The sequence below is a fragment of the Conexibacter stalactiti genome (assembly GCF_033542075.1).
GTDB lineage: Bacteria > Actinomycetota > Thermoleophilia > Solirubrobacterales > Solirubrobacteraceae > Conexibacter > Conexibacter stalactiti.
In genome coordinates this window covers 1-40,490 of sequence record NZ_JAWSTH010000054.1, presented here as the reverse complement: position 1 = coordinate 40,490, position 40,490 = coordinate 1, and the positions used below count along the sequence as shown (strand labels likewise).

The 40,490-nt window shown below is 71.6% G+C and carries 34 protein-coding genes; 12 read left to right on the top strand and 22 right to left on the bottom strand.

Going from position 1 to position 40,490, the window contains the following annotated elements:
• Together R7226_RS18780 and R7226_RS18775 are read left to right on the top strand one after the other, a co-directional pair.
• The coding region (locus R7226_RS18780; protein WP_318598778.1) for an invasin domain 3-containing protein at nucleotides 1-2,638 on the top strand (2,638 nt) is incomplete at its 5' end.
• A gap of 84 nt (nucleotides 2,639-2,722) precedes the next feature.
• Nucleotides 2,723-3,229: a hypothetical protein gene (locus R7226_RS18775; protein ID WP_318598777.1), complete on the top strand. Its 507-nt coding sequence runs from the start codon at nucleotides 2,723-2,725 to the stop codon at nucleotides 3,227-3,229.
• Between the two features lie 16 nt (nucleotides 3,230-3,245).
• Here R7226_RS18775 and R7226_RS18770 read toward each other — a convergent pair whose 3' ends face one another.
• The 5 genes from R7226_RS18770 to R7226_RS18750 are packed head-to-tail and all read right to left on the bottom strand — an operon-like array spanning nucleotide 3,246 to nucleotide 7,844.
• On the bottom strand, nucleotides 3,246-3,929 hold the full coding sequence (locus R7226_RS18770) for a M15 family metallopeptidase (RefSeq protein ID WP_318598776.1): 684 nt from the start codon (nucleotides 3,927-3,929) through the stop codon (nucleotides 3,246-3,248).
• 8 nt (nucleotides 3,930-3,937) lie between these two features.
• On the bottom strand, nucleotides 3,938-5,281 hold the full coding sequence (locus R7226_RS18765; RefSeq protein ID WP_318598775.1) for a UDP-N-acetylmuramoyl-tripeptide--D-alanyl-D-alanine ligase: 1,344 nt from the start codon (nucleotides 5,279-5,281) through the stop codon (nucleotides 3,938-3,940).
• Nucleotides 5,262-5,909: a D-Ala-D-Ala dipeptidase VanX gene (gene vanX / locus R7226_RS18760; RefSeq protein WP_318598774.1), complete on the bottom strand. Its 648-nt coding sequence runs from the start codon at nucleotides 5,907-5,909 to the stop codon at nucleotides 5,262-5,264. Before vanX ends, R7226_RS18765 begins: the two co-directional genes overlap by 20 nt.
• Nucleotides 5,906-6,946 (bottom strand): D-alanine--(R)-lactate ligase, encoded by a 1,041-nt coding sequence (vanA, locus tag R7226_RS18755; RefSeq protein ID WP_318598773.1) that lies wholly within the window; start codon nucleotides 6,944-6,946, stop codon nucleotides 5,906-5,908. The genes vanX and vanA overlap by 4 nt, the downstream gene beginning before the upstream one ends.
• Nucleotides 6,939-7,844, bottom strand: coding sequence for an NAD(P)-dependent oxidoreductase (locus R7226_RS18750; protein ID WP_404827874.1), 906 nt, complete (start codon nucleotides 7,842-7,844; stop codon nucleotides 6,939-6,941). Before R7226_RS18750 ends, vanA begins: the two co-directional genes overlap by 8 nt.
• 223 nt (nucleotides 7,845-8,067) lie before the next feature.
• On the opposite strand from R7226_RS18750, the gene R7226_RS18745 reads away from it, so the two are divergent.
• From R7226_RS18745 to R7226_RS18735, 3 genes are read left to right on the top strand one after another with little or no spacing between them, the layout of a single operon-like run.
• Nucleotides 8,068-8,763: a response regulator transcription factor gene (locus R7226_RS18745; protein WP_318598779.1), complete on the top strand. Its 696-nt coding sequence runs from the start codon at nucleotides 8,068-8,070 to the stop codon at nucleotides 8,761-8,763.
• On the top strand, nucleotides 8,756-9,901 hold the full coding sequence (locus R7226_RS18740; RefSeq protein ID WP_404827873.1) for a sensor histidine kinase: 1,146 nt from the start codon (nucleotides 8,756-8,758) through the stop codon (nucleotides 9,899-9,901). The genes R7226_RS18745 and R7226_RS18740 overlap by 8 nt, the downstream gene beginning before the upstream one ends.
• Complete coding sequence (locus tag R7226_RS18735) at nucleotides 9,898-10,611, top strand: FadR/GntR family transcriptional regulator (RefSeq protein ID WP_318598770.1); 714 nt, start codon at nucleotides 9,898-9,900, stop codon at nucleotides 10,609-10,611. The genes R7226_RS18740 and R7226_RS18735 overlap by 4 nt, the downstream gene beginning before the upstream one ends.
• A gap of 112 nt (nucleotides 10,612-10,723) precedes the next feature.
• Here the strand turns inward: R7226_RS18735 and R7226_RS18730 are convergent, their stop codons facing one another.
• The gene (locus R7226_RS18730; protein ID WP_318598769.1) at nucleotides 10,724-12,799 is read right to left on the bottom strand and encodes a HAMP domain-containing methyl-accepting chemotaxis protein; all 2,076 of its coding nucleotides are present in this window, start codon (nucleotides 12,797-12,799) and stop codon (nucleotides 10,724-10,726) included.
• A gap of 154 nt (nucleotides 12,800-12,953) precedes the next feature.
• Between R7226_RS18730 and R7226_RS18725 the strand changes: the two genes are divergently transcribed.
• Together R7226_RS18725 and mgrA are read left to right on the top strand one after the other, a co-directional pair.
• Nucleotides 12,954-14,036, top strand: a complete 1,083-nt coding sequence (locus R7226_RS18725; RefSeq protein WP_318598768.1) for an AbrB family transcriptional regulator — start codon at nucleotides 12,954-12,956, stop codon at nucleotides 14,034-14,036.
• A gap of 28 nt (nucleotides 14,037-14,064) precedes the next feature.
• Nucleotides 14,065-15,120, top strand: coding sequence for an L-glyceraldehyde 3-phosphate reductase (mgrA, locus tag R7226_RS18720; protein ID WP_318598767.1), 1,056 nt, complete (start codon nucleotides 14,065-14,067; stop codon nucleotides 15,118-15,120).
• Between the two features lie 218 nt (nucleotides 15,121-15,338).
• On the opposite strand, the gene R7226_RS18715 is transcribed toward mgrA, so the two are convergent.
• Complete coding sequence (locus tag R7226_RS18715) at nucleotides 15,339-16,079, bottom strand: alpha/beta fold hydrolase (protein WP_318598766.1); 741 nt, start codon at nucleotides 16,077-16,079, stop codon at nucleotides 15,339-15,341.
• Nucleotides 16,080-16,178: 99 nt separating this feature from the next.
• On the opposite strand from R7226_RS18715, the gene R7226_RS18710 reads away from it, so the two are divergent.
• Nucleotides 16,179-17,153 (top strand): helix-turn-helix transcriptional regulator, encoded by a 975-nt coding sequence (locus R7226_RS18710; RefSeq protein WP_318598765.1) that lies wholly within the window; start codon nucleotides 16,179-16,181, stop codon nucleotides 17,151-17,153.
• Between the two features lie 7 nt (nucleotides 17,154-17,160).
• On the opposite strand, the gene R7226_RS18705 is transcribed toward R7226_RS18710, so the two are convergent.
• The 3 genes from R7226_RS18705 to R7226_RS18695 all read right to left on the bottom strand — a co-directional run bounded on the left by R7226_RS18705 (nucleotide 17,161) and on the right by R7226_RS18695 (nucleotide 19,776).
• On the bottom strand, nucleotides 17,161-17,733 hold the full coding sequence (locus R7226_RS18705) for an RNA polymerase sigma factor (protein ID WP_318598764.1): 573 nt from the start codon (nucleotides 17,731-17,733) through the stop codon (nucleotides 17,161-17,163).
• 63 nt (nucleotides 17,734-17,796) lie between these two features.
• A complete protein-coding gene (locus R7226_RS18700; protein ID WP_318598763.1) occupies nucleotides 17,797-17,973 on the bottom strand; it encodes a hypothetical protein in 177 nt (58 codons plus the stop codon).
• 45 nt (nucleotides 17,974-18,018) lie between these two features.
• Entirely contained in the window at nucleotides 18,019-19,776 is a 1,758-nt protein-coding gene (locus R7226_RS18695) for a methyl-accepting chemotaxis protein (protein WP_318598762.1), read from the bottom strand.
• A gap of 226 nt (nucleotides 19,777-20,002) precedes the next feature.
• Here R7226_RS18695 and ppc point away from each other — a divergent pair, with 226 nt between their 5' ends.
• Nucleotides 20,003-22,639 carry a phosphoenolpyruvate carboxylase gene (gene ppc / locus R7226_RS18690; protein WP_318598761.1) on the top strand — a complete coding sequence of 879 codons (2,637 nt, stop codon included), beginning with the start codon at nucleotides 20,003-20,005 and terminating at the stop codon, nucleotides 22,637-22,639.
• 104 nt (nucleotides 22,640-22,743) lie between these two features.
• On the opposite strand, the gene R7226_RS18685 is transcribed toward ppc, so the two are convergent.
• The 4 genes from R7226_RS18685 to R7226_RS18670 form a co-directional block, all read right to left on the bottom strand.
• Nucleotides 22,744-23,136 (bottom strand): sulfite exporter TauE/SafE family protein, encoded by a 393-nt coding sequence (locus tag R7226_RS18685; RefSeq protein WP_318598760.1) that lies wholly within the window; start codon nucleotides 23,134-23,136, stop codon nucleotides 22,744-22,746.
• A complete protein-coding gene (locus R7226_RS18680; RefSeq protein ID WP_318598759.1) occupies nucleotides 23,136-23,489 on the bottom strand; it encodes a sulfite exporter TauE/SafE family protein in 354 nt (117 codons plus the stop codon). The genes R7226_RS18685 and R7226_RS18680 overlap by 1 nt, the downstream gene beginning before the upstream one ends.
• A 15-nt stretch (nucleotides 23,490-23,504) precedes the next feature.
• Nucleotides 23,505-24,944: a hypothetical protein gene (locus tag R7226_RS18675; protein ID WP_318598758.1), complete on the bottom strand. Its 1,440-nt coding sequence runs from the start codon at nucleotides 24,942-24,944 to the stop codon at nucleotides 23,505-23,507.
• 197 nt (nucleotides 24,945-25,141) lie between these two features.
• Nucleotides 25,142-26,527, bottom strand: coding sequence for a cellulase family glycosylhydrolase (locus R7226_RS18670; RefSeq protein WP_318598757.1), 1,386 nt, complete (start codon nucleotides 26,525-26,527; stop codon nucleotides 25,142-25,144).
• Between the two features lie 184 nt (nucleotides 26,528-26,711).
• Between R7226_RS18670 and R7226_RS18665 the strand changes: the two genes are divergently transcribed.
• Nucleotides 26,712-27,164 (top strand): hypothetical protein, encoded by a 453-nt coding sequence (locus R7226_RS18665; protein WP_318598756.1) that lies wholly within the window; start codon nucleotides 26,712-26,714, stop codon nucleotides 27,162-27,164.
• On the opposite strand, the gene R7226_RS18660 is transcribed toward R7226_RS18665, so the two are convergent.
• The 6 genes from R7226_RS18660 to R7226_RS18635 all read right to left on the bottom strand — a co-directional run bounded on the left by R7226_RS18660 (nucleotide 27,161) and on the right by R7226_RS18635 (nucleotide 34,636).
• A complete protein-coding gene (locus tag R7226_RS18660) occupies nucleotides 27,161-28,267 on the bottom strand; it encodes an ABC transporter ATP-binding protein (RefSeq protein WP_318598755.1) in 1,107 nt (368 codons plus the stop codon). The genes R7226_RS18665 and R7226_RS18660 overlap by 4 nt on opposite strands.
• Complete coding sequence (locus R7226_RS18655; protein ID WP_318598754.1) at nucleotides 28,267-29,316, bottom strand: ABC transporter ATP-binding protein; 1,050 nt, start codon at nucleotides 29,314-29,316, stop codon at nucleotides 28,267-28,269. Before R7226_RS18655 ends, R7226_RS18660 begins: the two co-directional genes overlap by 1 nt.
• Before the next feature lie 8 nt (nucleotides 29,317-29,324).
• Nucleotides 29,325-30,275, bottom strand: a complete 951-nt coding sequence (locus tag R7226_RS18650; protein WP_318598753.1) for an ABC transporter permease — start codon at nucleotides 30,273-30,275, stop codon at nucleotides 29,325-29,327.
• Between the two features lie 2 nt (nucleotides 30,276-30,277).
• On the bottom strand, nucleotides 30,278-31,396 hold the full coding sequence (locus R7226_RS18645) for an ABC transporter permease (protein ID WP_318598752.1): 1,119 nt from the start codon (nucleotides 31,394-31,396) through the stop codon (nucleotides 30,278-30,280).
• A 13-nt stretch (nucleotides 31,397-31,409) separates the two neighbouring features.
• Nucleotides 31,410-32,840, bottom strand: coding sequence for an ABC transporter substrate-binding protein (locus R7226_RS18640; protein ID WP_318598751.1), 1,431 nt, complete (start codon nucleotides 32,838-32,840; stop codon nucleotides 31,410-31,412).
• A gap of 422 nt (nucleotides 32,841-33,262) precedes the next feature.
• Complete coding sequence (locus R7226_RS18635; RefSeq protein ID WP_318598750.1) at nucleotides 33,263-34,636, bottom strand: MATE family efflux transporter; 1,374 nt, start codon at nucleotides 34,634-34,636, stop codon at nucleotides 33,263-33,265.
• A gap of 64 nt (nucleotides 34,637-34,700) precedes the next feature.
• On the opposite strand from R7226_RS18635, the gene R7226_RS18630 reads away from it, so the two are divergent.
• On the top strand, nucleotides 34,701-35,684 hold the full coding sequence (locus R7226_RS18630) for an NAD-dependent epimerase/dehydratase family protein (RefSeq protein WP_318598749.1): 984 nt from the start codon (nucleotides 34,701-34,703) through the stop codon (nucleotides 35,682-35,684).
• A 102-nt stretch (nucleotides 35,685-35,786) separates the two neighbouring features.
• On the opposite strand, the gene R7226_RS18625 is transcribed toward R7226_RS18630, so the two are convergent.
• Nucleotides 35,787-36,890: a YihY/virulence factor BrkB family protein gene (locus tag R7226_RS18625; RefSeq protein WP_318598748.1), complete on the bottom strand. Its 1,104-nt coding sequence runs from the start codon at nucleotides 36,888-36,890 to the stop codon at nucleotides 35,787-35,789.
• 64 nt (nucleotides 36,891-36,954) lie between these two features.
• Between R7226_RS18625 and R7226_RS18620 the strand changes: the two genes are divergently transcribed.
• Entirely contained in the window at nucleotides 36,955-38,016 is a 1,062-nt protein-coding gene (locus R7226_RS18620) for a DNA topoisomerase IB (RefSeq protein ID WP_318598747.1), read from the top strand.
• 453 nt (nucleotides 38,017-38,469) lie between these two features.
• On the opposite strand, the gene R7226_RS18615 is transcribed toward R7226_RS18620, so the two are convergent.
• The coding region (locus R7226_RS18615; RefSeq protein ID WP_318598746.1) for a helix-turn-helix transcriptional regulator at nucleotides 38,470-40,490 on the bottom strand (2,021 nt) is incomplete at its 5' end.

Sequence of the window (40,490 nt, the reverse complement as noted above, 5' to 3'; positions counted from 1 at the left end):
CCTCGGCGGCGGCGGTGGCGGCGGCCTCTACGGCGGCGGCGGTGGCGGCGGCTCGACCTGCGGCGGCTCCGGCGCCGGCGGCGGCGGCTCGAGCCTCGCGCCGGGCGGCTTCGTCACGGCGGCCACGACCACGACCCCGACGGTCGTGATCTCGGCGCAGGGCGCGCCGACGCAGCTCAGCCTCGTGCTCGCCGACGGCGAACTGGTCGCGAACGGGACCGCGAGCACGACCGCGACGGTCACGGTGAGAGATGGCGCCGGCGCGCCGGCGATCGGCGAGCAGATCGCCTTCAGCGGCAGCGGCGGCCAGAGCTTCGGCGCGGTCACCGACCACGGTGACGGCACCTACACGGCGACGGTCACCGCCTCGACGACCGCCGGCAGCTTCGCAATCAGAGCGTCGGCCGGCGCGCTCAGCGACAGCAGAACGCTGAGACAGCTCGCCGGCCCGGCCGCCGCGGTCGCGCTCGTGCTCGATCCCGGCGAGATCGTCGCGAACGGCACCGCGACGACGACCGCGAGAGCGGCCGTCACCGACGCGCACGGCAACGCGGTCGCGGGCGAGCTGGTCACGGTCCTCAGCAACGGCGAGCAGACGGTCGGCGCGGTCACCGACAACGGCGACGGCAGCTACAGCGCGACGGTCACCGCGACGACGAGAGCGGGCAGTGCGACGCTGACGGCGAGCACCAACGGCAGAAGCGGCAGCGCGACGCTGAGACAGGTCGCCGGCCCGGTCGACGAGGTCAGACTGACGCTCGTGCCCGATGCGATCGTCGCCGACGGCACGGCGTCGACCGTCGCGACGGCGACGGCGACCGACGCCTTCGGCAACCCGGTCACGAACGCCGCGGTGAACTTCGGCAGCGACGGCGGCCAGGAGATCGGCGTGGTCTTCGACCACGCCGACGGCCGCTACTCGGTCGGGCTGCTGTCGACCAGAAGAGCGGGCAGATCGACGATCACCGCGACCGCGGGCGGCAGAAGCGACAGCGCGACGCTGACGCAGACGCCCGGCCCGATCAGCGAGTTCACGCTGAGACTCGACCCCGACACGATCCGCGTCACCGACGGCGTCACCCAGACGACGGCGACCGTCGTCGTGAGAGACGCGAACGAGAACCCGATCGCCGGCGTCTCGCCGTCGATCGCGAGCGACGGCGACCAGGCGATCGGCGCGATCGCGGACGGCGGCGACGGCGCCTACACGGCGACGATCGACGCGTCGAGAAGAGCGGGCAGATCGACGATCACGGCGGCGCTCGACGGTCACAGAGCGAGCCAGACGCTGACGCAGAGAGCGGGCAACGCCTGGGAGATCGAGACGACGCTCGCGCCTGACACGATCGTCGCGAACGACACGGCGACGACCACCGCGGTCGTGAGAGTCGTGGACAGATACGGCAACCTCGTGCCGGTCAGCGGCACCGTCTCGGTCAGCAGCGACGGCGGCCAGCAGGTCGGTCCCGTCACCGATCACGGCGACGGCAGCTTCAGCGCGACGGTGACGGCGACGACGAGCGTCGGCAGAACGTGGATCCAGACGAGATGGGGCGGGTCGCTCGGAGGTGCCTGGCTGACACAGGTCGCCGGACCCGCGGCGAAGGTGACCGTCGCGCTTGAGCACGACGAGCTGACCGCCGACGGCGCTGCCGCGACGACCGCGACGGCGACCGTCACGGACGCCCACGACAACCTGATCAGCGGCGACGACATCGTCTTCGCGAGCGACGGCGGTCAGGCGATCGGACCGGTCAGCGACCTCGGCGACGGCCGCTACCGCGCGACCGTCACCGCGACGACGACAGCGGGCGAAGCGGAGATCGCGGCCGTCGACCGCTCCGCAGACCCGGCGCCGCGTGGCACGGCGAAGCTGATCCAACGGCCCGGGCCGGCCGCGCGGATCGCGCTGTCGCTCGATCCGGCGACGATCGCGGCCGACGGCGTCGCGACGACGCGCGCGACCGCGATCGTCAGCGACGCGCACGGCAACCGCCTCGGCCACGGCGGCGAGCAGGTCGCCTTCAGCGCCGGCGGCGGCCAGCCGATCGGGCCGCTCGCCGACCACGGCGACGGCCGCTACAGCGCGACCGTGACGGCGACGCGAGCGCCGGGTCGCTTCGCGATCGTCGCCGCCGGCGCGTTCGCGACGCCGGCGCGCGCCGAGGCCGAGCTGACGCAGACCGAGCTGCCGCCCGCCCCGCCGACGCCCCCGGGCGGTGGCGGCAATGGCGACGGCGGCGGCGACGGCCGGCGCGGTGGCGATCCCTCCGCCACCGGCGGCCGCTTCGCCGCGCGCTTCGCGGGCATCGACCGCCGCGGCCGCCTCACTGTCAGGCTGACCGCGCCGGCAGCCGGCCGTATCGCGCTCGTCGCGACCGTGCCGGGCAGACGCCGAGCGAACGCGAGAGTCCGCGGAGTCCGCGCCGTCGTCGTCGCCCGCGGCGCGCTGCGGGTCACCAGAAGCGGCGCCTTCCGCCTCGTCGCGAAGCCGACGAGAGCGGGCAGAGCGCTCGTCCGCCTCGGCCGCAGGGCGCCGCGCGTCACGGTGAAGCTCACCTGGCGCCCCGCCGCCGGTGGCAGGGCCCAGACGGTCACGCTGCGCAGCGTCCGCCTCGGGGCTGCCACGCGGCGCTGACTGCCGTTCAAGGCCGGCCCCGCGATGGTCGACACAGAGGACGGCGGTCCGAATCGCCGCCGTCAACCCAACGTCAGGAGATCCATGCGCCGCTCACGTCTCCGCGCTCGATCCACCATCACCGCGCTTGCCGCCTGCGGGCTGCTGACGGCCGCCGGCGCGGCGACCGCCTCCGCCCAGAGCAACGGCGTCGAGACGCTGCGCTTCACTGCCGCCGGCGTCACGGTGACCGCCCTCGACCACGGCCCGAGCGGCAAGAGCCCCGGCGACCTCTACGTCTACGAGGGCGCGCTGCGCCAGAAGGGCAAGCGGATCGGCTCGATCTACGGCACCAATGTCACGGTCAAGGTGAGCGGCAAGCGCGAGATCGTCCAGGGCCAGCTGTCCTACGACTTCGGCGGCGGCGACTCGATCGTCGTGACCGGCATCAGCGCGTATCCGGTCGACGGCAAGAACGGCTTCATCGTCGGCGAGGAGGTCGGCCGCGTCGTCGTCGGCGGCACCGGCATCTACTCCGGCGCGCGCGGCAACGTCACCACGACCCACCAGAAGAACGGCACCTACAAGCACGTCGTGCGCCTCTACCCGTAGGCGCGTCGCACACGGGTCACGGCTGCATCCGCGGGTCCTGCGTCGGGTCGGGGTAGACGGGAGGGCAGCCGCGCGTGACGGCCTCCGGGCGCAGTTCGTAGTGCCACGGCTCGTTGCCGTAGATCTGGCACAGCCCGTGCTCGGCGCCGTGCTCGGACAGCCACGCCGCGGCCCCGGAGGGCCCGATGTCGACCGCGTCCCCCGACACGTGAGCAGACGTGTCGGGGGTGGCCACCCAACGGGCGGCCTCCTCCTCTGAGCCGTACGTCACGACCGCCTCGCGGAGGAGCTTCTCCTGGTACGCCGGGGACCGCCAGCCACTTTCGACGCCGAGCGCGACCCCCTCGCCCGCGGCATCCGACGCCGCCTGGCGCAGGGCGCCGAGGAGAGCCGCATCGAGCTTGGCCACACCCGGAACCCCGTTGTCGAAGACCGTCGTGCCATCGGGGACGGCACCGTCGGCCTCGCCGAGCGGACCGTGGTGCACGCCGTGCGGATCAGGGTGCTCGCCGCGCGGCACGTCGCCGGGCGCAGCGGCCTTCGAGGGCGACGACGAGAACTCCGGCGCCGGCGAGGATCCCGGCGGCTGCTGGCCGAGGACCGCGACGATCGCCGCGAGGACGACGAGCAGGACGGCGACGCGCGTCCTTCGAACGCGGATCCGCCGGGGCGCTGTCGGTGCTCGCATGGTGGAGGTCATGCCGCCATTCAAGGCAGCGGGGCGTTGCCAGCACGTATGCGGTTTTCGATACGCCGGCGATAGGCGTGCACCACGTCTTCGAGGCGCGTCACGCGGCTGCCCTTGACGAGCGCCGCGTCACCGGGACCCAGCGTGCGCAATACCGCGGCGGCCTCGTCGACTCCCGTCACGTACGCCTCGCCGTAGAGCCGGGTCTCGTATCCCACCAGCTCGATCCCGAGCTCCTCCGCCATGCGGGCGATGCGGCGATGCTCGGCTTCGCTCTGGTCCCCCAGCTCGGCCATCAGCCCCAGCAGCGCCAGCTTGCGTTCGCCCGGCAACGCGGCCAGTGAGCGCACAGCCGCCTCGGCCGACGCGGGCATCGCGTTGAAGCAGTCGACGACCAGGACGGGGCCGCCGGGCACGCGATGGACCTCCATGCGCCAGGGCGAGCCTTGGGTCACGGCCAGTGCCGCGGCGACGGTCTCGATCGGGACCCCGCACCACAGCGCGACCGTCGCCGCGGCCAGCGCGTTGGGGACCTGCTGCATGCCGTGCAACGCCAGCCGGACCTCTGTCTGCCCCCACGGCGACGACAGGCGGAAGCGAGCGCGCAGGTCCCGGTCGAGCGTGACGGATTCAGCCCGCACGTCGGCGTCGGTCCCCACGGCGTACCCGAGCACGGGACAGGCGCTGAGCGACGCCATCTCGCGGACCCGTGGGTCGTCGAAGTTCAGGACCGCGAGACCCGCCGCCGGCAGCGCAGCCACCAGCTCGCCCTTGGCGCGCGCAACGCCGTCGAGGTCACCGAAGTACTCCACGTGCGCCATGTCGACGCGGGTCACCACCCCGACGTCGGGACGTGCGACCTCGGCCAGCCGCTCGATGTCTCCCACACGCCGGGCGCCCATCTCCAGGACCGCCCACCGCGCGGCCTCCGGCGCGCTCAGCAGCGTCAGCGGGAGGCCCAGCTCGTTGTTGAAGGAGCGCTCGCTCGCGGCGATCGGAGACGTCGACGCCAAGCAGCCGGCCAGCAGGTCCTTCGTGGTGGTCTTGCCGACCGACCCGGTGATGCCGATCGCGCCCCCGACACGAGCGCGAGCCAACGCCCCCAGGCGCAACAGCGCGGCGGCGGTGTCGCGAACGCGGACGGCCGTCCCGCCAACCGGCTCATGGGCGGTGAGGTAGGCCGGCGCGCCCGCCTCGAGCGCTGCCAGGATGAAGTCGTGGCCGTCGCGCGCGGCCACGATGGGGACGTAGAGCTGCCCAGGCCGGATCGTCCGCGAGTCGATGCTCGCCCCTTCGATGCTGACGTCCGGCCCGACCAGCTCACCGCCCAGATGGGCCGCCAGCTCAGCCGTCGAGAAGCGCACGCGCGTCACCCCTCGCACACGATGTGACGGGAAAGTCGAAGTACGTGTCCGGATACGGCTCGTCGGCGAGTGTGTAGTGCCACCACTCGCACTCGTAGGCGCGGAAGCCGCAGGTCTCCATGAGCGAGCAGAGGGCTCGCCGGTTGCTCGTCTCGACGTGCGTGATTCCTGCCGCTCCGTGGTGTGAGACCGCGTCCATCAGGTCGAAGTCACCGCCCATCGGAGCAAGCTCACCGGTCGCCAGGTGATACAGCGTCACGTCAACGGTGCTGCCCCGGCTGTGGCCCGACTTCGCGGCCACGTATCCCTGCTCGAACATCTCGGCTTTGGTGATGTTGGGGTGGTGCCGCAGCTTCGTCCGGCGATCCTCCGGCTGCTGCGCCCAGCGCAGAAAGCAGTCGACGGCGCGTTGCGGGCGATAGCCATCCCAGAGGAGCAGGCCGAAGCCACGCGCTGCCGCCTCCTCTCGCGCTCGTTCCAGAGCTGCGCACAAGGCGCTCGTGCCGACGATGCGATTGACCAGGTAACCGTCCACCGGCTTGCCGGTGAAGTTGTCCCATGTCGCGTACTTCGCGTCCCAACGTATTCCGGCGACGAGTTCGTCGACACAGACGAAGTCACCGTTCATCGCCCGTCACCCGTCAGGGCGAGCGCCACCATCCGGTCGATCACGTCGGACAGCGGCAGTCCCGCGGCCGCCATCATCCGCGGATAGCGGCTGTACGACGTCATGCCGGGCAGCGTGTTGACCTCGTTGAGGACCACCTGCCCGTCCTCCTTCAGGAACATGTCGACCCGCGACAGCCCCCTGCATCCAAGCGCGCGATAGACGGCCTTTGCCGTCTCCTGCACGAGCGAGCGCGCCGCTGCCGAGATGTCCGCGGGAACGGTGACCGACGAGTTGTCGGAGCCGCGTTCCGGCGCGTCCTCCTGATGGATCCTGAAGAAGCCGTGGGACAGCGCGATCTGATCGACCTCGCCGGCGAGCAGATCCCGTTCGTCGCCCAAGATCGCGCAGCCGATCTCGCTGCCGACGACGGCCTCTTCGATCAGCACCTTCGCGTCATACCGGCGCGCGGCTTCCACCGCGCTCGCCAGCTCGTCTCTGTGAGAGGCCTTGCTGACGCCGAACGACGAGCCCGAGCGGGCCGGCTTCACGAAGACGGGATAGGTCAGCTGGTCGAGATCGGGCTGCTCGCCCGCCGTGACGGTCCAGAACTTCGGCGTCGCGATGCCCGCGGCGCTGGCGACCATGTACGTCAAGGACTTGTCCATGCACAGCGCGGAGCTCTGGATGTCGCAGCCTGCATAGGGAATCCCCGCGAGCTCCAGCAAGCCCTGCATCGCGCCGTCCTCCCCGAGCTTGCCGTGCAGGACGGGCAACACCAGGTCGAGGCTGATCGTCTCGTAACGGCCCTGCTCCAAGACGAGCAGTCCGCGGACGCTCCGGTCCGGTGACAGGACGACCGGACGGGAGCTTCCGTTCTCCCAATCTGCGTCAGGGCCGTCACAGAGCTTCCAGGCACCGCTCGTCGTGATCCCGATGAAGAACGGCTCGTACTTCGTGACGTCGAGGTGCCGTGCGACTTCGCGGGCCGACTTGACGGAGATCGGATGTTCTTCGGAACAGCCGCCGAAGATGATCCCGAGCTTCAACTTATCCATGCTGATCGCTGCCTTCGAAGCGCAGGCAATTGACGAGACTGTTCTCGACGGTGTCGCTCAGCGCGTGGTCGGTGTAATAGGCGGTGTGCGGCGTGATCAGCACGTTCGGCAGCTTGTGCAACCGCAGCAGCAGTTGACTCTCGATCGGCCGCGCGCGGCAGTCGGCGTAGAAGATCCCTTCCTCTCCTTCGAGGACGTCCAGCGCGGCACCGCCCAATCTGCCGCTCTCCAAGGCGCCGGCAAGCGCCTCCGTGTCGAGCAGCGCGCCGCGCCCGGTGTTGACGATCACCGCGCCGTGCTTCATCCGCTCGATGCGGGCGCGATCGAGGAGATGATGCGTCGCGGCGGTGAGCGGCGTGTGGAGCGTCACGACGTCGCTCTGCTCGAGCAGAGCGCCGAGCGCGACGTAGTCGGCCGAGGTCGTGGGCCGAGTGTCGTGGGCGAGCGTTCGGCAGCCGAACCCGCGCAACCGGTCGATGACCGCGCCGCCGATGCGTCCCGTCCCGATCACCCCGACGGTCAGGTCGCGAAGCTCTCTCCCCCGTACGGCGTTCAAGCTGTAGTCGTGCAGGTCCGCACGCCGGATGACGGATTTCGCGTGTCGCGCCGTCATCAGCATCAGCATCAGCGTGTAGTCGGCCACGCTGTCGGGCGAGTAGGCGACCGTCTCGACGCGGATGCCGACGGCCGCCGCGTAATTCACGTCGATGTGGTTGCAGCCGACGCTTCGTGTCGAGACATACCTCACGCCGGCTTCGCTGAGCGCGAGCAGCGTGGTGTTCGTGACGTGCGTCTTGTGACCGATGCTGATGCAGCGGTTTCCGCGCGCCAGGTCGACGTTGCCTTCGGATGCCGCTGCCGCGGTGATCGCCGGCGCGACGCCGAGGCGAGGCGCCATCGCCCGGAACAAGGCGGCCTCGTCCTCCTCGCAGCCGTACACCGTGATTCCCGTCGCCGGGACGGCCGAGGATGGCGAGGCGGCGGACGATCGGATGCGGCGGGCCGCTGGTCGTGCTGCTTGGCTGCGGATCATGCCCGCAGTCAAGGCGGCGGGGTGTTACCAGCGCGTATGCGGTTTTCGATACGCCGACGATATGCGCCAGCTCCATAATCGTTGGTGCATGCGCGTGTTGATCGTCGAGGACGAGCTCTATCTGGCCGAAGCCATCCGCGACGGCCTCCGCCTGGAAGCGATCGCCGCCGACATCGCAGGCGACGGCGACACCGCGCTGGAGCTGCTGAGCGTCAACGCCTACGACATCGCCGTCCTCGACCGCGACATCCCCGGCCCCTCCGGCGACGAGATCGCCAAGCGCATCGTCGCCTCCGGCAGCGGCATGCCGATCCTCATGCTCACCGCCGCCGACCACCTCGACGACAAGACCACCGGGTTCGAGCTCGGCGCCGACGACTACCTCACCAAGCCCTTCGAACTCCAGGAGCTGGTGCTCCGCCTCCGCGCGCTCGACCGCCGGCGCGCCCACCACCGGCCGCCCGTGCGGGAGCTCGCGGGCCTGACGCTGGATCCGTTCCGCCGCGAGGTCTACCGCGACGGCCGCTACGTCGCGCTCACGCGCAAGCAGTTCGCCGTGCTCGAAGTCCTCGTCGCCGCCGAAGGCGGTGTCGTCAGCGCCGAAGAGCTGCTGGAACGGGCATGGGATCAAAACGCCGACCCGTTCACCAACGCCGTGCGCATCACAGTCTCGGCATTGCGCAGACGCCTCGGCGACCCCTCGATCATCGCCACGGTGGCCGGCGCGGGGTACCGCATCGACGCAGCGCCCGGCACGGGAGCCGCGGGAGGAGATCGTGGATAGGACCCCCGGCTTGAGCGTTCGTCTCAAGCTCACGCTCAGCTACGCCGGGTTCCTGATGCTCGCGGGCAGCCTGCTGCTCGCCATCGTCTGGGTGTTCCTGCTGCGGAACTATCCCGCCAGCAGCCTCGTTCCCAGGCTCTCCGACTTCCCGCGCGTCCTCGACCCCACCAACTTCGGCCCAAGCGTCTTTGGCGCGGCGGTCGTCGTGGTGCTGGCCTTCCTCCTCGTGTTCGGTCTCGTCGCGGGTTGGCTTCTCGCCGGCCGCATGCTCGCCCCGCTGACCCGCATCACCGACGCCACGCGCATGGCCGCGACTGGATCGCTCTCCCACCGAATCCGGCTGGAGGGCCCCAGCGACGAGTTCCGCGAGCTGGCCGACAGCTTCGACGCCATGCTCGAGCGGCTCGAAGCACAGGTCGCCGAACAACAGCGCTTCGCAGCGAACGCCTCCCACGAGCTGCGCACCCCGTTGGCGATCACGCAGACGCTGCTCGACGTCGCCCGCAACGACCCCGGCCCCGACCGCGGCAGCGGCGAGCTGGTCGACCGCCTCCACGCCGTCAACAGCCGCGCGATCGACCTCACCGAAGCGCTGCTCCTGCTCAGCCGCGCCGACAAGCGGTCCTTCGTCCCAGAGCACGTCGACCTGTCCCTCATCGCCGAGGAAGCCACTGAGACGCTGCTCCTCCTCGCAGAAGGGCGTGGCGTGACGATCGAGACCTCCGGCGACGCCGCTCCGACCGTCGGCTCGCCGGCGCTCCTGCTGCAGATGGCGACGAACCTCGTGCACAACGCGGTCGTCCACAACCTGCCCGACCAGGGCACCGTGTGGGTCACGACGAGCGCGCACCGCGGAACCGTGGTGATCACGATCGAGAACAGCGGCGAGCAGCTCACCCCGCAGCTGGTCGCCACGCTCGCCGAGCCGTTTCAGCGCGGCTCGAAACGCATCCGCACCGACCACGGGGGCGTCGGCCTCGGCCTGGCGATCGTCAAGAGCATCGCCCAGGCCCACAACGGAACCCTCACGCTCTCCGCCCGGGCCGCCGGGGGGCTCCGCGCCACGGTGCAGCTCCCCGCCGCGCCGCCGCAGCTGGCGGACGACCGTCCGGTCAACGGCCGCGCGCTTCCACCGTGACCTTCGCCCCGCGGCCCCTGGAGCGGCGCCCCGTCTACGAGCAGGTCGCCGACGTGCTCCGCGAGGCGATCCTCAGCGGGGAGATGGCCCCGGGCAGCGCGCTGCCGCCCGAGCGCGAGCTGTGCGGGCGCTTCGGCGTCGGGCGCACGACGATCCGCGAGGCGCTGCGCGCCCTGCAGACCAAGGGCCTCGCCGTCGCCAGCGGCCCGACGTTGCCGCTGCGGGTCGTCGCGCCCGACGCGTTGACGACCGAACCGCTGCGCGACACGCTCGTGCACCTGCTGCGGCTCGGACGCGTGCCGCTCGACGACCTCGTCGGTCTCGGCGCCCTGCTCGAGGGCGCGGGCGCTGAGCAGGTCGCGCAGAGCGACCCGCGGCCCGACCTCACGGCCGCGCGCGAACAGATCGCGTCGATGCGCGCCGCGGGCGCGGACGTCGCGGCGTTCGAGCTGGCCGACACCCGCTTCCACCTCGAGCTGGTGCGGGCGTCCGGCAGCGAGGCGCTGACGATCGTGACGCTCGCCGTGCGAGACACGGTGTCCAAGGCGCTGTCGTCGCACTTGAACTCGCTCGCCGATCCGCGCCCGACGCTCGCCCAGCTGATCGCCGAGCACGAGGGCATCCTGCAGGCCGTCATCGACGGCGACGGCGACACCGCGCGGCGCCTGTCCGCCGAGCACCTGCGGCGCTTCTACGACGGCTCCGCGTAGGCGGCCGGCCGGCCGGCGAGCGACCGCCGCTGAGACGCGGAAAGCCCCGCATACGCGGGGCTTTCCAGCAATCAGTGATTACGCCGGGATTTCGAACCCCGGCGCCAGCCGACTACAGCCGGAACTGCCCGACGAGGCGCTCCAGCTCCTCGGCGGTCTTCGCCAGCTCCTGGGCGGAGGCGGCGATCTCCTGCGAGGAGGCGCTCGTCTGCTGCGTCGAGGCCGAGACCTGCTCGGTCGAGGCGGACGACTGCTCGGCGACCGAGACGACCTCGGCCATGTTCTCCTCCATGCGGCCGGCGCGCTCGCTGATCTCGCCGACGGCGGCGGCGATCTCGCCGACGCGCGCGTTCATGTCCTCGACGCTGGTGCCGATCGCCAGGAACGCCTCACGCGCCTCCTGGACGGTCGCGACGCCCTCCTCGATCTGCGAGCCCGACGCCTCGACGCCCTCGACCGCGGTGCCGGTGTCGCGCTGGATCTCGTCGACCAGCTCGCTGATCGAACGGGCCGCCTGCTGCGACTCCTCGGCCAGCTTGCGGACCTCTTCGGCGACGACCGCGAAGCCGCGGCCCTGCTCGCCGGCGCGGGCGGCCTCGATCGCGGCGTTGAGCGCCAGCAGGTTGGTCTGCTCGGCGATGCCGGTGATCGTCGAGACGATCCCGCCGATCTGGTTCGACTTCGCGCCGAGGCCGCGCATCGCCTCGGTCACCGAGCCGGAGACCTCGACCAGCGCCTGCATCCCCTCGGTCGCACGCGCGATCGTCTCGGCGCCCGACTCCGCGACCTCACGCGCCTGCTCGGCCGCCTGCGCGGTGCGGTCGGCGTTGTCGCTCGACGTGCGCGCGGCGTTGACGACCGCCTCGCCCGTCTCGCGCGCCTCGCCGACGGTGCGGACCTGGCGCTCGGCGCCGGCCGCGACCTCGCCGACGGCGGAGGCGATCTCGCCGATCGCGCGACCGGTCTCCTCCGAGGTCGTCGCCATCTGCTGCGAGGCGGCGGCGACGGCCTGCGTCTCCTCCGCGATCTGGCGCAGCATCCCGGCGACTCTCTCGCGCATCTCGTCGTAGCCGTGGACCGACGCCTGCAGCTGCGTCAGCATCTGGTTGAAGATCTCACCGAGGCGGCCGAGCTCGTAGCCGTCCTCCGCCGTCAGCGCCTCCGTCTCGGCCAGCGCCTCGACGGTCAGGTCGCCGCTCGCGACCGCCTCCAGCGCCGCCTGCAGCGCCGCCAGGTCACGCGCGGAGAGCGTCTCCATCCGCTGCACCAGCGCCTCCAGCGACGATCTGTCGCCGAGCGCCTCGCGCAGCTGCGCGCTCATCTCGACGAAAGCGATCCCCAGCGCGTCTCTGTCGGACTTCGGCGTGATCGTCACGGTCAGGTCACCGGCCGCGATCGACTTCGCCGCGTTGGCGGTCTCGTCGAGGTAGGCGATCATCTCGCGGAACGCCTCGCCGGCGTCGCCGATCTCGTCACGCGACTTGATCTCGACTCTCTGCTGCACGTCGCCCTTCGCGATCCCGCGCGCCGCGCGCACCAGCTGCTGCACGCCACCGGCGATCGAGCGGCCCGCTATCAGCGCGATCGCGATCGCGATCAGCGCGGCGACCGCCAGCAGCACGAGGATCATCGTGCGGCCGGAGTCGACGGTGCTCTCCGCGTCCTTCGTCTGCGCTCTCGACATCGCTCCGAGCGTGTCGTTGAGCGCGACGAGCTGCGCGACGGCGAGGTCGTACGCCGTTCTGCCGTCGCCTCTCTTCACCGTCGCGATCGCGTTCGTGTAGTCCATTCTGTCGGCGAGCGCTCTGAAGCCGTCGGTCGCGCTGACGTAGCCGGCCCACGCGTCTCTGAATCTCGCGACGATCGCCGCCTGTCTGCCGTCGGTCTGTCTCGCCAGTCTCGCGATGTTTCTGTCGATCATCGAGAGATCGGTCGCCATCGATCTGGCGGAAGCGAGACGGTCTCTCGGCGAACCGAGGATGTAGTCGAGTTGATCGAACCGGTAGATGAACAGATAGGCGTTGAGCGAGCCGATGTCCGTGAGGCTTGGAGCGACTCTGGAGCCGAACTGCTCGACGTTGTTGTTGATCGCGCCCATGCGCGAGATGGCGACGACGCCCAGGACGACCATCAGGGCGATCACGACGAGGAAGCCGCTGAGCAGCTTCGTGCGGACGGTGAACTTCATCGGGGATTCCTTCTGGAGACGGGAGGGGCGACCTACGCCCGGTGATCGGCCGCGAAGTGGTCGGCTGTAGCCACTTGTCAGCAGATGACCGATTGACGCGCTGTGCGTCCGCGCACAGGACGCACCCGCGCCAGGTCGTTAGCCTCGTCGGCAGATGACGTCGCGACCGCTCCGCTGGCTCGCGCTCGGTGCGGTCACGGTGGCCGCCGCGTGGGCGCTCGACGCGCTGGGACTGCCCTCAGCGACGCTGTTCGCCGCGCTCCTGGTCGGTCTCGCGGTCGCGCTGCGGCTGCCGGGGCGGTTCGAGCCGGCGCCGCTCGTCGTCCACGGCGCGCAGGGCGTCACCGGCGTCGTGCTCGGCGCCTACCTGCAGTCGTCCTCGCTGGAGGCGCTCGCGCACGACTGGCTGCCCGTCGCGCTCGTCAGCGCCGCGACGCTGCTGCTGAGCCTGCTCGCCGGCCACGTGATGGCGCGCGTGACCGACGTCGACGAGCCGACCGCCGCGCTCGGGATGGTCGCGGGCGGCGCCTCCGGGATCGTCGCGATGGCGAACGAGCTCGGTGCCGACGACCGCGTCGTCGCGTTCATGCAGTACGTGCGCGTGCTGCTGATCGTGCTCACGACGCCGCTGATCGTCGCGCTCTTCTTCGGCGACCACCACGCGGCGGTCGACGCCATCCCGGGCGGCGCCGATGGCGAGCCGTTCCTCGGCGACGCGGGCGGCTGGCTGCTGACGCCGGCGGTCGCGCTCGCCGGCGTCGCGCTCGGGCGGCTCGTGCGGTTGCCGGTCGCGACGCTGATGGGGCCGCTGCTGCTCGCCTCGGTGCTGGCGCTGACGCTGCCGGAGGGGACGCTCGCGGTGCCGCCGCTGCTGCGCGAGACGGCCTTCGCGCTGATCGGCCTGCAGGTCGGCCTGCGCTTCACCGCCGACATGGTCAAGTGGCTCGGCCGCCTGCTGGTGCCGGTGCTGGCGACGGTCGTGGTGCTGGCGGCCGCCTGCTTCGGGCTCGCCGCCGCGCTCGCCGCGACCACGCACGTGACGCTGCTCGACGCCTATCTCGCGACGACGCCGGGCGGCCTCTACGCCGTCCTCGTCGCCGCCGTCGGCAGCGGCGCCGACACGACCTTCGTCGTCGCCGTCCAGACGCTGCGGCTGCTCGTGATGATCGTGCTGGCGCCGTTCGCGGTCAGGCTCCTCCTGCACCGTCGGGTACCTCGGCGCGCCGGCATGGATTAGGCGGGCGCGGGCGTGGCAGGATGAGGGCATGGCCGACTCCTACCTCGAGACCAGCGACCGCTACGTCGCCGCTCCGGACCGCTACGAGACGATGCAGTACCGCCGCTGCGGCCGCAGCGGCCTGCTGCTGCCGGCGATCTCGCTGGGGCTGTGGCACAACTTCGGCGACGACCGCCCGATCGACAGGCAGCGCGCGATCCTGCGCCGCGCCTTCGACCGCGGCGTCACCCACTTCGACCTCGCCAACAACTACGGACCGCCGTACGGATCGGCCGAGGTCAACTTCGGCCGCATCTTCGCGGAGGACTTCCGCCCGTATCGGGACGAGCTGGTGATCTCGACCAAAGCGGGCTGGGACATGTGGCCCGGCCCCTACGGCGAGTTCGGCTCGCGCAAGTACCTGCTCGCTTCGCTGGACCAGTCGCTGAGACGGATGGGGCTCGACTACGTCGACGTCTTCTACTCCCACCGCTTCGACCCCGACACGCCGCTGGAGGAGACGCTCGGCGCGCTCCATACCGCCGTCCAGCAGGGCAAGGCGCTGTACGTCGGGATCTCCTCCTACAGCGGCGAGCGGACAGCGGCGGCCGTGCGGATCCTGCGCGAGCTGGGAACGCCGCTGCTGATCCACCAGCCGTCGTACTCGCTGCTCAACCGCTGGATCGAGAACGACCTGCTCGACGTGCTCGGCGAGGAGGGCGTCGGCTCGATCGTCTTCACGCCGCTGGCGCAGGGGATGCTGACCAACCGTTACCTCGACGGCATCCCGGACGACTCGCGCGCCGCCAGAAACACCTCGCTGGACCCGAACTGGCTGAGAGAAGAGACGCTCGTACACATCCGTGCGCTGAACGAGATCGCCAGACGTCGCGGCCAGTCGCTGGCACAGATGGCGCTGGCGTGGACGCTGCGCGACCCGCGCGTCACCTCGACGCTCGTCGGCGCCTCCAGCGTCGCGCAACTCGACGACAACCTCGGCGCGCTGGAGCAGCCCGACTTCGCCGACGAGGAGCTGGCCGAGATCGACCAGCACGCGAGAGAGGCCGGCGTCAACCTGTGGGCCGACTCGGCGGAGGTCGACTGATCTCGCTACAGTGATCCGACCGGCGGATTGCCCACTCGGCTTGAGCCCTTTCGGGCTCGTCCGGGCCACGCGCCGGCCCTTGCGGCCGGCGGCCAGTCCCGGAGGTCGGGAGTGTCCAGTTGCCCAGGCATCAGACACAAGTCCTGGGACGTTTGCAGTTAGTGGCGATCCATGACCGGCGGGTTACCGGCCGGGCTCTCGAGCCCGGCCGGTCCCATTTAACGGGCCGTCGCGCCGCTCGCGGCCGCGCTCGACGCGATCTCGCTCAGCAGCGCCGCCGTCTCGCTCGGCCGCGTGATCATCGGCCAGTGGCCGGCGTCGAGCGTCGCGTGCGCCCAGCCGGGCGTCGCGTCCCCGATCGGTGACGGGCCCATCCGTCTGGTGCAGGTGACGTAGGTGCGCGGGAGCGTCGTCTCCGCGATCTCCAGCGGCTCGCGGAAGACCGCGAGCGGATGGCCCGCCGACTCGCGCCGGATCCAGGCGCGGTCCTCCGGGCTCAGCTCGTTGCCCGGGTAGTAGAGGTCGAGCGTCGCGTCGTCGAACCACGGCACCCGCCGCGCGTCGCCGCCGGCCTCGGCGGCCGCGACGATCGCCTGCTCGAACTCCGGGCCGGCGGCTTCGAAGGCCGAGACGCCGCTGACCGGCAGGACGGCGTCGAGGAAGACCAGCCGCGCGATCCGCTGCGACATGCGCCCGGCGGCGCCGGCGATCGCGAGCCCGGACAGCGAGTGGCCGACGAGCACGACGTCGCGCAGGTCGTCGCGCTCCAGCAGCGTGACGAGGTCGGCGACGTGGGTCGAGAGGTCGATGGCGGCGGCGTCGGCGCCGCGGTCGTGGGCGCCGAGGCCGCTGAGCGTGACCGGATGGACGGCGTGGCCCTGCCGCTCCAGCAGCGGCGTGACGCGGGACCACGCCCAGCCGCCGAGGCCGGCGCCGGGGACGAGCACGATCGTGGCCATGGGATTCGCTCCTTCGTGGTGGTCGATTGGGGGCATGCCTCGCAGGCTAGGAGCGAATGCGGGCATTTTTCGCCCTGATTTCGTGCTTTGCTTGTCGTCATGTCGCGACCGGCCACCCGTCTGCTGGAACTGCTGGAGCTGCTGCAGGACCGCCAGTCGGCGAGCGGGCCGGAGATCGCCGCGCGGCTCGACGTCGACCTCCGCACCGTCCGGCGCTACGTCACGAAGCTCGAGGAGCTGGGGATCCCCGTCGAGGCGACGCGCGGGCGCGGCGGCGGCTACCGCCTGCGACCCGGCTTCAAGCTGCCGCCGCTGATGCTGACCGACGACGAGGCGAGCGCGATCGTGCTGGGCTTGCTGGCGGCGCGGCGTGACGGGCTGGGGACGGCGGAGCCCGCGATCGACAGCGCGCTCGCGAAGCTGCGGCGCGTGCTGCCGCGTGAGCTGCGCGAGCGCGTTCGCGCGCTGGAGGCGGCGCTCGGCTTCACGCGCCCGGCGCCGGCTGCCCCCGCGCCGCCGCCGACCGCGACCGTGCTCGCGCTCGCCGACGCGATCGGCCGCGCGCGGCGCGTCGAGATCGCCTACGAGACCGGCGCCGGCGAGCGCTCGACGCGGCAGCTCGACCCGTACGGGCTCGTCTTCCACAACGGCCGCTGGTACCTCTCCGCGCTCGACCACGGCCGCGGCGAGCTGCGGGCGCTGCGGCTGGACCGCGTCGGCTCGGTGCGGCTGCTGCGCAGAGCGGCTCGGCCGCCGGCCGGCTTCGACGCGGTCGCCCACGTCGCCCGCACGCTCGCGCGGGTGCCGTGGAGATGGCGGGTCGAGGTGATCGTGGAGGCGCCGCCGCGGGAGCTGGCGCGGTGGCTGCCGCCGGGCACCGCCGAGCTGGAGCCACTGGAGCTGCCGGACGGTGCCGGCGCCGGCACGCGGCTGCGCGCCCGCGCCGAGCGGCTCGACGGGATGGCGCGCCTGCTCGCCGGCCTCGGCGGGCGGCTGACCGTGATCGAGCCGCCCGAGCTGCGCGACGAGCTGCGCACGCTCGCGGCGGAGCTGGCGGCCGCGGCGGAGCGGTGAGGGCCGCTCAGGCCGTCCCGCCGGCCAGCCGCCGGCGCAGCTGCGCCAGCCCGCTGCTGACGTGCGTGCGCGCCGCCGCCTCGCTGCAGGCCAGCTCGGCGGCGACGTCGGCCCACTCGCGCTCCTCGACGACGCGGGCGATCACCGCCGCCCGCTGCGTCTCCTCCAGCTCGTCGACCGCGTGCAGGATCGCGGCGTCGGGGTCGAGCAGCGCGAGCTGCTCGACCCGCCGCAGGTCTTGCTCGGTCAGCGCGATCCGCTGCATCGCGAGCTGGCGGCGGGCGGCGGTCGGCACGCGGCCGCTGCGGCGGTGCTCGCCGAGCGCGCGCAGCGCGATCCGCAGCAGCCAGTCGCGCGCGGGCGCGGCGCCCGGGCGGTAGCGCGGACAGGCGATCAGCGCCGCCGCGAAGGTCTCCCCCGCCAGCTCCGCGGCCGTCTCCGCGTCGCCGCAGCGCCGCAGCAGGAAGCCGATGACCGCCGCCACGTGGTTGCGGTAGAAGACGCGGAAGGCGTCGGCGTCGCCGGCGCCCGCGGCCAGCAGCAGCGCGTCGTCGTCGCGGTCGTTTCGTCGTGGTCCCAACACCATTGATACGTCGGCACCAACGAAGCTGTGACCGTTTTGTTTCGCGCGGCGCGCCGCTAACTACTGTGACGGAGCGTCGGAATGCTGGTCGGTGTCGCCGAGCGGGGTGTCGCTGCTGCCGGGCGCGCCGGGCAGCGTGTCCTTGTCGTCCTCGCCTCTGGCGTGGCCCTCGCCGCCTCTCAGGCCGGAGGCCGGCTTGCCGGGGTAGTCGTCGGGCTTCTCGTCGTCTTGGGTCATGTCAGACAGCTACCCGGCCACGCCCTCCGGCTCACGCCCACCGCCTCACGTCTTCGCGAGCGTGAAGCGGCTGACGAGCGCGTCCAGCTCCTCCGCCGTGCGCGCGAGCGCCTGCGCCGAGGCGGCGATCTCCTGCGTCGAGGCCGACGTCTGCTCGGTCGAGGCGGAGACCTCCTCGCTGGAGGCCGACGACTCCTCGGCGACCACCGCGACCTGCGACATGCTTTCGCGCATTCGCAGCGCGCTCGCCGCGATCTGCTCGATCGCTGTGGCAATCTGCCCGACACGGCCGTGCATGTCCTCGACCGAGCCGCCGATCCGCTCGAACGACGCGCGCGCCTGCTCGACCGTCGCCGCGCCCTCCTCCGTCTGACGGCCGCCGCTCTCGACGACCTCGACCGCGCGGCCCGTCTCCTGCTGGATCTGCGAGATCAGGCCGCCGATCGTCGAGGCCGCGCCGCGCGACTCCTCCGCCAGCTTGCGCACCTCCTCGGCGACGACGGCGAAGCCACGCCCCGCCTCGCCGGCCCGCGCCGCCTCGATCGCGGCGTTCAACGCGAGCAGGTTGGTCTGCTCGGCGATGCCGGTGATCGTCGCGACGATCCCGCCGATCTCGTCGGACTTCTCGCCGAGCGCGCGGATCGCGGTGGTCGCCTCGCCGGAGGAGAGCCGCACCGCCTCCATCGCGCTCGTCGCCTGCGCGACCGCGGCCGCGCCCTCGACCGCGACGTCGCGCGCCTGCTCGGCGGCGCGCGCCGACTCCTGCGCGTTGTCGGCGCTGAGCTTGGACGCCGAGGCGACCTCCTCGGTCATCTGGCGCGCCTCGGCGACCGTTCTGACCTGACGGTCGGCGCCCTGGGCGACCTCGCCGATCGTCGTCGCGATCTCCGCGATCGCGCGGCCGGTCTCCTCCGAGGTCATCGCCATCTGCTGCGAGGCGGCGGAGACGTTCGCGCTGCTGTCGGCGATCTCGCGCAGCATCTGCGCGAGCGTCGTGCGCATCCGCGCGTAGGAGCCGATCGACTTCTGCGCGCTGTTCAGCATGCCGCTGAAGATCTCGGCCAGGCGGCCCTCCGTCTCGCCGGGCGCGGGCGGCGGCAGCGGCTGCGTGACCGCCTCTATCGCGAGCGTCAGGTCGCCCTCGGCCATCCGCGAGAGGCCGTGCTCGAGGTCGGTCAGGCAGTTCGCGCCGAGCGACTCCATCCGCTCGGTCAGCAGCTCCAGGCACGACCTGTCGCCGAGCGCGGCGCGCAGCTGCTCGCGCATCGCGTTGTACTCGGCGATCGAGGTGACGGTCTTGTCGAGGATCTCGTTGACGCCGATCTGGATCTCGCCGATCTCGTCGCTGGAGACTCTGGAGATCGGTCTCGTCGTCGACTGCACCTCGACCGTCATGTCGCCGCGCGCGACGGCGGCGAGACCGATGTTGAGGTTGCTGACACAGTCGTCGCGCAGGTGGTCGAGCCGCGCCAGCACGCGCCGCACGCGCATTCTCAGCGCCAGCGTGATCCACAGCGCGAGCGCGATCCCGAGCAGGGTCGCACCGACGAGCGCGATCACCAGCAGCACGCGCGAGCTGTCGATCGTCGCCTTGAAGTCGCTGTTGAGCACCTCCACGCGGGCGCGCGTCTGCGCGTCGAGCGCGGGCGTCGCGGCGTCGACGACGCGGCTGTGGTCGTCCTCGAACGAGGCGAGGTTGACGAACGAGATCGCTCCCATCACGAGCACGATCGCCACCAGCGCGCCGAAGGCCAGCGCGAGCTTGCGTCCGACGGTCCAGCGAATGCCAAGGAAGCCCTTCACCCGTGCTCCTCGTCTCCTCGATTGCGGCGGCGTTCAGACGAACGCCCACGTTCAGGTCGCCTGATGTTTCGGCAGACAGCGCCGTTCCTTGAGCGCTGCATGGCGCACTCCGCGCATGTCGACGCGCTGACCGCGCGGATTTCGACGCGTGGAGCATGCGGCGGGCGCGCGATTTTCACGCGCGGAACATCTGTTCCACGGCGCCGCACGCCACAATGGGTACGAGATGAACGCCACCGCCCCAGCCCTCGACGCGCTCGATCGCGACACCGCCCTGCTCGAACGCCTGCTCGGCGATGTGCTCGAAGAGCAGAACGGCCGCGCCTTCCGCGAGCGGCTGTTCTGGCTGCGCGACAGCGCCGCGGCGCTGCGCGACGGCGACACGAGCCAGGGCGACCAGCTGCTGACGTTCCTGCGCGGCCAGCCGGCCGCGCGCCTGGCGCCGTACGTGCGCGCCTGCTCGATGCAGCTGCAGCTGGCCAACATCGCTGAGGAGCTGGAGCGGCTGCGCCGCCGGCGCGAATACGACTCCGACGCGAGCGTGCCGCAGCGCGAGTCTTTGGCGGCGACCGTCGGCGCCGTCAGCCAGGTGCCGCGCTCGCGCGTCGCCGAGGGCCTGCAGGCGCTCGACGTGCGGCTGGTGATGACCGCCCATCCGACCGAGGCGACGCGCCGCTCGGTCTTCGACCACCAGCAGTCGGTCTGGCGGATCATGGAGAAGCTCGACGATCCGCGCGTCGGCGCCACCCGGCGCCGCCAGCTGGAGGACGAGCTGCGCGAGGTCCTGACGACCTGGTGGCAGACCGACGAGGTCCGCCGCGTGCGCCCGCTCGTCGAGGACGAAGTGCGCCGCACGCTGTTCTTCTTCGAGGCGGTCCTGTTCGACGCGATCCCGGTGCTGGCAGCCGAGCTGTCGCGCTGCTTCGGCGTCGCCTGGCCCCCGCCGCAGCCGCCGCTGCGCTTCGGCTCCTGGGCCGGCGGCGACATGGACGGCAACCCGGAGGTCGGCCCCGAGTCGGTCGAGCGGACGCTGTCGATGCACCGCGCGACCGCGCTGCGCCTGCTGCGCCAGCGCGTCGACGACCTCGCGAGGGAGTTCTCGCAGGCCGACGACCACGTCTTCCTCTCCCCCTCGCTGCGCTCCTCGATCGAGCGCGACGAGATCGAGCTGCCCGACGTCGAGAGCGGCCGCCGCAACCCGCACGAGCCGTTCCGTCGCAAGCTCGGCCTGATCGCCGGCCGCCTCGACCGCACCCGCGGGCGCGAGCCGGGCGGCTACGAGACGCCGGCCGAGCTGGCCGCCGACCTCGAGCTGGTCCGCGACAGCCTCTCCTCCGCGCGCGTCGCGGCCGGCAAGATAGCCCGCCTGCTGGTGCAGGTGCGGACCTTCGGATTCCACCTCGCCGCGCTCGACGTGCGCCAGAACGCCGGCCCGCTGCAGGCGGCCGTCGGACGGCTCGTCGAGGGCTACGCCGACGCCGACGAGGCCGGCCGCCAGGCGCTGCTGGCGGCGGCGATCCCGGCGCTGGAGGGCAGCGACCAGCGCGAGCACGACGCCGCCACCGACGACGGCGTGCTGCTGTCCTTCGCGGCGATCGCCGAGGGCGTTCGCCGCCACGGCGCCCGCGCTCTCGGCAGCGTGATCATCTCGATGGCCGAGCAGCCCTCCGACGTGCTCTGCACGCTCTACCTGCTGCGCCGCGCCGGCGTCGGCCGCGACGAGCTGGAGGCGCTGCCGATCGTGCCGCTGTTCGAGACCGTCGACGACCTCACGCGCGCCGAGGCGACGATGGACGCGCTCTACGCCGACCCCGCCTACGCGACGCACCTCAACGGCTGCGAGCGGCGCCAGGAGATCATGCTCGGCTACTCCGACTCGGCCAAGGACGGCGGCTTCGTCTCGGCCCAGTGGGAGCTGTACGCGGCGCAGGAGCGGCTGATGGCGGCCGCCGACGAGCACAAGGTCAAGCTGCGCTTCTTCCACGGCCGCGGCGGCTCGACCTCGCGCGGCGGCGGCCCCAGCCACCGCGCGATCGTCGCGCAGCCGCCCGGATCGATCCGCGGCCGCATCCGCATCACCGAGCAGGGCGAGGTGATCTCGCAGCGCTACTCGCACCCGGAGCTGGCACAGCGGGCGCTGGAGCAGACGCTCTCCGGCGTCGTGCTGGCGACGCTGGCGCCGCCGGCCGAGCCGCCGGCCCGCTTCCGCAGCGAGGCGCAGCGGCTCGCCGACAGCTCGCGCACCGCCTACCGCGCGCTGATCTACGACGACGAGCGCTTCGACGCGCTGCTGCACCAGGCCTCGCCGCTCGACGAGCTGGCCGACCTCAACATCGGCTCGCGCCCGGCCTCGCGCGGCGGCCGCAAGCTGCGCGAGCTGCGCGCGATCCCGTGGGTCTTCGCGTGGATGCAGAACCGCCTGCTGCTGCCGGCGTGGTACGGCGCCGGAACGGCGCTGCACGGCGGCGACCTCGGGCTGCAGCGTGAGATGCGCGACAGCTGGCCGTTCTTCCGGATGGTCATCTCGACGCTGGAGGTGTCGCTCTTCAAGAGCGACCTCGGCGTCGCCGAGCGCTACTTCGAGCTGGTGACCGACAGAGGCGCGCGCGAGCTGTGGACGCCGATCCGCGACGAGCACGAGCGGCTCGTCGAGCGGGTGCTGCAGATCACCGGCAACGACTCGCTGCTCGGCGACACGCCGGCGCTGCTGAAGCGGCTGACCCACCGCAACCCGTGGATCGACCCGCTCTCGCACGTGCAGGTCGACCTGCTGCGCCGCTCCCGCGCCGACGACCCCGACGCCCAGACGCCGCTGCTGCACACGGTCGCCGGAATCGCCGCCGGCATGCGCAACACAGGCTGAACGCCGGTCGGCGATTCCGCAGAATCTGCCGCCGGCATGCGCAATACAGGCTGAACGCCGGTCGGCGATTCCGCAGAATCTGCCGCCGGCATACGCAACACGGGTTAGGAGGCCAGGCGCGCGCGGCGGTCTCTGATCCCGCGCGCGACGAGCTGGCGGGCGAGGTTGAGCATCAGCAGCGCGAAGCCGATTCTGAGCGCGACCTCCGGCAGCACGTTGGCGAGCGCGACGCCGGCGACCGCGCCGCCGATCGACAGCAGCCCGATCACGCCCGCGTCGCGGACTCTGATGTTGCCGTAGCGACGCTGGTTCCAGCTGCCGACGAGCGCGACCGGCACGATCGCCAGCAGCGAGGTCGCCTCCGCCTCGACGGTGCCGAGCCCGAGCACCAGCGTCAGCGCCGGCACGAACAGGATCCCGCCGCCGATCCCCAGCAGCCCCGAGGCGATCCCGGCGAAGACGCCGATGATCGCGGCCAGCAGCAGGTCGCCGTCCATCACCGCACCACCAGCTGGATCGCGGCGACGACGAGCAGCGCCGCGAAGGCGAACGCGATCGTGTCGCTGTGGACCCGTTGCTGCAGCCAGGTGCCGAGCAGCACGCCTCCGATCGCGGGGATCCCGACGAGCACGCCGGCGAGCACGTCGACGTTGCCGTAGAGCCCCTGGGTGGCGGCCGCGAAGGCGGCCGTCAGCACGATCGCGCCGAGCGAGGTCGCCGCCGCGGCGCGCGCCTCATAGCCCATCCACAGCAGCAGCAGCGGCACCATCACGGTGCCGCCGCCGACGCCGAAGAGCCCGCTGAAGAGCCCTCCGGCCGTTCCGATCGCCGCGAGGCGGCCGACGCGCACGGACGCGCTGCCGCGTTACGGCTTCGTGTGCGCTCTCGTCGCGGGGCCGGCGTACGTCTCGCCGTCAGGCGCCGTCCAGGAGACGCGCCACGAGCGCTTCGCCGTCGTCGAGACGGTCCGCGTCCAGTAGCCCTTGCCGTCGAAGCGCTGTCTGCCGAGCGTCTTCCAGGCGCCGCTGTCTCTGTACTGCACCGTCACCGAGCCGGCCCCCTTCGCCGGTCGCACGAGGCCCCACAGCGTCGCCGAGGTCGCGCTTCTCGGGACGACGACGAGCGGCAGGCGGAAGCCGTAGAGCGCCGGCTTCGGCTTGTTGCCCTTGTAGAGGTAGAGGCCCGACTCGAAGCTGCCGTACGCGCGGCCGGTCGGATTGTCGTCGTCGCGCATCAGGTACTGCGAGAACGACTTCACGCGCGGGTTCAGGAACGCGATCCGCTCGGCGATCGAGCGGAAGTCCGACTGCTTGTCGAGCGGGACGCCGATCAGCCCGTCGGGCTTGCTCTGGACGCCGAACTCGGTCAGGTAGAGCGGCAGGCGCGAGGCGATCGCGCCGGCGGCCGCGGCTCTGTCGAGCGCTCTGGTGAGGCGGTCGAGCACGCCGATCACGACGTTGCCCTGGTCGGCCGGTCTCAGGAACGGGCCGGCCTGCGTCGAGTACGGATGCATCGCGAAGCCCTGCGTCGGCAGCTTCGAGCAGCGCTGGCCGTTGACCTTGACCGGCTTGTAGTTCTTGTCGAGGCAGAGCATGCCGCGCAGGAAGTCGATCGGCGCGACGGTGCCGAACGTGCGCGAGCTGTTTCTCTGCGGCGCCAGCTCGCCGACGAGGATCGGCTTGCGCACGTTCGCCGCTCTGAGGCCCGAATAGGCTCTGACGTAGAGGTTGCGGTACGTGATCGGGCTCAGCAGTCTGTTGCTGGAGCCGTCGTAGATCGGCTTCAGCAGCTTGCCGAGGTTCGGCTCGTTCCAGACCGACCAGTAGGCGACTCTGGCGCCGTAGCGGCGGCCGACGGCCGTCGCGAACTTGCCGAACTCGGCCGGGTCGGGACGGTTGAGGCCCTCGGGGTCCTTGCCGGCCGTGCCCCACGTCGGGGCGGCGCCGGTGATCGTCAGGTGGACGAGCAGGCCGCGCTCGCGGGCGCCGTCGATCGCGCGGTCGTACTTCTCCCAGCCGCTGTAGGCGGCCGGGTCGGTCGCGTTGAACGACGGCTTCGTGCGCGACTCGGGCGAGGGCGCCAGGAAGCGCCAGCCGAGCTGAATGCGAATGCCATCGGCGCCGAGCGACTGGATCTCGTCGAGCGTGGGGTCCGGCGACACGTCGGTCGTCGTCAGCTCGCGGGGCGCCTCGACGGTCGTGAACTGCGAGCTGTTCGCACTCGCTGCGACCGCCGGCACGAGCAGTGCGAGGGCAGAGACGAGAAGCAGCAGGATCCGTTGGCGCACGAAGGCGTCCTCCTTCATCGGGGTCGAACCACCCGGCCCGAGGCCCGGTGAGGTGGGCCCGCTGACCTGTCGCAAGACGAGCGGGCTCATGCCGGCTTCAACGCGCCGGCGCCCCGAAGGTAGCGCACCACCCCGACGAACCCGCGCATGGCAAGGGTTCGCCCGCAATGGCGCGAGGGCGCCACGCGGCGCCCTCGCTCACTGCCGGGTCGAGGCTAGGCGGTCGGCGCCGCGCTGCGCGCGACCGTCGCCGGCCCGGTGTATCTGGTGCCGTCGGGCGCCGTCCACTTGACGCGGAACTTGCGCCCGGATCTCGTCGTCACGGCCCGCTTCCAGTAGCCGCTGGAGGAGTAGCGCTGGCTGCCCAGTCTCTTCCAGCCGCCGCGGTCGGCGTACTCGATCGTGATGCTGCCGCCGCGACGGGCCTGCTTGCCCGGCCGCACGAGGCCCCACAGCGTCGCGCGCGCTCTCGACGATCTGTTGGCGACGACGACGAGCGGCAAGCGGAAGCTGTGCAGCGACGGCTTCGGCTTGCGCCCTCTGAAGAGGAACAGGCCCGACTCGAACGCGCCGTAGCGGTTGCCGCCGGTGTCGTCGTCGTCATCGCGCAGCAGGTACTGCGAGAACGACTTCACGCGCGAGTTGGTGTACGAGATGTACTCGGCGATCGAGCGGTAGTCGGACTGCACCGCGAGCGGCACGCCGACGCGCTTGTCCGGGTAGCTCTGGACGCCGAACTCGGTGATGTACAGCGGCAGGCCGCGGGCGATCGCGCCGGCGCGGGCCGCTCTGTCGAGCGCCTGCGTCGCGCGCGAGAGGACGCCGATCGTGAGGTTGTCGGTCGGCGGCGTCAGGAACGGGCCGGCTCTCGTCGAGTACGGGTGGATCGCGAGGCCCTGCGTCGGCAGCTTCGCGCAGCGCGTGCCGCGCGCTCTTCTGTAGTTGCCGTCGAGGCAGAGCATCGAGCGCAGGAACTGGATCGGGCGGATCGTGCCGATGTCACGGATCGCGTTGCCGATCGGGGCCAGCTCGCCGATCAGGATCGGCGCGCGCACGCCCGCGCTTCTGAGGCCGGAATAGGCTCTCAGGTAGAGGTTGCGATAGACCGTCGCGCTCTCGTTCTTGGCGATCGGCTTGAGGAACTTGCCGAGGTTCGGCTCGTTCCAGATCGACCACCACGAGACCTTGCTGCCGAAGTGGCGGCCGACGGCGGTCGCGAAGCGGCCGAAGGCGGCGCTGTCGGGACGGGTCAGGCCGTCGCCGCGCGAGGTCGCCCAGTCGGGGGCGGCGCCGCCGATCGTCAGGTGGACCTTCAGGCCGCGCTCGCGCGCGCCGTCGACGGCGGCGTCATAGCGCTCCCAGCCGCTGTAGGAGCCGGGATCGGTGGCGTTGAACGACGGCGTGCGGTTGGCCTCCGGTGAGGGGGCGAGGCCGCGCCAGCTGAGCTGGATGCGGATCCCGTCCGCTCCCAGGCTCTCGATCTCGTCGAGCGCTGCTCCCGGCGAGCCGTTGAGCAGTTCGTTCGGCGCTTCGACGGTCGTGAACTGCTTGCTGTTCGCGCTCGCCGCGGTGGCGGGCAAGAACAGCGCGAGACCCGTCATGGCGACGAGCAAGATCCGTTGGCGCACTGAGGCGGCCTCCTTCGTCTCGTTCCGGCAGATGCGAGGGACTTCCCGCACCCTTTCCAAGCCCGCCGGCGACTGAACATGGCAGGCTCTCCTTCGGGGTTGAACCCGGGGTTCGTTCGAAGGTAGCGCTTTGAGGAGACATCTCTCACATTTCGGCGTGGCGGCTGTCGCGGCGGCGCTCCTCGCGAGCGCCGGCTGCGGCGGCGGCGAGCAGCCGCGGAAGATCGCGAGATCCCCCTGCCCACGGGCGATCGCGGCGGTCCTCGGCGACGGTGCGCGCAGCCATCTCGAGGACCGCGCGCCGAGCGTGCTGACCTGCACCTATCGCGCCGCCGGCACGCCCGCGACGGCCGTGCGCGTGACCGTCGACAGCGCCCCGCAGGCGCTCACGCGCTTCAGCCGCGGCGTCGTCGAGCGGGCGCAGGCGCACCTCGGCGACCGGCGCGCGGAGCTGCCGGTCGAGATCGGCGGGGTCGGCGTCGGTGCCGCGTGGGTGGCGGCGCCGCGCGAGCTGAGCGCGACCGACGGCAGACGGCTCGTGACCGTCACCGTCGTGACGGGCTCGCAGCCGCGCGCGACGGCCACAGCGGTCGCGCGCGCGGTGCTCTAGCGCAGGTTGTGGTCGCCGACGGCCGCGGCGGCCTCGTCGGTGCCGATGACGAGGTCCGGGCGCTCCTCGCCTGAGCCGAGCGGGCTCAGCGGCGAGCGTCTCGAGGCCGCGATCTCCTCCGCGGTCACGTTGAGCGGATGGTGGCACGCCGCCACGTGGCCGCTGCCGTACTCGGTCAGCTGCGGCTCGACCTGGGCGCAGACGTCGGTCGCGCGCGGGCAGCGGGTGCGGAAGCGGCAGCCGCTCGGCGGATCGATCGGGTTCGGCGGCTCGCCGCTGACGACCAGCCGCCGGCGCGCGCGGTTCTGCCTCGGGTCGGGGATCGGGATCGCCCCCAAGAGGCCGACCGTATAGGGATGGATCGGCTTCGTGTACAGCTCCTCCGACGGCGAGGACTCGACGATCTTGCCGAGGTACATGACGGCGATCCGGTCCGAGACGTGGCGCACGACCGACAGGTCGTGGGCGACGAAGATGTACGAGAGGCCGAAGTCGTCCTGGAGGTCGTCGAGCAGGTTGATCACCTGCGCCTGGATCGAGACGTCGAGCGCCGAGACCGGCTCGTCGAGCATGATCAGCTTCGGCTCGGTCGCGAGCGCCCGCGCGATCCCGATCCGCTGCCGCTGGCCGCCCGAGAACTCGTGCGGGAAGCGGTTGACATGCTCGGGGTTGAGCCCGACGCGGCCGAGCAGCTCGCGCACGCGTCTGTCGACCTGCTTCGCGGAGACGCCGTGGAGGTTCAGCGGCGCGCCGACGATCTGCCCGACGCGCTTGCGGGGGTTCAGCGACGCCTGCGGGTCCTGGAAGACCATCTGCAGCTCTCTGCGGACCGGCTGCAGCTCCTTGCGGCCTGCTCTCGTGATGTCTCTGCCGCGGAATCTGATCGCGCCGCCGGTCGGCTCGACGAGCCGCACGATCGAGCGCGACAGCGTCGTCTTGCCGCAGCCGGACTCGCCGACGATGCCGAGCGTCTCGCCCTCTTCGAGCGCCAGCGAGACGTCGTCGACGGCGTGCACGTTGCCGATCGTGCGATCGACGATCACGCCGCGCTTGATCGGGAAGTAGAGCTGCAGATGCTCGACTGACAGGAGTGGATCCGCCATCAGGCCACCGCCTGCTTCTTCGCCGCCAGCCCGAAGTCGCCGTCGACGGTGCGCAGCCTGCGCTTCTCCTCGATCGACAGCCAGCAGCGATCGCAGTGGCCGGGCTTGGAGGGATCGCGCACCTCCAGCTTCGGCACCTCGACGCACTGCTCGAACTCGTGCGGGCAGCGCGGCCGGAAGTGGCAGCCGCGCGGCGGATCGAGCAGCGACGGCGGCAGGCCGGCGATCGCCGGCAGGCGGCCGGGCTTGTCGCGGTCGATCCGCGTGATCGAGCCGAGCAGGCCCCACGTGTACGGGTGCTGCGGGTCGTAGAACAGCTCGTCGAGCGTGCCCTGCTCGACGATCCGCCCGCCGTACATGACGGCGACGCGGTCGGCGATGTCGGCGACGACGCCGAGGTCGTGCGTCACGAGGATCACGCCGGCGTTCGTCTCGCGCCGCAGCTGGTCGAGCTCGATCAGGATCTGCGCCTGGATCGTGACGTCGAGCGCGGTCGTCGGCTCGTCGGCGATCAGCAGCTCCGGCGAGCAGGAGAGCGCCATCGCGATCATCACGCGCTGACGCATGCCGCCGGAGAACTCGTGCGGATAGGAGCGCAGCCGCTCCTTCGCGCGCGGCACGCCGACGCGCTCCATCAGCTCTACGGCGCGATCGAGCGCCTGCGCCTTCGTGAGGTCCTCGTGCGCGCGGATCTGCTCGACGATCTGGTGGCCGATCCGCTGGACCGGGTTGAGCGCCGTCATCGGGTCCTGGAAGATCATCGCGATCTCGCTGCCGCGGATCTTGCGCAGGTCGGCGTCACTGGCGGCCAGCAGGTCGCGGCCTCTCAGTGTCGCTCTGCCCTCGTATCTCGAGTTGGCGGAGCGGTTGAGGCCCATCAGCGACATGCCGGTGACGGTCTTGCCGGATCCGGACTCGCCGACGATCGCGAGCACCTCGCCGCGGTCGACGTGGAAGGAGACGTCGTCGACGGCCTGCACGAGGCCCTCCTCCGTGCGGAAGGAGACGCGCAGGTTCTCGACGTCCAACAGGCGTTCGGGTTCGGTCATTCGAGGTATCAGCCCGTCAGTCGGATGCGGGGGTCGAGGAAGGCGAACAGCACGTCGGTCAGCGCGCTCAGCACGACGACGGCCGAGGCGCCGAGCATCACCACGACGAGCACGGGAGGCACGTCGAGCTGCTGGATCGCGTCGGCGGCGTACTGGCCCACGCCGTGAAGGTTGAAGACCGACTCGGTCAGGATCGCGCCGCCGCCGAGCACGGCGGCGAAATCGAGGCTCCACAGCGAGATGATCGGGATCATCGAGTTGCGCAGCACGTGCCGCACCATCACGCGTTTCTCGCTCAGTCCCTTCGCGCGCGCTGTGCGCACGTAGTCCTCGCTCATCGTGTCGAGCACGTTGGAGCGCAGGATCCGCGAGTAGACGCCGATGAACAGCACCGACAGCACCGCCCACGGCAGGATCATGTGGTAGAGCCAGTCGATCGGATCCTCCGTCAGCGGCACGTAGCCGCCGTTGGGGAAGATCGTCAGCTTGAACGCGAGGAAGTAGAGCGCGACGGCGCCGAGCAGGAAGACCGGCGTCGAGACGCCCACCAGCGCCAGCACGGTCAGCGCGCGGTCGGTGAAGCGCCCGGCCTTGATCGCGCTGAAGAGGCCGAAGACGACGCCGAAGAAGAGCCAGATGATGCCGGCGCCGATTGCCAACGACAGCGTCGCCGGCAGCGCCTGCTTGATCTGGTCCATCACGTTGAGCTGCTGCGTGTACGAGATCACGTCGCCCGAGAGGATCTTCTCCATCGTCGTCAGGTACTGCTGCCAGAGCGGGTCGTTGAAACCCCACGACTCGCGAATCAGCTCGACCTGCTCGGGCGTGGCGAGGCGGCCGGCCATCCGCACGGCGGGGTCGCCGTTGGGGATCGCCTGGAAGATCAGGAAGGTCAGGACGGAGATCGCGAACAGCACGAGCACCATCGAGATCAGTCGGCGTACGACGAACCGGACCATGACTAGTGCTCCACCGCGATCTCCATCGGGTCCTCTCTGAACTTCTCCTGGCCCTTCGCGTCGATCTTCACTCTGGCGCGCGGGTCGAGCGCGTCGCGCACGCCGTCGCCGAAGACGTTGATGCCGAGGACCGCGAGCACGAGCATCGCGCCCGGCACGAAGGTGAGGTGGATCGCGCTCGGGATCAGCCGGATGCCGTCGGAGATCATCGTCCCCCACGACGGGTTCGGCGGCTGGATGCCGGCGCCGAGATATGACAGGGCGGCTTCCAGCAGGATCGCGTTGGCGACGATCAGCGGCAGGAAGACGACCAGCGTCGAGGCGATGTTCGGCAGGATCTCGCGCGTCATGATCCGCAGCGAGCTGGCGCCCTGGACGCGCGCGGCGTCGACGAACTCCTTCTCGCGCAGGCCGAGCACCTGGCCACGGATCGGCTTGGCGACGTACGGGATGTAGACCACCCCGATGATCACCGCCGGCACCAGCAGCGAGTTGCCTGAAAGCTCGATTGGCCCGATCGAGATCCCTCCCAGCGCCAGCGACGTGCCGAGCGCGATGCCGAGCAGCACCACCGGATAGGCCCAGATCAGATCGAGGATCCGTGCCAGCACGCCGTCGACGACGCCGCGGTAGAAGCCCGCGGCGAGCCCGACGATCGTGGCGAGGATCATCGTGATGAAGGTCGCGACGAAGCCGACCTCCAGCGAGTTGCGGCCGCCGTACAGCAGGCGGACCGCGAGGTCGCGGCCGTTCTGGTCGGCTCCGAGCAGGAATCTGCCCTGCCAGGTCGGCCCGATCGGCAGGCCGCTGACGGAGACGACGTCCTTCTCCTCCCCGCCGACCGTCACCGTGTCCGTCACGTGGTTGTCGTTGGGCCCCGTGTGGGCGACGTGGTCCGCGTACAACGGTGCGCAGAAGCAGAGGACCACGATGAGCACGAACAGCGCCCCGAAGGCGAGCGCGACCTTGTTGCGGCGCAGACGGCGCAGCGCGAGTCTGTACGGCCCGATGCCGGCGGACGGCGCGCCCCCGCCCGGCTCAGCGGCGACTGGAGAGTCGCCGCTGGCCGTGCGGATCGCGCCGGAGCCGGTCGTGTCGGGCGTGGCGGGATCGATGGCCACGAGGGTCAGCTTCCTACTTGAGTGAGAGCGTCGACCAGTCGTTGAAGTACAACGGGTGGAAGACCGAGTCGAAGTTCATCCGCTCACTGAAGAACTTCGGCACGCTCAGCCCGCCGAACGCGGCCACATACGCTCTTTCTGCCGTGTACTCGTCGAGCGCCTGCCACTCCGCCGCGACCGTGTCCAGCTCCGTCGCCGGAACCGGGTTCAGTCTCTCCAGCTGTCTCTGGATGAACGGATCGTCGACCTTGCTGAAGTTCTGGTTGTTCGTCGGCTGGATCGAACGCGCATCCATCAGCAGGTAGAAGTCCGACGGGTTCGGGAAGTCCTGCAGCCAGTTGGCGTAGCCGGTCTGCGGGTCGGTTCTCTCGTTGCCGATCGTCGGGAAGTAGACGGTGTCGGCGATGATTCTCTCCTCTGCTCTGAAGCCGATTCTGTTGAGCAGGTCGGTGTAGTAGTCGATGTACTCCTTGCGCGGGCTGCGCTCCTGACCCCAGACGGTCACGGGCGCGCCTTCCAGGCCGGCCTCTCTGAGCATTCTCTGCGCGCCCTCGAGGTCCGGCTCGTCGCCGTACGGGCACTCGCTGTCGGGGTGGCCGACGATCCCTCTCGGGATGAAGAAGCAGCCGGTCTCGAGGAAGCCGGACGCGATGCGCGCGAGCGCCTCGCGGTCGATCGCCATGTTGACGGCGATGCGGGCCTTCTCGTTGTCGAACGGCGGCCGCGTCGTGTTGAGGAAGAAGTAGTAGACCGACGGCACCGGCTTGCGCGCGAAGCGGTCTCTCGCCTGGCTCTCGATCTGCGGCAGCAGCGCCGGCGGGAGCGTGTCACCCGCGTCGAAGACGTCAGCCTGGTTGTTGAGCACCTGCTGCGCCTCGGAGTTGGTGTTCGAGACGATCGACACTCTTATCGCGTCGAGGTTGCCGAGCGGGATGTCCGGGATTCTGAAGTCGGCGAAGATCGGGTTTCTTCTCACCGTGAAGCTGCGGTTCGGGACGACCTCGTCGAGCATGTAGGGGCCGACGCCGGGCGGCGGGCTGGCCGAGAGGTTTCTCATCGGCGTGCCTCTCGGCACGAACGCGAGCGCCGGGAAGGCGAGCACGTTGGAGAAGGCGCCGTAGGGCTCTCTCAGTCTGATCGTGATTCTGCCGCTGTTGTCGTCGGCGGTGATGCCTCTGATGCTGTCGGCTCTGCCCTCGTCGTACTCCTGGGCGCCCTCGACGTAGTTGGTGACGAACGATCTGCCGCCCCACGGCACTCTGATCATGCGCATGATCGAGTACGGGTAGTCAGTCGCTCTGACGGGGGCTCCGTTGGAGTATCTGAGCCCTCTGCGGAGCGTGAAGTCGTACGTCAGGCCGTCATCGGAGATTCTCGGCAGCGCGTCGGCGAGGCCGGGGATCAGCTCGGTGCCGGCTTCACCCTCCTCGTGACGGTACGTCAACAAGCCTGTGTAACTGATCCAGTGCGCTTCGACCGCCTGGGTCGTGTACGCCAGCTGTGGATCGAGATAGTCGGGCGCGGTGCCCATCAGCACCGTGGCAGTGCCACCCTGTCTCGCACCTTCGGCGGATGCACCGCCCCCTGATGTCGTCGATGCCGACGTCGACGCCGACGTGGAACCGCCGTCGTCGTCGTCTCCGCCGCACGCGGCGACGGTCACTGCGAGCGCGAGTGCGACCAGCATCGCACTCAGGGCCCGAGCCCAGTACCTCATGGAAGAGCCTCCTCGTCGTATAGCTCCAGCTTTTCCTGCGGCGGCCCAATCTAGTCGCCGGGTGAGGTCGATCAAGGCACACCCAGTTGCCGTTCAGTTGATGAATTGTTTGTGCTTTGTTAGGGCGCGTGTGAACGGTTTGCGCACCCTCATCCGGGGTACTCCCCACCGGTTTCGGGGGTGAGAGTTTTCACCCAGCTGCCGCGCGCGAACCGCGCCACCGTCAACACCAGGCGCGCGGCGATCAGCGCGACGATCCCGCACCAGACGCCAACGATTCCCCAACCGAACGCCAACGACAGCAGCGCGATCGGGACGAAGACACCGACCGCCGCCGCCAGCATCGACCACATCAGGAAGCGCGAGTCGCCGGCCCCGATCAGGATCCCGTCGAGCGCGAAGACGGCGCCAGCCGCCGGCTGCATCAACGCGAACAGCCACCAGACGGCGCGTGTCCGCTCGATCACGGCGGGATCGTCGGTGAACGCCTGCGGCAGCACGCCGCCGAGCGCGAACATGATGGCGCCCAGGAGCGCGCCGAAAGCGACCGACCACCAGATCATCCGCGTCGCCGCGACCTGCGCCTCGCGGCCTTCCCCGGCGCCGAGCGCGCGCCCGACGATCACCTGCGCGGCGATCGCGATCGCGTCGAGCACGAGCGCCAGGAACGACCACAGCTGGAAGGCGATCTGATGCGCGCCCAGCGACGCCGTTCCGACCCGCGCGAGCACGGCGCTGGCGACCGCGAAGGCGCCCGTCAGCGCCGCCGTGCGCACGAACAGGTGGCCGCCTATCCGCGCCAGGCCGGCGATCGCGCGGCGCCGCGGCCGCAGCGGGTGGCTCGAGCGCGCGCCCGCGCGCAGCAGCAGCCAGGCGAAGGCGCCGCCCATGCACGCCTGCGCGATCGCCGTGCCGGCCGCCGAGCCGCGCAGCCCCCAGTCGAAGCCGTAGACGAACAGCAGGTCGAGCACGACGTTCAGCAGGTTGGTCACGATCACGATCCGCAGCGGCGTGCGCAGGTCGGCCGTCCCGCGCAGATAGCCCTGCCCGGCCAGCGCGATCAACGCGAACGGCAGGCCGATCGCTGCGATCCGCAGGTACTGGACGGCGTAGTCGGCGGTCGCCCCCTCCCCGCCCATCAGCGCGACCGCCGGCACCGCCAGCGCCTCCGCCGCGATCAGCAGCAGCAGGCCGATCGCGCTCGCCAGCCACAGCGACTGCGGGGCGATCGCGGCCGCCGCGCGCTCGTCGCCGGCGCCGTGCAGCCGCGCGACCTGCGCCGTCGTCCCGTAGGCGAGGAAGTTGAAGAGCGTGAAGCTCGTCGTCAGCAGGACGCCGGCGATCCCCAGCGCCGCCAGCTGCGGCGTGCCGAGGTGGCCGACGATCGCGGTGTCGGCGAGCAGGTAGAGCGGCTCGGCCGCCAACGCGCCAAGCGCGGGCAGCGCCAGCCGCACCAGCTCGCGGTCATGCGGGTTGCGACGGCGGAGGCCGGGTCGCGTGATGGGTCGGGCGGAGCGAGGCACGGCCGCGCATGGTGGCAGCGACGCGGCCGGCGCGGCCATCCCGGCGATCGAATACGTTGCGCCGATGGAGAGCTGGACGCTGCCGCGGCGGGTCTTCGTGACCGGCGCCCGCGGCTTCATCGGAGCTGCGCTGGCGCAGCGATACCGCGCCGCCGGCGCCGAGGTGCGGGGCGTCGACCACGTCGCCGACCGCGCCGCCGGGATCGTCGCGGGGGACATCGCGGCGCCCGGGGCGTGGCAGGAGCACGCCGCCGGCTGCGACCTCGTCGTGCACACCGCGGCGGTCGTCTCCAACGCCCAGGGCCACGACGCCTCGTGGCGCGTCAACGTGCTCGGCACGCGCAACGTGCTCGACGCGGCGGCGCGCGGCAGCGCCGAGCGCTTCCTCCACCTCTCCTCCGTGCGCGCCTTCTCCGACCTCGGCTTCCCCGCCGACGTCGAGGAGCGCCATCCGGTGCGGCCCGACGGCGCGCCGTACGTCGACACCAAGATCGCCAGCGAGCACGTCGTGCTGCAGGCCCACGCCGGCGGCGAGCTGGCCTGCACGATCGTGCGGCCGGGCGACGTCTACGGGCCCGGCTCGCGGCCGTGGATCGTGATGCCGCTGGAGCTGATCCGCGCCCGTCGCTTCGCGCTGCCGGCGATGGGCCGCGGCCGCTTCAGCCCCGTCTACGTCGACGACCTCGCCGACGGGATCGCCGCCGCCGCGGGGGCTGCCGCCGCCAGCGGCCAGGTGCTGACGCTCGCCGGCGGACTGACGGTCTCGACCCGCGAGTTCTTCGCCCACCACCACCGCTGGGCCGGGCGGCGCGGGCCGCTGCTGCTGCCGACGCCGGTCGCGCTCGCGGGCGCGACCGCGGTCGCCGCCGTCAACCGCCTGCGCGGCGTCGAGTCGGAGGTCAACCCCGTCTCGATGCGCTACTTCGCCCGCACCGGCGGCTACTCGATCGCGAAGGCGCGCGTGCTGCTCGGCTACGAGCCGGCGGTGACGCTGGAGGACGGGATGCGCCGCACCGAGGCGTGGCTGGCCGAGAGCGGCCTGATCTGACGGAGTTCGCATGAAGCCCGCTGACCCCGGGTAGCTGACTGAACGACAGCGGAATGAATCGCCCGCTCGTTCAGCGGATTCACCTACGGAGGAAGGACCTCATCAATGCTGTGGCTGATCCTTGGCATCGTGCTGCTCGTAATCGCCATCGCCGGCGGCGTGATCGTGAACCCGATCCTCTTCGTGCTCGGCATCGTGGCGCTCGTGATCTTCCTGACCGGCTACCGCGGCAGCGGCCGCCGGGCTGCGTTGTAACGCCGCGTTGGACGACGCGAACGTCATCTCGACGCGCGCGTCGTCCGTCCGCTCCTCGACGCGTGCCAGCGCCCGCATCGCCTTCACGTCGGCCGCGGTGACCGGGTCCAGCAGCCCGCGCGGCCACAGGGCGCGCACGCGCACGACGTTCGCCTCGGCGGCGTAGAGCAGGATCTGGCCGCCGAGGTAGAGCCACGACAGCAGGCCGATCACGATCGCGAAGAAGCCGTAGGTCGCGCCCGCGCGACTGACGACGCGATCGACGTAGATCGTGCCGACCGTCTGCAGCACCGCCCAACCGAATGCCGCGAGCCCGATCCCGATCCGCAAGTCCCGGGTCGGGACCTCGCGCGTGGTCAGCAGACGGAAGACGGCCCAGAAGAGGAAGACGTCGAGCAGCAGCGTCAGCGCCAGGCCCGACGCGCGCACGCCGAAGCTGCCGAGCCCGCCGACGATCAGGCCGACGGTGATCGTGATCGAGATGTTGAGGCCGCCGAGGCAGACGAGCACCAGCAGCCCACGGGCGCGCGCGGTGAAGAAGTTGCGCCGCTCGCGATGCGGCACGTCCCACACCTCGTCCATCGCCCGCTGCGCGGCGACGGTCACGCCGAGGCCGGCCCACAGGGCGGCGACGATGCCGATCACGAGCGCGGTCGTGTCGCCTCTCAGCGCGCCGATCTGGATGTCCTCGCCGATCACGGGGAACTGCCCGACCGCCGAGTCGACGATCGTGTCGTACCACTCCTGGTTGCCGGCCAGCACGTAGCCGAGCACGGTCACGAGCACCAGCAGCAGCGGGAAGATCGAGAAGAAGCCGTAGTAGGCGATCAGCGCTGCGAGGTGGCCGGCCTTGTCGTCGGAGAACTTCTTCACGACCGCGATCGGGAAGCCGAGCGCGGGCACGCGCCGCTGGAACTGATCGAAGGCGCGCACCGGTCTGAGAAAGTCCACGTGACCAGTTCTACTGGAGCACGGGCGCGGCGTGAAGCGGCGCCATCCCGGGAAGCGTGGGCGCATGGCACGCACCCGTCGCGTCGACCCCGCGTCTGATCCCGGTCTCACGCGGCTGCGACGCGGCCGCGGCTTCAGCTATCTCGACACCGACGGCAGACGGATCGAGGACGAGCCGACGATCGACCGCATCCGCGCGCTCGCGATCCCGCCGGCCTGGACTGACGTGTGGATCTGCGCCGATCCCTACGGCCACATCCAGGCGACCGGGATCGACACCGCCGGCCGCAAGCAGTACCGCTACCACGACCTCTGGCGCAGACGCCGTGACGCTGCCAAGTTCGACGCGATGATCGCCTTCGCCCGCGCGCTGCCGCAGTTGCGGCGACGGGTGAGGGACGACCTGCGCGGCGACGCCGTCGACCGCGTGCGCGTGCTCGCCTGCGCCGTGCGGCTGCTCGACGTCGGCTTCTTCCGCATCGGCAGCGAGGACTACGCGGAGCAGAACGAGACCTATGGGCTGACGACGCTGCGCAGATCGCACGCGCGGGTCGAGGACGGCGTCGTCGTCTTCGACTACCCGGCCAAGCACGGGCTGCGGCGGGTGCAGCAGGTGCTCGACGAGGACGCGCGCGAGATCGTCCGCGCGCTGAAGAGACGGCGCGGCGGCGGCCCCGAGCTGCTCGCCTTCAAGGAGCGGCGGCGGTGGGTCGACGTGAAGGCCGACGACGTCAACGCCTATCTGAAGGAGGCGGCCGGCGGCGACTTCAGCGCGAAGGACTTCCGCACCTGGAACGCGACCGCGCTGATGGCGGTCGCGCTCGCCGTGCGCGCCGAGCAGGCCCGCACGCGGGCGTCACGCAGACGGATCGTGACGGCGGCCGTGAGAGAGGTCGCGACCTTCCTCGGCAACACCCCGGCCGTCTGCCGCAGAAGCTACGTCGACCCGCGCGTGATCGACCGCTTCCAGTCGGGCCTGACGATCGCCGAGGCGCTCGCGGAGCCGGCCGAGCCCGTGCCCGGCGAGCCGGTCGAGGAGCGCCCCGTCGACGAGCAGGTCCGCCGCGCCGTGCTCGACCTGATCGCCGGGGACGAGGACTCGAAGCGGGTGGAGCGGGTCGGGTAGCTGCCGCTCCCGCACACTGCGTGACGGCAGCAGGCTTCTTTGGCCATCGAGGGAGGACCGGCCGGGGTGCGTGCGGCTCTTGCGCTGCCGCGCGATCAGGCCACCGCCCTCCTCCCCAGCGCTCGTCTGATGTGCGCGGCGGTTTCTCTGGGGCGCTGCGTCACGTCGGTCCAGGTGAAGCGCACGATCCCGTGCAGCGCAGCAGCGTCGTGATGGCTCAACACCGCGCCGGCTCCCAGCGCGGCGAGCTGCCGGCGGGCGGCGACGCCGTGCTGGCGATGCGCGAGGGCGGCCAGGCGCGTATCGGGGTGAGCGAGCCCCGCGGCGGCCGCTCGGAGCGAGGACCGGAGAGTTTTGGTCGTTGAGCGACCAAAACTCTCCGGTCCTCGTGGGCTGGACGCGCCATCGAGCAAGCCTGGCAGGCGAATTGCGCCACGTGGGGCGCGGATTGCGTCAGTTCTGCGTCGCCGCTGCCTCGCCGCCCAGCGCCTCCGCGAGCTGGGCGCGGGAGCGGATGCCGAGCTTCGCGTACGTGTGGCCGAGGTGCAGCTCGACGGTCTTGCGCGTCACCCACAGCGTCTCGACGATGTCGCGGTTGGTCATCCCCTGCGCGGCCAGCTCGGCGACGCGGCGCTCGCTCGGCGTCAGCGCCTCGACACCGCTCAGCGCCTCGCGCCGCGGCCGCGCACCGGAGGCCAGCAGCTCCTCGCGCGCGGAGTCGGCGAGGCGCGTCGCGCCGATGCGACGGCCGAGGTCGAGCGCGGCGCGCAGCGGCTCGCGCGCATCCGCGCGCCGGCGGGCGCGGCGCAGCGCGGCGCCGTGATCGTGCTGCGCCCAGCCGGTCTGCAGCAGCAGCGGGCTCTGCTCCAGCAACGCGACCGCCTCCCCCATCAGCTCGATCCCCTCCTCGCCGCCGAGCGCCAGCCCGCGCGCGTGCAGCACGAGCCCGAGCGCGCCCGGAGTGCCGATCCCGCGCACGATCGCCTCCTCCTCGTCGGCCAGCGCGAGCGCCTCGTCGCGCTCGCCGCGCTCGGCCAGCAGGTGGATCAGGCGCAGCGAGGCCATCGACTTCAGCGGCGCGCGCCAGCCGCCGGCGATCAGCACCGCGCGCGCCTCGCGCAGGTCGGCCTCGGCCACCTCGCGCCCGCCGCGCTGCCAGCGCACCATCGCGCGCGCCGAGAGGAAGTCGGGGTAGACGATCGTGCGCTCCGCGCCGGGCGGCAGCTGCACCGCCTCCAGCCGCGCCGACGCCTCCTCCACCGCCCCGCGCTCGCGCAGGATCTCCGACAGCGCCGTCGCGGTCGAGACGAGCGGCAGCCCCAGCCGCAGCTCGCTCATCGTCTCGAAGGCCGAGCGCGCAAACGCCTCCCCCGCCGTCAGCGAGCCGAACGTCAGGTGCCACATCGCGCGGGCGTGCTCGACCAGCAGGGCGCTCATGCGCGAGCCGGTGCGCCGAGCCTCACGCTCACCCTCGGCCAGCGCCGTGTCGGCGAGCTCGCGCAGCTCCGCGTGACGCAGCGCGATCACCGCGAGGTTGTAGGTCGCCGTGACGGTGCCGAGCGCGTCTATCAGCTGCCCGCCGCCGACGGTCTGCCACGCCAGCGCGCTCGTCTGCTCGATCGGCGCGCAGCCGTAGGCGCTCTCCATCATCCGGTGCGCGAGGCGCACCGGCGAGGGCTCGCCCGGCGCCGTCAGCAGCTCCAACCGCCGCTCCCGCAGCAACGTGTCGTAGGCGGTCGCGTCGAGCAGCGTCGCCTCGAGCTGCAGCCGCAGGCGGGGTTCGCGCGCCAGCTCGACGGCCGCCTCCAGGTCGGCGACGGCGTCGTCAAGGTCGGTGTAGAGCAGCACGCGGGCGCGCGCCGAGCGGGCGCGCGCGACTTCGTCGTCGGACAGCCCGGCGGCGATCGCCTCGCCGAGCCGCGCGGTGCCGGCCGGATCGCCGATCAGCACCTCCAGCTCGCCCAGCTCCAGCAGCAGCCCCGCCCGCTCCGTCTCCCCCGGCTGCTCGCGCAGCGCGCGCCGCAGGTACGCGACGGCGGTGTCGGGCGCGCCCTCGGCGATCGCGACCCGCGCGGCCGCGCGCAGCGTGCTGACCGTCTCCGCGGAGTCACCCGGCTCGGAGGCGAGCAGGTGCGCGGCGACCTCCTCCAAGCGCGCGCCGCGCGCGCTCAGGCGAGCGGCGGCGCGGGTGTGCAGATCGGCCCGCTCGCCGGGTGGGATCGTCGCCTGCACCGCCTCGCGCACGAGCGGGTGGACGAAGGTCCAGCCGCCCGGCTCGAGCACGTCGGCGCGCGCGAGGCGGTCGGCGGCGACCGTCGTCGCCGCCGGCTCCCGCCGCGCCAGCGCGGCGAGGTCGTCGCGCGTCGCGCGCTCGCCGAGCACCGCCGCGGCGCGCGCGACCGCGACCGCGTCGGGGCCGGGCGCCGCCAGCCGTCGCTCGACCGCGGCGGCGAGGTCGGCGGAGCCGGTCGCGT

Coding starts and splice junctions, on each gene's coding strand:
- R7226_RS18685 (WP_318598760.1), bottom strand. CDS start 23,136: ATGGACGGCGACCTGCTGCTGGCCGCGATCATCGGCGTCTTCGCCGGG.
- R7226_RS18675 (WP_318598758.1), bottom strand. CDS start 24,944: ATGAAGGAGGACGCCTTCGTGCGCCAACGGATCCTGCTGCTTCTCGTC.
- R7226_RS18620 (WP_318598747.1), top strand. CDS start 36,955: ATGGCACGCACCCGTCGCGTCGACCCCGCGTCTGATCCCGGTCTCACG.
- vanX (WP_318598774.1), bottom strand. CDS start 5,909: ATGAACGGTGACTTCGTCTGTGTCGACGAACTCGTCGCCGGAATACGT.
- vanA (WP_318598773.1), bottom strand. CDS start 6,946: ATGGATAAGTTGAAGCTCGGGATCATCTTCGGCGGCTGTTCCGAAGAA.
- R7226_RS18715 (WP_318598766.1), bottom strand. CDS start 16,079: ATGGCCACGATCGTGCTCGTCCCCGGCGCCGGCCTCGGCGGCTGGGCG.
- ppc (WP_318598761.1), top strand. CDS start 20,003: ATGAACGCCACCGCCCCAGCCCTCGACGCGCTCGATCGCGACACCGCC.
- R7226_RS18670 (WP_318598757.1), bottom strand. CDS start 26,527: ATGACGGGTCTCGCGCTGTTCTTGCCCGCCACCGCGGCGAGCGCGAAC.
- R7226_RS18745 (WP_318598779.1), top strand. CDS start 8,068: ATGCGCGTGTTGATCGTCGAGGACGAGCTCTATCTGGCCGAAGCCATC.
- R7226_RS18660 (WP_318598755.1), bottom strand. CDS start 28,267: ATGGCGGATCCACTCCTGTCAGTCGAGCATCTGCAGCTCTACTTCCCG.
- R7226_RS18725 (WP_318598768.1), top strand. CDS start 12,954: ATGACGTCGCGACCGCTCCGCTGGCTCGCGCTCGGTGCGGTCACGGTG.
- R7226_RS18650 (WP_318598753.1), bottom strand. CDS start 30,275: ATGGTCCGGTTCGTCGTACGCCGACTGATCTCGATGGTGCTCGTGCTG.
- mgrA (WP_318598767.1), top strand. CDS start 14,065: ATGGCCGACTCCTACCTCGAGACCAGCGACCGCTACGTCGCCGCTCCG.
- R7226_RS18770 (WP_318598776.1), bottom strand. CDS start 3,929: ATGACCTCCACCATGCGAGCACCGACAGCGCCCCGGCGGATCCGCGTT.
- R7226_RS18730 (WP_318598769.1), bottom strand. CDS start 12,799: ATGAAGTTCACCGTCCGCACGAAGCTGCTCAGCGGCTTCCTCGTCGTG.
- R7226_RS18750 (WP_404827874.1), bottom strand. CDS start 7,844: ATGGCGCCTCGCCTCGGCGTCGCGCCGGCGATCACCGCGGCAGCGGCA.
- R7226_RS18775 (WP_318598777.1), top strand. CDS start 2,723: ATGCGCCGCTCACGTCTCCGCGCTCGATCCACCATCACCGCGCTTGCC.
- R7226_RS18710 (WP_318598765.1), top strand. CDS start 16,179: ATGTCGCGACCGGCCACCCGTCTGCTGGAACTGCTGGAGCTGCTGCAG.
- R7226_RS18700 (WP_318598763.1), bottom strand. CDS start 17,973: ATGACCCAAGACGACGAGAAGCCCGACGACTACCCCGGCAAGCCGGCC.
- R7226_RS18630 (WP_318598749.1), top strand. CDS start 34,701: ATGGAGAGCTGGACGCTGCCGCGGCGGGTCTTCGTGACCGGCGCCCGC.
- R7226_RS18655 (WP_318598754.1), bottom strand. CDS start 29,316: ATGACCGAACCCGAACGCCTGTTGGACGTCGAGAACCTGCGCGTCTCC.